The organism is Caballeronia sp. INML2, from assembly GCF_023631365.1.
Lineage (GTDB): Bacteria > Pseudomonadota > Gammaproteobacteria > Burkholderiales > Burkholderiaceae > Caballeronia > Caballeronia turbans.
In genome coordinates, this window is the sequence record NZ_JALQDH010000004.1 from 55,675 (window position 1) to 106,294 (window position 50,620).

Genomic DNA, 50,620 nt, shown 5'->3' on the forward strand with positions numbered 1-50,620 from the left:
GCGGTGTTCTGGTCGTTCTTCGGGGTGCGCCGCCGGGCCGACCTGGAACGCGATGCCGCGCAGTTGAACCCGCTGCATCTGATTGCGGCGGGCGTCATCGGAGCGGTGCTGTTCATCGTCGTGTTGCTGCTCGTCGTGCGCGCGGTAGTGGGATAGACGGAAAACGCAGGGCATGGCCGACGCACGTGCAGTCGGGCAACCGGCGGCAAAAGAAAATTCAAGCAACTGGATCGAAGTGGAGAATCAACAATGAGCGGTCAAAACGAGAGCCCGTACTATTTCGTGCCGCATCCGTCGCGGCATCCGGTGATGGCTGCAACTGGCTTGCTGATCATGCTGGCCTCGCTGGCGTCGTGGGTGAACGGCCATAGCTTCGGGCCGGCCGGCACGTTCATCGGCCTGCTGTTCGTGTTGTTCGTGCTGTGGCACTGGTTCGGCGACGCGATCTCCGAATCCGAAGGCGGCATGTACGGCAAGCGCGTCGATGTGTCGTACCGCTGGAGCATGAGCTGGTTCATCTTCTCCGAAGTCATGTTCTTCGCGGCGTTCTTCGGCGCGCTCTTCTATGCCCGCGCAATCGCGATGCATGAGCTCGGCAGCCTCGACTACAAGCTCATTTGGCCTGACTTCACCGCCGTGTGGCCGAACAACGGCCCTGCCGCGCTCGTGCCGCATTTCCGCGCGATGGTGCCGTGGCCCCTGCCGACCATCAACACGGCGCTGCTGCTGTCCTCCGGCGCAACGCTGACGGTGGCGCACCACGCGCTGCGTGAAGATCATCGCAAGAAGGCGATCATCTGGCTGGGTGCGACCGTGCTGCTCGGTCTGATCTTCCTGTTCTGCCAGGGCTACGAGTATTTTCACGCGTATAACGAACTCAACCTGACGCTCAATTCGGGCGTGTACGGCTCGACGTTCTTCCTGCTGACCGGCTTCCACGGCTTCCACGTGTTCCTGGGCGGTACGATGTTGGCCGTGGTGATGTTCCGTTTGATCCGCGGCCACTTCTCGGCGGAGCACCACTTCGCGTTCGAAGGCGCGGCGTGGTACTGGCACTTCGTCGACGTCGTGTGGCTGGGTCTGTACGTCGTCGTCTACTGGCTGTAATGAATATCGAAGCGGGCGCGCGCGGTGCGCCGTCCGCGATGCAAGGCTGGCGGCGACGCCGGTCCGAGAGCAAAGAAGCAGTGACCAACACGCCGCCCTCGACGTCTCAAGGGGCGGCGTTGTCGTTTCGAGGACGTCGAAAGGTGCCGCGGCGCGACAATACGTCTCGTAGGGCCGTAGCCGGGCGGTGGGTTATCGTCCGATGGGAATGCCCGACGACTGAATCCAGCCCATCCAGTGCGCGAACAGGATGAAGAGGAAGAGCGAGATGGACAGCCCCACGCGTGCCGCGAGCGACCAGACCATCCGCTTCGTCCTGCCCCGGTCGGTCATCATGAAGTAGAGCGCCGAACCCAGGCTGCCGATGATAAGGATGAATGCAATAGCAACGATGATGTGCATGAAACCAGCCAGCGTTTTTGCTCAGGAACCACAGCGAGCAGTATGAATTTGGATCATCTCATTATCTCACTCGACAGATCGCGCCGTGCGGCGCCCGACCGGATCCCGGCAGTAAGGCTGGCAGCATGAAGATCCGGTTCTGGCCCGCGCTGCTGATTCTGATCGTCGTTGCGGTGACCGTGCGGCTCGGCTTCTGGCAACGCGATCGCGCGCATCAGAAAGAAGCGCTCAACGCACAGATCGTCGCGTTCGAGAACGCACCGGTGCGAGAAGTCGGCGTCGAGCCGATACCGCTCAAGTCGATCGAATTCCACCGCGTGGAGGCGCGCGGCGAGTTCCTGCCGGAACGCGTCGTGTATCTGGACAATCGTCCGTATAACGACCAGCCGGGCTTTTATGTCGTGATGCCGCTTAAACTCGAGGGCGGCGGCTATGTGCTCGTGAATCGCGGATGGCTGCCGCGCAACATGGCGGACCGCACGGGCATCGAGTCGTATGAAACGCCGAAGGGCGTCGTCGAGGTGCAAGGCATCGCGCGCGCGAATGCGTCGCAGGCGTTCGAGCTGGGCAGCGGCGGATCGGCCGCGCACAAGGAAATTCGGCAGAACCTCGATATCAGGTCGTATGCGGCCGAAACCGGGCTCGCCTTCCAGCCGTTCGTGATTCAGCAGACGAACGACACCGGCGACAAGCTCGTGCGCAACTGGCCCGCGCCGACGCTCGGCGTCGAGCGCAATTACGGATACATGCTCCAGTGGTGGGGCATGGCGGCCGCGGCTATCGGGTTTGGCCTGTATGCCGCGCGCCGCGCCGCGAAGAAGGGCGACGAGCCCGACGAGCGCGACGACGAAGCCGAGCACCACGCCTGACAATCGACCGAACAGAGACAAGTCTCCACCGATGCAATCACAACGCCCCACCGCCGCCGACGACAAGGCGCGCACGCCACAACGAACCGCCAGAAAAGGCTCCTGGATCAGCGGCCGCTGGATGCTCCTGCTGCTCGCGCTGGTGTGCGCCGCGCCGGTGATCGCGTCGTACCTGATGTACTACGTGTTCAAGCCGGCAGGCGGCACGTCGAGCTACGGTGCGCTGATCGACCCGCAGCGCCCGATCCCGGCGCAACTCGTCGTCATCGACGAGAAAGGGCAGAGCCTGCCGTTCAAGTCGCTCGAAGGCAAATGGCTGATGATCACGGTCAACGGCAGCGACTGCGACGAACAATGCGCGACGCGCCTCTATTTCATGCGCCAGGTGCGCGCGCTGCAATCGGGCGAGCGCGATCGCGTCGTGAACGTCTGGCTACGAACCGATGACAAACCAGTGTCCGACGTCATCAAGACCGCATACCCGCAGCCGGATACGCGCATGCTCGTCGCGGACGACAAGTCGATCGCGGCGTGGCTGCCCGTCGACGACGGCACGAAACTCACGGATCACATTTTTCTCGTCGATCCGAATGGCAATCTGATGATGCGCTTTCCGAAGAACCCCGATCCGAAGAAGATCAACGCGGATCTGGCGAAGCTTCTGAAGTGGTCGCGCATCGGTTAAAACGCGGGCTGAAGGTAAGAGAGCATGTTTTTACTGCAACTGGGTCTGATCGGCATCTGCATCGCGCTGCTGCCGCTTTCGTATGTCTGGGTCAAGGCCGATGACAACAAGTTCAGGAAGCTCGTCTGGCTGACGACGTTCCTGACGCTCGATCTCATCATGTTCGGCGGCTTCACCCGCCTCACCGATTCCGGCCTCGGCTGCCCCGACTGGCCGGGCTGCTACGGCACGTCGTCGCCCTTCATCGCGCACGCGCAAATTTCCGCCGCGTATCAGGCAATGCCGACCGGCCCCGTCAGCATGGTGAAGGCGTGGATCGAGATGCTGCATCGTTACTTCGCGATGGCGATCGGCGTGCTGATCATCGCGCAGGTGATCATCGCGTGGACCGCGCGCATCAAGAAGCGTCCGCTGCATGTGTCGCCGTGGTGGCCGACCGGCATCCTGGCGCTCATCCTGCTGCAAGGTGCGTTCGGCGCGTGGACCGTCACGCTCAAGCTGCAACCGGTGATCGTCACGACGCACCTGCTGCTCGGCCTCGCGCTGCTCGGCGTGCTCGGCTGGCTCGCGGCGCGCATGACGCCGATTCCATCGCTCGATTCGGGCGCCGCGCGCTGGATGCCCGCCGCGGCATTCGGGCTGCTGCTGCTCGTCGCGCAGATCGCGCTCGGCGGCTGGGTCAGCACGAACTACGCGGTGCTGGCGTGCACGGACTTCCCGCTGTGCAATGGCCAATGGGTTCCCCCGATGAACTTCGAGCATGGCTTCCATCTGTGGCGCGCCCTCGGCATGACCGGCGACGGCGACGTGATCTCGCAGGACGCGCTCGTCGCAATTCACTGGACGCATCGCACGTTCGCGGTGGTCGTCGTGCTGTATCTGCTCTGGCTTGCACTGAGACTGCGACGTTTCGAATCTCTGCGAAAGCCCGCAAACGGCGTATTGTTGATGATCGTCGTCCAGTTCCTGACGGGCATGTCGAACGTCGTGCTGCAATGGCCGTTGGCGGTCGCGGTCGCGCACAACGGCGGGGCCGCGATCCTGTTGCTGCTACTCGTTATGCTAAACTTTCGAATCTCTTCCAGCCGTCCCGGCCGCGCCGCAGTTCCCGCGCGCGACGTCGTTTCAGCGTGACTCCACATCATGGATAGCACGACACTCAATTCCCCACTCGGCAATCGCGCGTCGCAATACCTCGCGCTGACAAAGCCGCGCGTCACGCAGCTCGCCGTGTTTTGTGCCGTCATCGGCATGTTCCTGTCCACGCCCGGCATGGTGCCGTGGGACAAGCTGATCGGCGGCGTCGTCGGCATCTGGTTGCTGGCCGGTGCGGCATTTGCAATCAATTGTCTCGTCGAGCAAAAAGTCGATGCGAAGATGCGCCGCACCGCGTGGCGTCCGTCGGCACGCGGGCAAATCACGCCGACGCAGATTCTGACGTTCTCGGCGGTGCTCGGCGGCATCGGCATGTGGACGCTCTACACGTTCACCAATCCGCTCACGATGTGGCTCACCATCGCCACGTTCGTCGGCTATGCGGTCATCTATACGCTGCTGCTCAAGCCTTATACGCCGCAGAACATCGTGATCGGCGGCGCGTCCGGCGCGATGCCGCCCGCGCTCGGATGGGCCGCGGTAACCGGCACGGTGCCCGGCGACGCGTGGATTCTCGTGCTGATCATCTTCGTGTGGACGCCGCCGCATTTCTGGGCGCTCGCGCTGTATCGCCGCAAGGACTACGAAAACGCCGGCCTGCCGATGCTCCCGATCACGCACGGCGAGAAATACACGCTGCTCAACATCTTCCTGTACACGCTCGTGCTGTTCGCGGTCACGCTGATGCCCTATATTTCCGGCATGAGCGGCGTCGTGTACCTGGCGAGCGCGATTGCGCTCGGCGCGGGCTTCATCGGCTACGCGTGGAAGATGTATCGCGACTATTCGGATGCACTCGCGCGCAAGACCTTCCGATATTCAATCGTGTATCTGTCGTTGCTGTTCGGCGCGTTGCTCGTCGATCATTACGTGCGTACGGTGATCGGCGCATGATGGCTCTTCGTCGCGTATTTGCGCTGCTGGCGCTCGTGTTCTCCTGCGCGGCGCTGCTTTCGGCTTGTGAGAAAGCGCCCGATTTCAAGAATCTCGATATCACCGGCAACAAGCAGTTCGGCAGCGATTTCTCCCTGCCCGACACACACGGCAAGACGCGCACGCTTGCTGACTTCAAAGGCAAGGCTGTCGTGCTGTTCTTCGGCTACACGCATTGTCCGGACGTGTGCCCGACGACGCTCGCCGAACTCTCGCAAGCCATGCAGCAACTCGGCGACAAATCGAAGGACGTGCAGGTACTGATGGTCACCGTCGATCCGGCGCGCGACACGCCCGATCTGCTTGGCCAATACGTGGCAGCGTTCAACTCGTCGTATATCGGTCTGCGTCCGGCGAACGATGCGCAGCTCGCACAGGTCGCGAAGGACTTCCGGGTGTATTACGCCAAGTCGCAGGGAAAGACGCCCGACGATTACACGATGGATCACACCGCCGCGAGCTACGTGTTCGACAAGGACGGGAAGCTGCGTCTCTTCGCGCGCGACGGGCAGGGCGTCGAGCCGTGGGTTCACGACTTGAAGCTGCTGGTCGACTGATGGTGAAAGTGGCCCGCGCGGGCCACTTTGTTTTTCAGCTATCCAACGATGGCTCGGGCAGATTCAAGCCGCGCGCAAGCCGCGTCGCCTTGAACTCGGTGATGTCGTAATGCGCGAGTCCCTGTTGCGCGAACGGATCTTCCGCGATGATCGCATCGAGGCGATCGCGCTCGATGCCCGACGCCAGAATGATGCCGCCTTCGCGCGGCACCTTCGGCCCTGCGATCACGAAGACGCCCGCCGCAAAATAACGTTCGAGATAGACGCGATGCGCGTCGAGGGCATCGTCGATCTCGGCAAGCGCGCCGGTATATCGCAGATTGATTACGTACATGATGCTTGCCTCCGGCATGAGAGTTCGTGACGTTCCATGGCAATTCTAGCCGCACCTTGCGCAGGTGATATTCACATGAGCAATCTGTATTTCGTCCCGCACCGTTGCTGTGCGAACATCCGTCACCCGGTTTGAATCGTTCGCCGGGCACGACTCAGGCAATTCCAGCAAGAACGCATCATCGAAACAGGAACACCATGCAGCGCAGAAATTTGCTCAAAGCCATAACCGCCGTCGCGGCGTCCGCCGCGTTGTTCACGAGCCTCGCCGCTCACGCCGATGACAAGGTGATCAAGGTGGGCACCATCAGCGGCCCGGACGCGCAGATCTGGCAAGTCGTGCAGAAGGTCGCGAAGCGCGAGGGGCTCAACGTGAAGGTGATCGAGTTCAACGATTACGTTCAGCCAAACGCAGCGCTCGACGCCGGCGATCTCGATGCCAACAGCTTTCAGCATCAGCCGTATCTCGACAGCCAGATCAAGCAGCGTGGCTACAAGATCGTGAACGCGGGGCTCACGTATATTTCGCCGCTCGGCGTCTATTCGAAGAAGCTGAAGTCGCTAAAGGATCTGCCGCAGGGCGCGAAGGTCGCGGTGCCGAATGATCCGTCGAACGAGAATCGCGCACTTCTGCTGCTGCAATCGCAAGGCGTGATCAAGCTGAAGGCGGGCGCAGGCACGAACGGCAATAATGCGACGGCGCTCGACGTGGCGGAAAATCCGAAGAAGGTCAAGCTCGTGGAGCTCGATGCGGCGCAACTGCCGCGCACGCTCGCCGATGTCGATGCGGCCGCGATCAACACGAACTTCGCGCTCGCGGCGGGTCTGCAACCGACGAAGGACGCGATCGCGCTCGAGGACGTGCATAGCCCGTACGCGAACCTGATCGCGGTGCGCGCAAAAGACAAGGACCAGCCGTGGGTGAAGAAGCTGGTCTCGGCCTATCAGTCCGAAGACGTGCGCCAGTTCCTCAAGAGCGAGTTCAAAGGTTCGGTCGTGCCGTCGTTCTGAGAGCGATTGCGCACGAATATGCAGCGGCGTCCCACGGGACGCCGTTTTTTACTTGCGCGGCCGTTCAGTCTACGAAGATCGGCTGCAGTTCTCGTTGCCACACCATTCCCTTGGATCCTTCCATAACGGGCGTGAAGCCGGATCGCACGAACAGGGCGCAAAGCTCTTCATGCGGTTCATCCAGGCGGCAGATGACCCGATCATAGCGAGCGCCGTGCGCGAAGTTCGTGCATGCCGCGACGAGCCGCTCGCCGAGCCCGCGCCGCCGCGCGCCCGGTTCGACGAACAATAGTTCGATTCGCGCCTGACTTTCGGACTCCGCAGTAAGCAGCGCCGCGCCGACGCGCATGGCCTCGCCCTGTTCGGCCACCCAGCAGGCGATGCGCGGTGTGCTCGCCTGCATCTCGGCGAGAAAGTGCGCCACCGCCCTCGCCGTGCGCGCCTCGCTGGAAAACTTCGGCCGCTCGCCCGAATACAGATGAGCCTGACGCTCGATCATCCAGCCGAAGTCTCCGGCGCGGGGGACGCGAAGCCGGGCTTCTCCTTCGGCGCACCCCGGTGAAAGAAGCCGTTCGACGTCTGCCATTGCAGTGCATAGCTGATCGATTTCGGCGGTAGTCAGCCGTTTGAGCAGCATGGCGGTTTCCGCGGAAACATGCAGGTCGATCTCGTCGACCTTTGCTTTTGCCTCGGGCGTGATGCGCAGCAGGTGCGCGCGGCCATCCAGCTCGTTCTTTCGCCGCACGACGAGGCCGAGCTTGTGAAAGTTGTTGATCAACCTGCTCAAATGGCCCGTGTCCAGCCCGAGGTTGCGCGACAAGTCTGCGGCCGTTGTGGCCCGCGCTTGTCCCAGCTCGTGAAGGATGCGTACTTCCGTCAGGGAAAAGCTGCTTTTATGTAGCCGCTCGTGGAGTGCGCCTGTGTGGCGCGCATAAAAGCGGTTAAAGCGGCGCACCGCTTCGACAGCCCGGCTCGGATCGGAACAGCCCATCGCGTCAGTCTCTCATCGATATTGTTGGAATTAATCGGAATCCGAATTAATGCGCGCATTGTGCCAAAGAAGAACGATCGTGCGAATACGAAAATGCCCGAAAAAAGGGCTATCGGCCGTTTAATTGACCAGTTCATCCACTGGGCTGCGTGTAGGGGTAAGTCCTGATGGCATGTTTGTTCCGATTCGTCCTCGCAAAAGCACTTAACTATTTGATTTGTTTGAAAATTTGACGATCGTCCTCCGATGCCGGTTTAACGTTGACTGGTATTATGTTGGTTATATAATGGGCTCCAATTCGGCACTGAGAGCGTTCGATGAAGCATCGCTGGCAGGATTTGACGCCGGAGGCGCAGAGCGATACGCCACTTTATTTACAGTTGGCGTCGCGTCTCGCCAAAGCGATTCATGCGGGAAACTGGGCGGCCGGCGAGGCGCTGCCTTCGGAGCGCACGCTCTCCGAAGGCGTCGGCGTATCGCGTATCACGGCGAGGAAGGCTCTCGCACTGCTCGTTGAGCAAGGCTTGATCAGGCGCGTGCGCGGCGCGGGCAGTTTCATCACGCCGCGTGTCGAAGACCCGCTCTCCCGGCTCACCGGCTTCACCCGAAAGATGGAACAGCGCGGCTTTACGCCGGATTCGATCTGGCTGGATCGCGGACTGCGCACAGCGAGTCGCGACGAAACGGTGCGGCTAGGTCTGTCGCCGGGCGCGTCCGTTGCGAGCCTAAGACGTCTGCGGCGCGCGGACGGCATCGTGATGGCGGTCGAGCACTCGGCCTTGCCCGTCGCCGTGGTGCCGGACCCGCTCGCGATCGGCGCGTCGCTGTATCGGCATCTCGAGGAGCGCGGGTTGTCGGTGGTGCGTGCATTGCAGCACTTCCGTGCAGTGAACGCGGGCGCGGAAATCGCGCGGCTGATGGGCGTGGCGCCGCGCGCCGCATTGCTCGTGATCACGCGGATCGGCTATTCGGCGGATCAACGTGCGATCGAATCGACGGACACCTACTGTCGCGACGACTACTACGACTTCGTCGCCGAACTGCATCGATAAGCGTCGGTACAGACGCGCATGACCCGATACGCATCGAGAGAGCAAACAAGAGAACGAGAGGACCCAAGGAAGCCGTTCGCTTTTTTCGTGACGAAAGCCTGCTCGCAGCACGGCGCGGACGGCACTGAACCTCATCCATGCAGCGCGTACTTCCAGAGAACTTCATGCTGAAAGGAAACATACTCACGACCGACGGCTGGATCCACGGTTCGATCCGCGTCGAGAACGGCCGCGTGACGGCGCTCGAAGGCCATATCGCCGATCCGCTCGCCAACGACGCGCCGTACATCCTGCCAGGCTTCATCGATCTGCACGTGCATGGGGGCGGCGGGCGCGACATCATGGAAGGCGGCGATGCGGCGGACACCGTGGCGCTGCAGCACGCGCAACACGGCACGACGAGCCTGCTCGCAACCACGATGACCGCGCCGCGCGACGAGTTGATGGAAGTCGTCGCGGGTCTCGGCGAACAGGCGAAACACCGCGCCGCCGGCGGCGCGCGCATGCTGGGCGTGCATCTGGAAGGCCCGTACATCAACCCGGGCAAGCTCGGCGCGCAGCCGGACGCCGCTGCGGTCGCGGTGCGCGACGAAGTGCTGAAGTACCTCGAGCTCGCGCCGATCCGCGTCGTCACGATCGCCCCGGAAATCTCGGGCCATCTGGACATCATTTCGGAACTGGCCGCGCGCGGCGTGCGCGTGCAACTCGGCCATTCGCTCGGCACGTATGACGACGCCGTCAACGCGCTCAAGCATGGCGCGCGCGGCTTCACGCACTTGTTCAATGCAATGTCGCCGCTGCATCACCGCGATCCCGGCATGGTCGGCGCGGCGCTCGCGCATGCCGAATACGCCGAGCTCATTCCCGATCTGCTGCACGTGCATCCGGGCGCCATCCGCGCCGCGATGCGCGCGATCCCGCGTCTCTATGTCGTGACCGACAGCACCTCGGCGGCCGGCATGCCCGACGGCGAATATCGCCTCGGCAGTCAGCACGTCACCAAATGCATGGGCGGTGTGCGTCTCGCGGACGGCACGCTCGCCGGCAGCACCCTGACCATGGATCAGGCGCTGCGCAATCTCGTCTCGCTGGGCATTCCGCTCGCGGACGTCTCGAATCGCCTGTCGCGTTTCCCCGCCGACTATCTCGGGCTCGAAGACCGCGGCCGCATCGCGCGCGGCGCATGGGCCGATCTCGTCGTGCTCGACCGGGAACACGCGCTGACCGCCACGTATGTCGAAGGAGAATCAATTGTCGAATATGCTTAATGAGGCGCTGGAGTCCGCCGACGTCGTCGCGGCCCAGCTCGCCGATACCTCGCGCATCGAAGAGCTCGCGGTCAAGCTCGCCGAGCAGCCGCGCCACGTCGCGCTGACGGTGGCGCGCGGCAGTTCCGATCACGCCGCCAGTTATTTCGCAAGCCTGACAATGAGCCGTGTCGGCGTGCCGGTCGCATCGCTGCCGATGTCGGTCGCCACGCTCCAGCAGGCGCCGCTGCGTGTCTCCGGGCAACTCGCCGTCGCGTTCTCGCAATCCGGCAAGAGCCCCGATCTCGTCGGTACGATGCAGGCGCTGCGCGACGCGGGCGCGTTCACCGTCGCGGCAGTCAATGTCACCGGTTCGCCGCTCGAAAGCGCGTGCGAATATTTCCTGCCGCTGCTCGCCGGTCCCGAGCTGTCGGTCGCAGCGACCAAGAGCTACATCGCGATGCTGTCGCTGTCGGCCATCGTCATCGCGCACGTTCAGCGCGACGTCGAATTGCTCAATTCGCTGAAATCGCTGCCCGACGCGCTGCGTGCCGCGGGCAAGCTCGACTGGACGCGCGCCGTGACCGAGCTTACGGACGCCGATCGCATGATCGTGATCGGCCGTGGCCTCGGCCTCGCGATCGCGCAGGAAGCCGCGCTCAAGCTGAAGGAAACCTCGGGCATCCAGGCCGAAGCGTTTTCGAGCGCGGAAGTGCGCCACGGTCCGATGGAAATCATCGACCGCGACTATCCGCTGCTCGTGTTCGCGCCGCGCGGGCCGGAGCAGGCGGGCCTCATCCAGCTTGCCGCGGATATGCGCGCTCGCGGCGCGCGCGTGCTGCTCGCCGCACCCGAGGACGTTGCGGACGCGGAGTTGCCGCTCGTCGCCACCGATCACCCGGCGCTCGATCCGATCGCCGCGATCCTTTCTTTTTATGTGATGGCCGCGGGTCTGGCCGCCGCACGCGGCCGCAATCCCGACGCGCCGCGCCACCTGAACAAGGTCACCGAAACCCATTGAGCGAGATAGCCGATGCGCCGTGCCGAGGAGTCACTGTTGAACCATTCCGTCAATAATCCGAACGATGTCGTGCTGCTCGCGCCGTTCACCGGTCCCGTCGTGCCGCTCGCCGACGTGCCGGACCCCGTATTCGCCGAGGGCATGTTCGGCGACGGCATCGGCATCGATCCGCTCGATAACGTGCTTGTTTCGCCCTGCGACGGCACGATCACGCATCTCGCGCGCACGCATCACGCGGTGACGGTGCGCACGCAAGAAGGCGCGGAGATTCTCGTGCATATCGGCATCGACACGGTCGAGCTGAGCGGCAAGGGCTTCGCGCCGAAGGTCGAGCAAGGCGCGACGGTGCGCGCGGGCGATCCGCTCATCGAATTCGATGCGGACTTCGTCGCGCAGCACGCGCCGAGCCTGGTCTCCGTGATTGCAGTCGCAAACGGCGATGCCTTCGACGTCATCGATCGCGCTGGCCGCGGCGTGCTGAAGGCGGGCTCACGCATGCTGGTGTTGCGCGCGAAGCAAGGCGAGAAAGCCGAAACGGCACGCGCGGGCGCGGTCGTGCTGGAGGAAGCGCGCCGCAGCGTGACGCTGGCGCACGCGGGCGGTCTGCATGCGCGTCCGGCTGCCCGGGCGCGCGAAGCGGCGCGCGGTTTCGACGCGAAGGTCGAAGTGCGCTACCAAGGCAGGAAGGCGCCGGTTGAAAGCGTCGTCGGTCTGCTCGGTCTCGGAGCGGGCGAGGGCGCGACCATCGAACTGGTTGCTATCGGCGGGCAGGCGCAGCAGGCGATCGAAGCGGTTGCCGCCGAATTGCTGCGCGCGGCGCAAGGCGAAGTCGAAGAGACGCCCGCGCGCGCGAAGTCGCCCGCGCCGGTCGCCAGGGCAGCCGGTGCAGGAGAGCCGCTGCCGCCGAACACGCTTGCCGGCGTGTGCGCGGCGCCGGGCATCGCGGTCGGCAAGCTCGTGCGCTGGGACGATCAGGAAATCGTGCCGCCCGAACAGGCGGGCGGCTCGTCGGCGGCGGAAAGCCGTGCGCTGGACAAAGCCATCGCCCAGGTCGATGCCGAACTCGGCGAAACGGTGCGCACCGCGTCGCAGCGCGGCGCAGTCGGCGAAGCGGGCATTTTCGCGGTGCATCGCGTGCTGCTCGAAGATCCGACGCTCGTCGATGCCGCGCGCGATCTGATCAGCCTCGGCAAGAGCGCGGGCTTCGCGTGGCGCGAGGCGATCCGCGCGCAAATCGCGCTGCTTTCGAACGTGCAGGACGACCTGCTCGCGGAGCGTGCCGCCGATCTTCGTGATATCGAAAAGCGCGTGTTGCGCGCGCTCGGTCTGAACAACACCGCGGCGCGCGAACTGCCCGAAGAGACCGTGCTCGCGGCCGCGGAATTCACGCCGTCCGATCTGTCTTCGATCGACCGCACGCGCGTCACCGCGCTCGTCATGGCGCGCGGCGGCGCGACCTCCCACGCGGCGATCATCGCGCGGCAGATCGGCATTCCGGCGCTCGTCGCCATCGGCGATGCGCTGCACGCGATTCCCGAAGGCACGCAAGTGGTCGTGGATGCATCGGCGGGACGGATCGAGCATGCGCCGACCGCGCTCGACGTCGAACGCGCGCGCAACGAACGCGAACGGCTCGCGGGCGTGCGCGAGGCGAATCGCAAGCTTTCGCGGCAAACCGCATCGACGAAGGATGGCAGGCATATCGAAATCGCCGCGAATATCGCGACGCTCGACGACGCGAAGGCCGCCGTCGAAAACGGCGCGGATGCGGTCGGCCTGTTGCGCACCGAACTGCTGTTCATCCATCGCCAGTCGGCGCCGACGGTCGCGGAGCACGCGCAGAGCTATCAGGGCATCGTCGATGCGCTGCAGGGCCGCACCGCGATCATCCGCACGCTCGATGTCGGCGCGGACAAGGAAGTCGACTATCTGACGCTGCCGCCCGAAGAAAATCCGGCGCTCGGTCTGCGCGGCATCCGCCTCGCGCAGGTGCGCCCCGATCTGCTCGACGACCAGTTGCGCGGCCTGCTTGCCGTGAAACCGCTCGGCACCGTGCGCATCCTTTTGCCGATGGTGACGGATGCGGGCGAGTTGCAGCGCTTGCGTGCGCGCATCGACGAACTGGCGCGCGAAGCGGGCCGAACCGAGCCGATCGAAGTGGGCGTGATGATCGAAGTGCCGTCGGCGGCGCTGCTCGCGGATCAACTCGCGAAACACGCGGATTTCCTCTCGATCGGCACCAACGATCTCACGCAGTACACGCTCGCGATGGACCGCTGCCAGCCCGATCTCGCCGCGCAGTCCGATGGCCTGCATCCCGCTGTGCTGCGCCTCATCAAGGCGACGGTGCAAGGCGCGGAAAAGCACGGCAAATGGGTCGGCGTGTGCGGCGCGCTCGGCGGCGATCCGGTCGCGGCGCCCCTGCTCGTCGGCCTCGGCGTGACCGAGTTGTCGGTCGATCCGGGGTCCGTGCCCGGCATCAAGGCGCGCGTGCGCAATCTCGATTACCAACTGTGCCGCCAGCGCGCCGAGGACTGCCTCGCGCTCGAATCGGCGCAGGCAGTAAGAGCGGCAAGCCGCGAAATCTGGCCGCAGGACTGAGCGTCCGATTCGTCGACCAGAGCTGGCGCCTCGGCGCCCGCCCTGGTCCCGTTCGAAGCCACAGACGGATTCGCGGATCCTTCAATCCCAGCAATCCCCGAAGCAGTAACGACAAGACTTATATTTTTGGAGAACCCGATGGACGCCAACCCGTTTGCAAAGATGCAGCGACTAGGTCGCGCGCTGATGCTGCCGATCGCCGTGTTACCGGTGGCCGGCCTGCTTCTGCGTCTCGGCCAGCCCGACGTCTTCAACATCAAGATGATCGCCGACGCCGGCGATGCGATTTTCACCAACCTGCCGCTCCTGTTCGCGATCGGCGTGGCGGTGGGTTTCGCGAAGGACAACAACGGCACGGCGGGTCTCGCCGGCGCGATCGGCTACCTCATCGAAGTGGCCGTGATGAAGGACATCAACGACAAGCTCAACATGGGCGTGCTGTCGGGGATCATCGCCGGTGTGGTGGCGGGCTATCTGTACAACCGGTACAAGGACATCAAGCTGCCCGAGTATCTGGCGTTCTTCGGCGGCAAGCGCTTCGTGCCGATCGTCACGGGCGTCGCGTGTCTGATACTCGGCATCGTGTTCGGCTACGTCTGGCAGCCGGTGCAGGCGGCCATCGACGCCGCGGGCAACTGGCTGACGACGGCCGGCGCGCTCGGCACCTTCGTGTTCGGCGTGCTGAACCGGATCCTGCTCGTGACGGGTCTTCACCACATCATCAACTCGCTCGCGTGGTTCGTGTTCGGCTCGTTCACGCCGCCCGGCGGCGGCGCGGTGGTGCATGGCGACCTGCATCGCTTCTTCGCGGGCGATCCGACCGCGGGCGGCTTCATGACCGGCTTCTTCCCGATCATGATGTTCGGCCTCCCGGCAGCCTGCCTCGCGATGTTCCATGAGGCGCCGAAGGAGCGCCGCGCGATCGTCGGCGGCCTGCTGTTCTCGATGGCACTGACCGCGTTCCTGACGGGCGTGACCGAGCCGATCGAGTACAGCTTCATGTTCCTCGCGCCGGTTCTCTACGCGATCCACGCGGTGCTGACGGGCCTGTCGCTCGCTATCTGCTCGGCGCTCGGCATCCATCTGGGCTTCACGTTCTCGGCGGGCGCGATCGATTACGTGCTGAACTACGGCCTGTCGCAGCGCGGCTGGATGGCGCTCGTCGTCGGCGTCGTTTACTTCATCATCTACTACGGTCTGTTCCGCTTCTTCATCCGCAAGTTCAACATGGCGACGCCGGGCCGCGAGCCGGCCACGACCGATGCGCAAACCGACGCCGACACGACCGTCGCAGGCGGCCTGATTCCGCCGGTTCCGGGCGCGGCGGTGGCGGCATCGAACACGCGCGCTGCAAAGTACGTCGCGGCGCTCGGCGGCGCGTCCAACCTGACGCTCGTCGATGCCTGCACGACGCGTCTTCGTTTGTCGGTGGTGGATTCGGAGAAAGTGTCGGAGCCGCAGTTGAAGACCATCGGCGCGCGTGGCGTGCTCAAGCGCGGCGCGACCAACGTGCAGGTGATCATCGGACCGGAAGCGGACCTGATCGCCGATGAAATCCGCAGCGAGCTCGAGCACTCGTCGACGCGCGGCGCAACGCCCGCATCGTCGACGCCGGCGCAACCGGCCGTGGCAGCGGTGAGCGTCGATCAGACGCCCGGCCCGCTCGATCCGGACCCGTTCCGCTGGCTCGCCGTGTTCGGCGGCGCGACCAATGTCGCATCGCTCGATGCGGTCGCCCAGACGCGCCTGCGCGTGGTCGTGCGTGATCCGTCGTCGGTGGATCGTCAGCGTTTGTCGTCGCTGGATGTGGCGTGGGTGTCGGCCGATACGTTCCACATCGTCGTGGGCGCGGCGGCGCAGCGTTATGCCACGCAGCTTTCCTCGCGCTTGTCGGGTAGCGGCGGCGGTGCAGCGCCGATGCCGGCGTGATGCAATAGACCATGCTTGAAAGCGGGCGGCACCCTCTGGGTGCCGTTTGCTTTTCGCGCAAGGTCAAAGAAAAAGCCCGCCGTCTCATCGACGGCGGGCTTTGCAATTTTTGTTACGACACAGTCAGGTGTTACGCGAAGTCGTGCAGCGCCGAGCGCATCTTCTTCATTGCGCTCGCCTCGATCTGGCGAATACGCTCCGCCGATACGCCGAACTCGTCCGCCAGTTCATGCAGCGTTTTGCCGCCCGAACCGTCGTCCTGCACGTCGAGCCAGCGCGCCGTGATGATGCGGCGGCTGCGCTCATCCAGCGATTCGAGCGCTTCGGCAAGGCCGTCGCTTTGCAGCTTGTCGAACTGGCGCGCTGCAATGACGTTAGTCGGCTCGTTGTGCGAGTCCGCCAGATAGGCGATGGGCGCGAACGCTTCCTCGCCGTCCTCGACCTGCCCTTCGAGGGCGATATCGCCGCCCGACAAGCGGGTTTCCATCTCCGCCACTTCCTCGCGCTTCACCTTCAACTCGTTGGCGAGACCGTCGATCTCGTCCGGCGTGAACGCCGAATGGCTCGTCTTGTGACTGCGCAGGTTAAAGAACAGCTTGCGCTGCGCCTTCGTCGTTGCGACCTTCACCATGCGCCAGTTGCGCAGGATGTACTCGTGAATCTCGGCCTTGATCCAGTGCATTGCATACGACACCAGGCGCACGTTTTGCTCGGGGTCGAAGCGCTTCACGGCTTTCATCAGACCGATATTGCCTTCCTGGATCAGATCCGCGTGCGGCAGTCCGTAACCTAGATAGTTACGGGCGATCGACACGACGAGGCGCAGGTGCGAAAGCACAAGCTGACGCGCGGCGTTCAGGTTGCCCTGCTCGCGGAACTCGGTGGCGTACTGACGTTCCTCTGCCGGCGAAAGCATCGGAATACGGTTCACTGCTTGTATGTATGAATCGATGTTGCCGATCTGGCCGGTCAGCATCGACGACTGTGCGTACGTCAGCGCGCCTGCCGAAGATGCCTTGGCAGGTGCCGAGTTCACAACATTCGGTAGGGTCATCGCATTGGTCACGCTCATAAGCTCCTTATCAACAATTCATTCGCCGCTTAACAGCAGCGGAAGTCAGACATGATATTAGCACTCCGGTTCAACGAGTGCTAAGTGTTAGAGGAGAGGGGAATGTGAGAGTTCCCACAAATACTATCGAATTTGCGGGATCAATAGGACAGTCCGTTGCATCATAAACGGAAGAATCTACCGGTACAGGGCATGCGTCGAATTCTTTACCGCTCTTACGCGCTCGGGCGAAAGAAAATTCAACAAACCGGGTGGCCGGCTGCGTTTCCTGCAAGTACTGAAAAAGGTCACTAGAATTCGGCGAGACAATGCTCTTCGTGAAACACGCCCGTCATCCGAGAACATGGGGTGCTCATGCATAAACACAAGAGTTCGTGGCATCGCACGCTTTCCCGCGTGGCGATCTGCACGGCGTTCGGCCTGGCGTCGGCGGCAGCGCATGCTGATCGATTCGGCCTTCAGATTGCAGGCGGCGTCGCCGATCGCGACATCAAGAAAGCCGACCTCGGCGTGGCCTGGGATCCTGGCCTCACGTGGTGGGAGATCGGCGGGTTCCACTTCACGCTCATCGGCGAAGGTCACGTGTCCTACTGGCACACGACCGAGGACAATGCCGTCCACCCGAACATCTGGGAATTCGGCATTACGCCGGTCGTGCGCTTCGTAAAAAGCTCCGGCTATTTCCGGCCGTTCATCGAGGCGGGCGTCGGCGTGCGGCTGCTTTCGCATACGCGCATCACGGAGGATTTCTCCGTCGCGACGGCGTTCCAGTTCGCCGACATGGTGGGCGTCGGCATGATCTTCGGCGCGAAGCAGAACTATCAGGCGGGCTTTCGCTTCCAGCATCTGTCGAACGGCGGTATCAAAGAGCCGAATCCTGGTATAAATTTCAGCCAGCTATATCTGCAATACAACTTCTGACGAGGCGCCGGTGCATCGGTTCCTCGACACAAGGGGACTCGACAGATGCCGGCAAAAACCATTGAGGCCATTCGCGGCCTCGAGCGCGACCGCTTCCGTGCGATGGTCGACGGCGACGGCCCGGCGCTGGACGCGCTGCTGGCCGAAAACGTCAGCTACGTCCATACGAACGGCAAGCGGGAGACGAAGCGCCAGTTCATCGACGCGATCACCGCAGGTCGCCGCCGTTACCGGCAGATCGAGATTCAGTCGCAGGACGTGCTGCCCGCCGGCCGCGATACGTGCCTCGTCTCGGGCCGCGCGCTGGTCGAGATGGAATCGAAGAACGGCGCGCTGCTATTTCCGATCGCCTATACCGCCGTCCACGTGCAGACCGAGGGCCAATGGCAACTGCTCGCGCTGCAGGCGACGCGCGTGGCACTCGAATAGCCACGCGCGCCGTTCGTCAGGCTTCTACGGCTTCGTCCTGCCGCACATTCTCTGCGACGCGCCCGGAGCGGTTCACTGCGCTCACGACCGCATCGGCGACTGCGAGCGCCGGATTCGCATGTACGGCGACGCCGAAGCGCGTCTGGCCCTCGCCGACGCGGTAGCCGACGAACGCCGCCGTGTCGCCGCTCGCCGTCACGGCCGTCTCGAACCAGTTCACGTTCGCGTCCACGCCGAGCGCTGCGGCGACCGTCTGCGCGTAGGCATCGCCGCTCGTCGTGCTCGCCGGCGGTGCAACCGTGACGCGCTTTCCGAACACCGACAACGTCGATACATCGACCCGCGAAACCGGCCCGCCGGCATCGAAATATTCGCGCTTGAAGAGCTCGCAGATCGCGTCGCCGCCGATTTCGGCGCCGGATGCATCGGTGATCTGCTGCACGGCGTGGCTGAACTCGATCTGCACGCGGCGCGGCGGCGTGAAGCCGAGCCCGCGTTCGAGCAGAAAAGTCGAGCCGCCCTTGCCGGACTGGCTGTTCACGCGAATCACGGCATCGTAGCTGCGGCCGAGATCGGCGGGATCGATCGGCAAATAGGGCACTTCCCACATCGTGCCCGGTACGCGCTGCGCGAGACCCTTGCGGATCGCGTCCTGATGCGAACCCGAAAATGCGGTGAACACGAGGTCGCCCGCATACGGATGACGCGGATGCACCGGAATCTGGTTGCAGCGCTCGACGACGCGGCGCACGGCGTCGATATCGGAGAAATCGAGCCCCGGGTCGATGCCCTGCGTGTAGAGATTCATCGCGAGCGTGACGAGATCGACATTGCCGGTGCGCTCGCCATTGCCGAAAAGGCATCCTTCGATGCGGTCCGCGCCCGCGAGCACCGCCATTTCCGCCGCGGCGACCGCCGTGCCGCGATCGTTATGGGGATGCACTGACAGCACGATGCTGTCGCGAAAGCCCATGTTGCGGTCCATCCACTCGACCTGATCGGCGAACACGTTGGGCATCGCCGCTTCGACCGTCGCGGGCAGGTTCACGATCATCTTGTGATCGGGCGTCGGACGCCACATTTGCGCGACCGCGTCGCACACTTCCCGCGCGAACGGCAACTCCGTCATGCTGAAGGTCTCGGGCGAGTATTGATAGATCCAGTGCGTTTGAGGCCGCGCGGCCGCGCATTCCTTGATGAGGCGCGTGCCTTCGACGGCGAGCGCCTTCACTTCGTCCTTCGACTGATTGAACACGATCTTGCGGAACGACGGCGCGATCGCGTTATAGAGATGCACGATCACCTTGCTCGCGCCCTCGACCGCTTCGAACGTGCGCTCGATCAGCTCGCGGCGCGACTGCACGAGCACTTCGATGGTCACGTCGTCCGGAATGCGCTTTTCGTCGATCAACATGCGCACGAAATCGAAATCGGTCTGCGACGCCGACGGGAATCCCACCTCGATTTCCTTGAACCCGATTTTCACCAGCATCTCGAAGAACTCGAGCTTCGCGGCAATGCTCATCGGTTCGATGAGCGACTGGTTGCCATCGCGCAGATCGGTGCTCATCCAGATGGGCGCCTTCTCGATCGTGCGGGTCGGCCAGCGACGGCCATTCAGACGGACTTGCGGAAACGGGCGGTATTTCTCGGCGGGGTTCGGCATCATGATCGTCGATCTCTCTTCGGACAGTTTGCGTAGCGCCTGCGAGAGAGGCCGTGTCCGGCGGCTGGCCGGGCGTGGCGGGATGCACGTGAGACGGAGCGGCGCGCGCGTGTCCCGGGATCACCAGCGACGGTGACGCCTGTGACCAACGTGAACGTGCGCGGAGCAACGTGCATTTGACCCTCGCGTTTCCGTTTCGCGGGATGCGCGAACGAAAAGCTGACGACTACAGGTGGTAAGAAAAGGAACTACTGGGACTTCTGGCAGGACCGGGCGCCTTGCGACGCGCGGCGCTACATCTGGCGACTTACGCTAGACGTAGCGATAGGGGCCGCGCTAGGCGGCCCGGAATAATTCGGAGGGAGGCGGGCTGGGTGAAACTCATGTAATCGACTTTAAACCACCGTTGAATAGCGTGTCAAATGGGATTTGCCTGACCGACAGCTGGTTTACGCACCACATTGGCAATCACTTCGACCTGGCGCGTGACCGCGGGCGGCACCGGCACGTCGCCGCGCAGCACGCATTCGATCCACCGCGCGGTGGTCGCTGCGTCGAGGGTGTCGGGCAGGTCGACCGGAGGCGTGTGCGGCTGAGAGTGCTCGGGCGTGATCAGCGTCTCGACGTGGCCGTCGTGGAACCAGTCGACCTGCACCTGGCGGCGCGTGTCCGCGACGGCTTCGCCTTCGGTGCCGCGCGCGAGCAGTGCGCCGCCCGCCGCCGCGTCCGGGTGCTCGGTGAAAAGTCCGGTAAGGCTCTCGCGATACTCGGGATGGGTGTAGTTGACGAGCCTCAGGCCCGGCTCGGCGAAGGGCTGAAGGATCTTCACGAGCGTGTGCGTCGAATTGCGCACGCCCATGCGGCGTCTCAGCGCCAGCAACCGTGCGAGCTTGGGCGCGAGCACGGCGATCGGCGCGAATGCGAGACGGCGCGACGCGAGGCTGTCTTCGATTTCATCGTGTGAAGCCGCGTGCGCGATACCCAGTTCGGCGAAAATCGCGGCGCTCGTGACGCGGCCCGGATCGTCGGTGACACCGTGCACCAGCACCGGCACGCCTTCGCGCGCAAGCAAGAGCGACAACAGCGGCACGAGATTCGGCGTCTTGCGTGCGCCGTTGTAGCTCGGAATCGACACGGGCCGCGCGTGCTCTCGTCCATCCTGGACATGCAGCGGCTCGAACGAGCGATGCGCGGCGGATAGCATGGCGGCGAGCTCGGCGGCGGTTTCGCCCTTGACGCGATAGGCGAGCAGTACCGCGCCGAGTTCGAGTTCAGAGACGCGATCCTCGAGTATCGCTTCGTAGAGCGCGTAGGTGTCGTCGTGCGAGAGGGCGCGCGCGCCGTTCGGCCCGCGGCCGATTTCCTTGATATAACGCGCGCAGTTGAAAGCGGGGGGAGCGGAGTCGGTCATCGGAAAGTTGGGGCGGATCGGGTGCTCGATTTCGTACTGCGAGCGATGCCGTCGCGCGTTTTAAGGTGCAAGAAGGTTATTGAGTACCGTATTTGACGAGCGCTGGCAAGCTGCACCGAGCGAGCGTCTCCCGCCAGGTGTGTCCGATGCTTACGAATGACGGCGCTTTCGTCGACCCGCCGATGGCTCGTCGAAAGCTCGCAAAGCCGCGCCCGACAAGCTCCGCCACGCTTTGCGCGCGCACGTTAAACTTCCTTTTCTCGCCGGCCGTCCGCGCTGGCGCGTTCGCCCATGAATCTGCACATCAAAACAGCAACAGGAGAGCGGGATGAGTTACGTGTTTCCTCCGGCGCCGGCCGCAGCGGTCCCCGTCGATGGTTCGAATGAGCAGTTTCCGGTGCGCCGGATCTACTGCGTCGGCCGCAACTACGAAGCCCACGCGCGCGAAATGGGCCACGATCCGGATCGCGAGCCGCCGTTTTTCTTCAGCAAGCCCGCGGATGCCGTGCTGTACGTCGCGCCGGGTTCCACGGGCGAATTCCCATATCCGTCGCAGACGAAGAACCTGCACTTCGAGATGGAGCTCGTCGCGGCGATCGGCAAGCAGGGCAAGAACATTCCCGCCGATAAGGCGCTCGATTACGTCTACGGGTACGCGCTCGGCCTCGACATGACGCGCCGCGACCTGCAAGCCGAAGCGAAGAAGCTCGGCCGCCCGTGGGACACGGCGAAAGGATTCGACCGTTCCGCGCCGATCGGCCCGATCCATCCGGTGTCGAAGGTCGGGCATCTGCAAAAGAGCGCGATCTGGCTGAGCGTCAACGGCGAGGAAAAGCAGCGTTCCGACATCTCGCAACTGATCTGGTCGGTGGGTGAAACCGTCGCGTATCTGTCGACGCTCTTCGAGCTCTTTCCCGGTGATCTCATTTTCACCGGCACGCCCGAAGGCGTCGGCGCGGTCGTGAAGGGCGATCTGCTGAAGGGCGGCGTCGACGGCATCGGTGAATTCGCCGTGCGCGTGGTCTGAGCTCATGAACATGAAGCTCTATAGCTATTTCCGCAGCTCGGCGGCGTACCGCGTGCGCATCGCGCTGAATCTGAAGGGGCTCGATTACGACTACGTCGGCGTGCATCTGCTGCGCGACGGCGGGCAGCAACTCAAGCCCGAGTATCGGGCGGTGAATCCGGACGGCATCGTGCCGGCTCTCGTCGATGGCGACGACGTGCTGACGCAGTCCCTCGCGATCATCGAGTATCTCGACGAAACGCATCCCGAGCCGCCGCTTCTGCCGAAAAGCCCGTCCGATCGCGCGTTCGTGCGCTCCGTCGCGCTGCAGGTCGCATGCGAAATCCATCCGCTCGACAACCTGCGCGTGCTCAAGTACCTGAAGCATCAGGTCAAGGTGCCGGACGAAGCAAAAGACGCGTGGTATCGGCATTGGGTCGAGGCCGGGTTCGAATCGCTCGAAAAACGGCTTGCCACGGACAGGCGCGTCGGTGCGCTGACCTTCGGCGACACACCGACGGTCGCCGATCTGTGCATCGTGCCGCAGGTGTTCAACGCGCGGCGCTTCGGCATCGACGTGACGCCGTATCCGACGATCGCGCGTATCGCGGATCACGCCTGCACGCTCGACGCCTTTGCACGGGCCGCTCCGGCGCAGCAGCCGGACGCCGAATGACGGCGGCTGTTCCCACAGGAGCGCTGTCGAGCTATTTGTCGGGTGCCGGGTTGGGGGCGAGCCTGATCGTCGCGATCGGGGCGCAGAATGCGTTCGTGTTGCGGCAAGGGTTGAAGCGCCGCCACGTGAGTATCGTCGTGTCGATCTGCGCGTTCATCGACGTGCTGTTGATTGCCCTCGGCGTTGGCGGAATGGGCGCGCTCATCGCGCGTGCGCCCTTTCTGCTCGACGTGATTCGCTGGGCAGGCGCGATCTTCGTGTTTCTGTATGGCTTGCGCGCGTTTCTCGCGGCGTGGCGGGGACCGGGGCATCTGAACGCGTCAGACGGCGACTCGCAGACGGCGATCGGCGCGGCGTCCACGGTGCTCGCGCTGTCGCTGCTCAATCCGCACGTCTATCTCGATACCGTCGTGCTGCTCGGCGGCATCGGGGCGCAGCGTGGCTGGCCGGGCAACGCGTGGTTCGCGGCGGGCGCAATGTGCGCGTCGGTGATCTGGTTCACGGCGCTCGGCTACGGCGCGCGTCTGCTGGAGCCGTGGTTCGAGAAGGACGTATCGTGGCGCGTGCTCGATGTGATCGTCGGCTGCGTGATGTGGTGGATCGCGGCTTCCCTGATACTTGCGCGATGAAAAAAGGGCGCCCACGTGGACGCCCTTTCCAGGTTCAACCGAGCAAGGCGTCGGCGAATTCTTCCGCGCTGAACGGCTGCAAATCCTCGACTTTCTCGCCCACGCCGATGAAGTACACCGGAACAGGCCGCTGACGCGCGATCGCGGCGAGAATGCCGCCTTTCGCGGTGCCGTCGAGCTTCGTCACGACGAGGCCGGTCAGACCCAGCGCATCGTCGAACGCCTTCACCTGCGCGAGTGCGTTCTGGCCCGTGTTCGCGTCGATCACGAGCAGCACTTCGTGCGGCGCGTCCGGCATCGCCTTCGCGATCACACGTCGCACCTTGCGCAGTTCTTCCATCAGATGCAGTTGCGTCGGCAGACGGCCGGCGGTGTCGGCCATCATCACGTCGATCTTGCGCGCACGCGCCGCGCCGACTGCGTCATAAATGACGGCGGCCGCGTCGCCGCTTTCCTGCGCGATCACCGTCACGTTGTTGCGTTCGCCCCAGACCGTCAGTTGCTCGCGCGCGGCGGCGCGGAACGTATCGCCCGCGGCGAGCAGCACCGACTGATTGAAGCGCTGCAGATGCTTCGCCAGCTTGCCGATGCTGGTTGTCTTGCCGACGCCGTTCACGCCCGCGATCATCATCACGAGCGGTTGCGCGCGTCCGAGCATCAACGATTTTTCGAGCGGGCGCAGCAGGTCGATCAGCAATTCGCGCAGCGCAGCCTTCACTTGCGACGCGTCGGTCAGACGCTCCGCGCGCACTTTCTCACGCAGCGATTCGAGCAGGAACTCGGTCGCGTCGACGCCGGCGTCGGACATCAGCAGAGCGGTTTCGAGTTCTTCGTACAGGTCTTCGTCGATCTTCGCGCTGACGAAAATGCCGGTGAGGTTCGAGCTCGTCTTGGAAAGACCGTGACGCAGACGCGAGATCCACGATTTTTTAGCGACCGGATCGGGCTCGGGCGGCGGCACGATTTCCTCGCTCGCCTGATCCGTTTCCGGAACGCGCGCCCATTGCGACTCGGTGCGGCCTTGCCAGTATTCCTTTGAGTGGTCCGTCTCAGGCTCGACGGGCGATGCGGGAACGACGGGAGCCGACGGTTCCGCGGGCGCTTCAGGCTGCGCTACTTCCGACGACGGCGCTTCGGCCGGAAGCGCCTGCCGCTCGAGCTCGGCGTCGGATATTTCTTCGTCCTCGGCCGCCTCGACGGATTCTTCCTGAGGACCGTCGAGCGGCGCGTCAGCCGACTTTTTGAATTTCTTGAAGAAGCTGAACATGGATTTTGGCGATGATGCGCGCGTGAACCGATGGCCTCGTGCGCGCTTTCGAGTCGCTGCGCGCGAGGCCCGCGCGATGGGATAGTAGCCGCGTATTTTATCAGGCGCCGCGGTGCGCGCCCGTGCGGCTCCCGGCATGGCGTGCGCGTGTGGTAACGTTGGCTTTCATTGCCCGCGCCGGCTGATCTTCAGGCAAAAAATGCCCGGCGAGCACGACTCCGACAACTCTTTTATGCCCCGCTTGTCCGCTACCCGATCCGCCTTGCCCAGCCATACGCCGTCGCGCGGAGGCAAACCGCACACGATCCGCATCATCGGCGGTGACTGGAAGCGCACGCCGCTGCCCGTCCTCGATCTCGACGGCCTCAGGCCCACGCCGGATCGCGTGCGCGAGACGCTTTTCAACTGGCTCGGCCAGGATCTGAACGGGCAGAATTGTCTCGATATGTTCGCGGGCAGCGGCGCGCTCGGTTTCGAGGCGGCGTCGCGCGGCGCGGCGCGCGTGCTGATGGTCGAAAGAAGCGGGAAAGCGGCCGCGCAGATCCGGGCGAATCAGGCGAAGCTCGGCGCGCGCAATATCGAGATTGCGGAAGCGGATGCTTTGCGGCTCGCCGCCAGCCTCGCGCACGGCTCGTTCGACGTGATCTTTCTAGACCCGCCGTTCGGCGATCAGGCGATGCTCTTGCGCGCGCTGGAACTGGCGGCGCCGCTCGTCGCGCCGGATGGGGCGATCTACGTCGAATGCGGCGATCCGCTGGACCTGACCGGCATCGATGCGCTCGCCGGCTGGAACATCGTACGTGAAGGCAAGGCGGGCGCGGTCCGCTATCATTTGCTGCGCCGCGAAAATGAGGAATAATGCGCGTTCCCGATTTTGGGCCATCCAAAGTCTCGGGAAATCAGGGAGAGTTGGTCGTCGCAGCCACGCGGCCCAATGTAAATAGAAGAGGAGAAGCTCATGGTTGTGGCCGTGTATCCGGGTACGTTCGACCCGCTCACTCGCGGGCATGAAGACATCGTCCGGCGCGCATCGAGCATTTTTGATCAGCTCGTCGTAGGCGTCGCGCACAGCCAGGCGAAGAAGCCGTTTTTCTCGCTGCAGGAAAGGCTGGATATCGCGCACGAGGTCCTCGGGCATTACCCGAACGTGCAGGTGAGCAGTTTCACCGGGCTGCTGAAAGATTTCGTGCGCAAGAACAACGCGCGCGTGATCGTGCGCGGACTGCGCGCCGTGTCCGATTTCGAGTACGAGTTCCAGATGGCCGGTATGAATCGCTATCTGCTGCCCGATGTCGAGACAATGTTCATGACGCCATCGGATCAGTATCAGTTCATCTCCGGCACCATCGTGCGCGAGATTGCGCAACTCGGCGGCGACGTGAGCAAGTTCGTGTTCCCGTCGGTGGAAAAGCGGCTGATCGACAAAGTCGGTATTCTGTCGCAGAAGGATCCCGCGGCGCCGTGAGCGCCGGGCCCGCGCGTTTCGTCACTATTGGCGGACACTGCGCGCGGGCGTCATGCCGGATTCGAAACCGGCGCAAGAGAGTGAAGCATGTCTTTGATCATTACCGACGAGTGCATCAACTGCGACGTTTGCGAGCCCGAGTGCCCGAACGACGCCATTTCGATGGGTCCCGACATCTACGTGATCGACCCGAACAAATGCACGGAATGCGTCGGCCATTTCGACGAGCCGCAATGCCAGCAGGTGTGCCCCGTGGAATGCATTCCGCGCGACCCGGCGCACGTCGAGACGCCTGAGCAGTTGATGGCCAAGTACCACGCGCTCATGGCGGCGAAGGGCCGATAAGCCCTTCGCGTCTTACCCGATCAGCCCGCTCAGCGCGGCGATGAGCGCATCGCATTCGGCGGGCGTGCCGATCGAGATGCGAAGATGCTGATCGATACGCGGCAGCTTGAAGTGGCGCACGAAAATCTCTTTCGCCTTGAGCGCGGCGGCGAGCGCCGCGGCATCGTGCGCGGGATGTTTCGCGAACAGGAAGTTGGCGGCGGACGGCACCACGTCGAAGCCGAGCGTCCGCAGTTGCGCGGTCAACGTCTCACGGCTCGCAATGATCTTCGCGCAGCTTTCTTCGAACCACGCCTGATCCTCGTACGATGCGAGCGCTGCGACCTGCGCGAGGCGATCGAGCGGATATGAGTTGAAGCTGTCCTTCACGCGCGTGAGCGCTTCTATGAGCGCCGGATCGCCGAACGCGAAACCGACGCGCATGCCCGCCAGCGAACGCGCCTTCGACGTCGTCTGCACGACGAGCAGGTTCGGATAGGCGTCGATCAGATTTACCGCCGATTCCGCGCCGAAATCGACATACGCTTCGTCGATGATGACGGGCGCGTCCGGGTTCGCCTTCAGCAAGACTTCGATTTCCGAAAGCGGCAGCGCGCGACCCGTCGGCGCATTCGGATTCGGTAGCAGCACGCCGCCGCGCGGCGCGCGGTAATCATCGACATCGATTGCGAAATCCGCGTTCAAGGGCACGGTCTCGTACGCGACGCCGTAAAGCTGCGCGTAGACGGGATAGAAGCTGTACGTGATGTCCGGGAAGGCGATCGGCTTGTCGTGCTTCAGCAGCGCCTGGAACGCGTGCGCGAGCACTTCATCGGAACCGTTGCCGGCGAACACCTGCTCGATGCGCAGCCCATGATGCTTCGCGACGGCTTCACGCAGCGCACGCGCGGTCGGATCGGGATACTTGCGCAGCGACGCGCCATCCTCGCCGAGCTCGCGACGAATCGCTTCGATGACACGCGGCGAAGGCGGGTACGGGTTTTCGTTCGTGTTGAGCTTGACGGGATGGGCCAGCGCAGGTTGCTCGCCCGGCACATACGGCGTCAGACGATGGACGATATCGCTCCAGAAACGGCTCAAGGTCGGCTCCAATCAAGAGTTGCGGTGGAGGTTCATCATCGCACGCTCGGTTTCGCCGGCGACGATGAAGGGCATCACGGCGAGTGCGCGCTCGATCGACTGATCGATCACGTCCTGTTCTTCACGGCGCGGCGGCTTGAGCACGAAGTTCGCGACATCGGGTTTCGCGCCCGCGCGCGCGCCTTCGGGAATCAGATCGCGCGGATGTCCGATACCGATGCGCAGCCGCCAGTATTGCTGCGACGACAGATGCGCGGAAATATCCTTGAGTCCGTTATGTCCGCCGCTGCCGCCGCCGAGTTTCATCTTGACGGTGCCGGGCGGAAGATCGAGTTCGTCGTGCGCGACGAGAATCTCATCGGGAAGAATTTTGAAGAACTGCGCCACCGCGACGACCGATTGCCCCGAGCGGTTCATGAAGGTCTGCGGTTCGAGCAAATGCACTTCATGGCCGTGCAGACGTCCCTTGCCGTAGAAACCGTGAAAGCGGCGTTCGTCGCGCAGCGTCGCGCCGGCATCGCGTGCGAACTGGTCGACGAACCAGAAGCCCGCGTTATGCCGCGTCGCGGTGTATTCGGCGCCCGGATTACCCAGGCCGACGATCAGCTTGATCATGTCGAATCATGTAGAACGAAAAAAAACCCGCCGGGGCTTGCGCGCCGGCGGGTCACGTCGACCGTTCTTGCGAACGGATCGAGAGGATAGCGGTGTTCCGCGTGCTTACTCGGCCGCCGGCTTTTCGCCTTCAGCAGCTTCGCTAGTCCCTTCCGACACGACAGCGGCCGGAACGGTAGCCGAGGCCACCACCGGGTTTTCCGCTTCGACGGAAACCGTCAGGCTCACGCCCTTCGGCAGCGGAATGTCCTTCGCGTGCATCGTCTGACCGGCTTCGATCTTTGCCAGATCGATTTCCAGGAACTCAGGCAGGTCTGCCGGCAGGCATTCCACTTCCAGTTCCGTCACGACGTGCGAAATCACCGCGCCCGCCAGCTTCACGGCCGGGTTGGTTTCCTGGTTCATGAAGTGCAGCGGCACCTTGGTGTGCAGCTTCTTCTTCGCGTCGACGCGCTGGAAGTCCACGTGCAGCACGAGCTGCTTGAACGGGTGGTATTGCACGTCGCGCAGCAGAACCTGTTGCGACTTGCCGGCCACTTCCAGGTCGAGAATCGACGAATGGAAAACTTCTTTCTTCAGGGCGTGCCACAGGGCGTTGTGATCGAGTTCGACCAGTTGAACGTCCGTTTCACCACCGTACACGATACCCGGGGTCTTGCCCGAGTTGCGCAGGCGGCGGCTCGCACCCGTACCTTGCTTGCTACGCTCGAAAGCGACGACTTTCATGTTTCACTCCTATATCTGCCCGCGACCAGGCAGGGAAACCGGGATCATCGAAAAGGTGTGATCCCAAAACAAGCGACGCGAACCTTCGTTCGTTCGCGCCGATCATGCAAAAACGCGAAGCGTGTGCCTCGCGTTTCTTGCTCAATTCTGATTAACCTTCGGCGAAAAGCGACATCACCGAGTCGCCGCGCCGGATTCGGGAGAACGTCTCCGCGAGCAGACCCGCGCTCGACAGCAGACGGATCTTCTGGCACGCGAGCGACTCGGACGACAACGGAATGGTGTCCGTGACGACCAGTTCGTCCAGCTGCGACGCCGCGATGCGTTCGCCCGCGCCACCCGACAGCACCGGGTGCGTGGCATACGCGAAGACCTGCTTCGCGCCGCGGTCCTTCAGCACTTGCGCGGCCTTGCACAGCGTGCCGGCGGTATCGACCATGTCGTCCATGATCACGCAGGTGCGTCCTTCCACTTCACCGATGATGTTCATCACCTCGGCGACATTCGCCTTGGGACGGCGCTTGTCGATGATGGCGAGGTCGGTGTTCAACTGCTTGGCGAGCGCACGCGCGCGCACCACACCGCCGACGTCCGGCGACACGACCAGCAGATGATCATGGTTCTGCTTGCGCAGATCGCCAAGAAGGACGGGAGTCGCGTAAATGTTGTCGACGGGGATGTCGAAGAAGCCTTGAATCTGGTCGGCGTGAAGGTCCATGGTGATCACGCGATCGACGCCGGCAATTTCCAGCATGTTCGCGACGACCTTCGCCGAGATGGCCACTCGCGCGGAACGCGGACGGCGGTCCTGGCGCGCATAGCCGAAGTAGGGGATGGCTGCGGTGATCCGGCCAGCGGACGCGCGTTTGAGCGCATCGACCATGATCATCAGTTCCATCAGATTGTCGTTCGTGGGAGCGCAGGTGGACTGCAGAACGAATACGTCTTTGCCCCGAACGTTTTCCTGAATCTCGACCATGATCTCGCCGTCCGAGAAGCGGCTGACCATCGCTTTGCCGAGAGGAATTCCAAGAATTTTGACGACTTCCTGAGCAAGCGCGGGATTTGCGTTGCCAGTAAAAACCATCAGGCCGTCACTGCTCATCGTGCACCTGTCTGCGGCTGGAGGCGAGAGGAAAAACGCGAGAAAAAGAATGGCAGGGGAGGAAGGACTCGAACCCTCGCATGCCGGAATCAAAATCCGGTGCCTTGACCAACTTGGCGACTCCCCTACACTAACTTTGAGTCTTGCCGGAAAGTGTAGGACATACCCGACAAAACAAAACCTATGACGCGAAAGCGAAGAGAGGATGAGAATCCAGACTCGCTGTTACCACGCTCCTCCAGCTCGCCGGCAGTTTGGCTTGCGCCATTTCTGCTTCGGCTCGGCTTCGGAAAGCGGCAAACACGCTTGCTCCGGATCCAGTCATTCGCGCCGGTGCGAGATTGGCAAACCACTCGAGCACCTGCGCAACTTCCGCGTACTTTCCCGCAACTACAGCTTGCATGTCATTTCGACCGAAGCTGTCGGGCCAGTTTGTGTCTGACCTTTGCTCTGCAAGAAAGTCCATCATTTTGGCGACTTTCGTATCCCTTGTCAAGGCCTTTTCCGAAAAAATCGCCGCGGTCGGGACGTGAACATCGGGTGTGACTACCAGGAAGAAGCGTTTCGGCAGATCGACTGCCTGGAGCGCCTCACCTACACCTTCCGCAAACGCATTCTGCCCGAAGACAAAAAACGGCACGTCCGCGCCGAGTTGCAGGCCGAGATTCTGCAGAATCTCACGCGAAAGATCAACACCCCAGAGACGATTCAACGCAAAAAGAGTGGTCGCCGCGTCGGAACTGCCTCCACCGAGGCCCGCGCCCATCGGCAGACGCTTGTCGATCTCGATCTCCACGCCGAACTTCGTGCCCGTGTGCTGCTGAAGCAGGCGCGCCGCCCGCACGACGAGATCGTCGGCCTCGGGCACGCCGGGCACATCGGTCTTGCGCGTGATCGCGCCGTCGTCGCGTCGCTTGAAATGCAGGCGGTCGCCCCAGTCGAGTAACTGGAAGACGGTTTGCAGCAAGTGATAGCCATCCGGTCGGCGGCCCGTGATGTGCAGGAAAAGGTTCAGCTTCGCGGGCGCGAGGCAGTCACGGAGCGAATCGTTCGATGAGGACATGCGTGTTGCAACGACGAAGTTATTGATCGAGCACGAGCTTGATGTCGAGCGGCGGTTCATTGCGTGAGAGATTCACGCGCTTCACGCCTGCCGCGGGCGCATCGGCGTAGGCCAGATAGTCGATCGTCCATCCGTCCTGCTTGATTTCCTTCGGACGACCGTTGTTCGCTTCCGGATCGAGCGTCGTCTGCGCGCGCGAGGTTGGCGCGGCCGACGGCTGCAGCCAGTAGCGCAGACCTTCGACCGGCAGCGCGAAACCAAGCGTGTTCTGCATCAGCAGCGACACGTTGTCGGCGCTCACCGGCTGCCGATTGGGCAATTCGAGCGTGGCGAGCGAAGGCGAGGACGTCACGATCGCCATCGTCTGGCCGAGCGGATTGCGCAACTGCAGCGTGACCGTATCGCCCGTTTCCTGCCAGTCGAAATTGCCGTATGCGTTGCGCTGGGTGCCGTTCTGATCGTTGTACTGCACGGCGAAGCGTCCGTGATATTCACGGCTCGTCTGCGTCGCGAGCGAAGTGGATGCGTTCGTTGTCGTAGGAACGCGCGGCTGGAGAGCGCAACCGGACAGCACCAGTGCGGCGGCTGCCGCGATGCCGAGGCCTCCGCGTCGAAGCGAAGCGCCGGCGAGAAAATCGAATGCCATCAAAGGTCGTTTACCTGGAGTCGTTTTAGCGTTTTGACGAGCGTATCGTTGTCAGGTTCGAGCTTTTGCGCCTGCCGCCATGTCGCACGCGCCTGATCCTGCTGCCCGGATTTCCACTGTACTTCGCCGAGATGCGCGCCGATTTCGGCGTTCGGCTGCAGGTTGTAGGCGTTCTTGAGAATCTTCTCCGCTTCGGCCGCGTTGCCCTGGCGGAAACGCGCCCAGCCGAGGCTGTCCATGATGAACGCATCGTTCGGTGCCAGCGAAACCGCCTTCTCGATCAGCTTCACCGCTTCGTCGAGCCGCTGATTGCGATCGACGAGCGAATAGCCGAGCGCGTTGTACGCCTGCGGATTATTCGGCTGCGTGCGCATCAGCGTGCGCAACTGCGTTTCCATGACGTCGTAATGGCCGTTCTTTTCGGCGGCCATCGCGTAGTCGTAAACGAGGTCGGGATCGTCGGGGAACGCGGCCACTGCCTTCGCGAGACTTTCCTCTGCTTCCTTGTAGCGATGCGCCTCGAAAAGAATGGCCGAGTCGGTGCGCGCGAGCAGCGCGAGATCGCGCGGATCGGAGCTTTGCAGGCTGCCGAGCAGCGCACGCGCGTCGTCTACCTTGCCTTGCTTCGCGAGCAGTTGCGCGCGCGTGATCTGCGCGGGCAAATATTGCTGGCTGGTGCGCGGGATCTTGTCGAGCCACTGGCTCGCGGCGGCGTCGTCCTTCTGCTCGAGGGCCAGTTGCGCGAGATAGATGTACGCCTGGCCGGGGTCCGCGCCCGGCGTGCTTTCCGCCGTCTTCGCGTAGAGGTTCAGGAAGTCCTGCGCCTTGTCGAACTGTTTCTTCTGAATGTTGATGAGCGCAAGCGCCATCAGCGGCGTCAGGTCCTTCGAGTCGTTCTTGCGCATGATCTCGAACTGCTTCTGCGCGTCGTCGAGCCTGTCGGACGACAGGTATAACTGCGCAAGCGCGAGCCGTGCATCATGCGATTTCGGATTCTTGTCGAGATACTTCTCGAACGAAGCGATGCCTTCCTTGCGTTCTTCCGGACCCATGCGCGCGAGCGTCAGCGCGGCGGGCAGATAGTCCGGCTTGAGTTGCAAGGCTTTTTCGAGCGATGCCTTCGCGCCGGGTTGATCGTTGGCGACCAATTGCTGGCGCGCGAGCGCAAGTTGCGCTTCAGGCCGGCCCTGATCGTTTTGCGTCAGATCTTTGAGCACGTTCAGCCCGCCGATGCGATTCGGCCCGCGCGCGAGCAAGCTCTGCAATGAAAGGATGGCTTCGCCGCGCTGCTCCGGCGAAACCTTCGCGAGTTCGCGTTCGAGCGTCGGCTTCGCGTCTTCCGGCTTGCCGCTCACGATCAGAAGCGATGCGCTCAACTGCGCCGCGCGATCCGAATGCGGCGCGAACTGCTGCCAGAGTTGCGCCGACGTCAGCGCGTCGTTCGGGCTTTGCGCCGCGATCGCGATTTCGGTCGCACGCTGCGCGAAACGCGGATCGTGCGTGTCGCGGGCGAGCGAGAGATAAGTCTGGAATGCGGGCGCGGGCTGGCCGCGCTGCAACGCCACTTCAGCCGCCAGCACCTGAAACACGATCTGGCTGGACATTGCCACGTTCGGCAAATCCTGTGTCTCCGCGCCGCTGACCGGCGCGGTCAGAAGGTCCGCGGCGTTTTGCGCATCGGATTGATCATCGGCGCTCGGAACGGGCGTGGCGTTCGGCTCCTGAGCATGCGCGGGAACGCATGCGAGCGCGGCCATCGCAAGCGCAATGGCGCCGGCGATTCGCGACATTGGCATGGCGAACGAATGCGCCGAGCTGGCCTGACGCTTCGCAAACAGCTTCATGACGAACGAGTTCATGGAAATCCAGACGATGTTTCAGTCGATTGTAACGCGGTGGCTAAAATACCGGCACACTCGCCCCAGCAAGTCTCTCTCCAGAAAAATGCCCGAACTGCCGGAAGTCGAAGTCACCCGCCGGGGAATCGAACCCTACGTCGCCGGTCGTCGCGTCGAGCACGTCGATGTCCGCACGCCCGCGCTGCGCTGGCCCATCCCGCAGCATCTTCCGAAGACGCTCGATCATCTGAAGATCGAGAAGGTCGAGCGGCGCGGCAAGTATCTGTTGTTCGAAACGGCCGAAGGATGGCTGATCGTCCATCTCGGCATGACGGGCACGTTGCGCGTATTGCGTCACGTGCCGAAGCCGCCTGAAGCGGCGAAGCACGATCACGTCGATATCGTGTTCGACGATTTCATTCTCCGTTTCCGCGATCCGCGCCGCTTCGGCGCGATCCTCTGGCATCCGCGCGCGGACGGCGACGTGCTCGATCATCCGCTGCTCGCGACGCTCGGCGTGGAGCCGTTCTCGCCGGAATTCTCCGGCACGCTGCTGTTTCGCGAGACGCGCGGGCGCAAGGTGTCGGTGAAGCAGGCGCTGCTTGCGGGCGGGATCGTCGTCGGCGTGGGGAACATTTATGCCTCCGAGAGCCTCTTTCGCGCCGGCATTCGGCCGACGACCGCGGCCGGCCGCATCTCGCTCGTCCGTTACGATCTGCTGGCGGATGCGGTGCGCGTGACGCTCGCCGCCGCGATCGAAAAGGGCGGCAGCACGTTGCGCGATTTCGTCGGCAGCAACGGCGAATCCGGCTACTTTCAGCTCGACTATTTCGTCTATGATCGCGCGGGTTTGCCGTGCCACGTTTGCGGCACGGCGATCAGACAAATCGTCCAGGGACAGCGCTCCACTTACTTCTGCCCGCGCTGCCAACGCTAATTTCCGATGCTCGCTCTCACCGATTTTTCTTCGCGCCTCATCGCGTGGCAACGCATTCATGGCCGCCACGACCTGCCGTGGCAAAACACGCGCGATGCGTATCGCGTCTGGCTCTCGGAGATCATGCTGCAGCAGACGCAGGTTTCGACCGTCATCCCGTACTACGCGCGGTTCCTCGAACGCTTTCCGACGGTGACGGTGCTCGCCGACGCGCCCATCGACGATGTCATGGCGCTCTGGGCCGGGCTCGGCTACTACTCGCGCGCGCGCAATCTGCATCGCTGCGCGCAGGTCGTCGCGCACGAGCACGGCGGCGCGTTTCCGCAGACGGTCGACGCACTCGCGATGCTGCCGGGCATCGGACGCTCGACGGCGGCGGCGATCGCGTCGTTCGCGTTCGGCGCGCGCGCGACGATTCTCGACGGCAACGTGAAGCGCGTGCTCGCGCGCGTGTTCGGCGTCGAGGGGTTTCCAGGCGAAAAACGTGTCGAGAATGCGATGTGGGCGCTTGCCGAATCGCTGCTCCCGGACGCCGTGAACAAGGACGAAGTGACCGCCTACACGCAAGGCCTGATGGACCTCGGTGCGACGTTGTGCGTGCGCGGCAAGCCGGACTGCGCGCGCTGTCCGTTCGCATCGGACTGCGTGGCGAAGGTCGAAGGACGCCAGCGGGAACTGCCTGCGGCACGCCCGAAGAAAGCCGTGCCGACGCGCAAGACGTGGATGCTGATCCTGCAGGACGGCGGATCCGTTCTGTTGCAAAAGCGTCCGTCGATCGGCATCTGGGGCGGACTGTGGAGCTTGCCGGAGGCCGCGGACGAAGCCGCGTTGGCGCAAGTCGCGCGCGATCTCGGCGCCGACGAGCCACTTCAGCGACTCGCGCCGCTCTCTCATGCCTTCACACACTTCAAGCTGGATATCGAGCCGCGGCTCGGCGAAGCGCGTAACGCGCCGCGCGAATTGATGAACACGGAAACGGTCTGGGCGCCGCTCGCGAAGATCGACGCCTACGGCGTTCCAGCACCGGTGCGCAAACTTATCGACGCGCTGAGCGGTCCGCTCATCTAAAGCAGTTGATGGTGCTGCATGTAGTGATGCACCACGTCGATACGCGCGCCGGCGTCCATCAGTTCCATGAGCTTCTGCCGGGCGCGCATCGGGATCGGCAGGATTTCGGCGAGGCGGTTCGATACCCAGGTGGGATCGTCGAATAGAAACGGCTCGACAAACGGCAGGTTCTGCGGCTCGCGCTCCCGGATCGTATCGATGATGCGCTCCAGCACTTCCGCGCACGCGCCGAACTTTGCGAGCGCTTCCACGCCTTGCAGCGGCTGATCGTCGCCAAGTAACTCGGCCGTGCCGACGAGCAGATTGCTCGGCTCCACGCGATGATCCGTCAGCCTGAAGCGCTCGGTGCCCCGGGCCTGAACGAGCAGCAGGCCGAAGGTATCGACATCGCATTCCGAGATCTCGGCAAGGCAACCGATGGTTTCCGGCACCGACGGATCGCCCGGTGACGCGACCTCGTGCCCGCTCTTCAGCAGGCAGACGCCGAACGGCGTTTTCTCGCGCAGACACTCGCGCGCCATGTCCAGATAGCGCGCTTCGAAAATCTTGAGCGGCAGCAGGCCGCCGGGAAACAGCACGGTATGAAGCGGAAACAGCGGCAAGTCAGCCAGAACGGGATTCGAAGACATCGCGCCCCTCCAGGGTGGACCGCCAGCGCGGCGATCGGATTCGCGTGTGAGGCGCGCTGTCACCCAGCCGGGATGGGCGCGTCACGATGCCGCACGATCACGTTTGCCGTCTCGCAAAAGCGCGCGGCAAGCGCCTCCGCGATGAACACCGAGCGATGCTGCCCGCCCGTGCAGCCGATCGCGACGGTGAGGTAGCTGCGGTTGTCGTCGCGAAAACGCGGCAGCCATTTGCCGACGAACCCGCCGATGTCGTCGATCATCTCGCCCACCAGCGGCTGAGCGGAGAGGAAATCGATGATGGGTTTATCGAGGCCCGTGAACGGGCGCAACTCGCGGTCGTAATACGGGTTGGGCAACGTACGCACGTCGAACACGAGATCGGCGTCGAGCGGCACGCCGCGCTTGAAACCGAACGATTCGAACATCAGCGTGAGATCGGCGGCGTCCGTTTCGACGAAGCGCTTCACCCACGCGCGCAGCACGTTCGCGCGCAGATTGCTGGTGTCGATCTGATGCCCGTACTCCGCGAGGCCCGCGACCAGTTCGCGCTCACGCTCGATCGCTTCGGCGAGCGAGTTCAGCACGCCGACATCGGCCTCGCGCATCGGCGGGCCGGACAGCGGGTGACGCCGGCGCGTTTCGGAGAAGCGCTGAATGAGCGATTGTGTGCTCGCGTTGAGGAACAGCACGCGCAGGTCGTAATCGTCCGAGAGCTTACGGATGAAGGCCGGCACGTCGTCGAGCGAGTGGCTCGAGCGGGCGTCGATCGCGACGGCGAGACGTGTCTGGCCTTCCTTCGCCAGATAGTCGGCGAGTTCGGGCAGAAAGCGCGGCGGCAGATTGTCGACGCAATAGTAGCCGCCATCTTCCAGGGCGTTCAGCGCGACGGACTTGCCGGAACCGGAGATGCCGGTGATCAGGATGATACGCATGGGTCTCGAGGGGTTCGCTTTCTCTTAGCTTAGCACCTGTGCCCGATTCGTTTCGGCACGCGCGACGTTCCCTGACGCGCTCAGATCAGCTTGCCGGGAAACTGGCTGTCGGGATCCTGCATCGCAAGGCGCTGGCGGTCCATGAAGTCGCGCAAGGTATCGATGCCGCGCAGTTGCAGGATCGTATTGCGCACCGCCGCTTCGACCAGCACGGCGAGGTTGCGGCCCGCCGCGACCTGAATCGTCACCTTGCTGATTGGCAGGCCGAGCACATCGACGGTCTGGCTTTCGAGCGGCAGGCGCTGGAATTCGCCATCCGGCCGGCGCACGAGCTGCACGATCAACTTGAGTTTCATCTTCCGGCGCACGGCGGTTTCACCGAAAATCGTCTTGATGTCGAGAAGGCCCAACCCGCGCACTTCGAGCAAATTTTGCAGCAAAGGCGGGCACCGGCCTTCGACAAAATCCGGGCCGAGACGCACGAAATCGACGGCGTCATCCGCCACGAGGCCATGGCCGCGGCTGATGAGTTCCAGCCCGAGCTCGCTCTTGCCGAGACCGGAGTCGCCGGTGAGCAGCACGCCCATGCCCAGGATGTCGATGAACACGCCGTGGAGCGTCGCGCGCGGCGCGAGGATGCGCGACATGTACGCGCGCAGGCTGTCGATCACGGCCGCCGCGGACATGCGCGTCGTGAAAAGCGGCGTCGACGAGCGCGTACAGCGCAGAACGAGTTCCGGCGGCGCGCCCACTTCGCCTGCAACGACCAGAAACGGCGGCTCGAGCGCGATGAGTTCCGCCATGTGACGGGAACGGTCCTCGTCCGACTGACGCTGGTAGTAGTTGATCTCGGCGTCGCCGAGCACCTGGATACGGTTCGGGTGAATCAGGTTCAGGTGGCCGACGAGGTCGGCGCTCGACGTCGCGTTTGCGACCGTCTCGCTCGAAAAGCCGCGTTCCCAGCCTTCGTGCCCGGTGAGCCAACTGAGCTTCAGAGCGGCGGCGTTGTCGTCGAAAATGCTTTGGGCGTTGATGCTGGACGTATCCATGAGACCGGAACTCCGTTGGAAGCCGGAAGCAGCCTTCGCGTCACGACGAAGCGGGTCGCTTCGGTACGTCGCATGGCGCTGCGTTTGACCGATTGTGCCGCAGAAGCTTCACGTAAGCGAGGCGCGCCCGGCGCGAAAGCAGCACGGACGCGCCTCGGCGCGTATCGCTAGGTTCGTGTGGCTGTTACGGTTGCCATTGCGTGAGCACTTGATAAAGCGCCTCACGATTTTCTTCCTTGTGCAGGCGCTCGCGCGCCTCGCTGTCAGAGAGCAGTTGGGCGATCTCCGAGAGAATTTCAAGATGCTGCTGCGTTGCCTGCTCGGGCACGAGCAGGAAGATGAGCAGCGAGACCGGCTGGCCGTCAGGCGATTCGAACGCGACAGGTTCGGCGAGGCGCACGAAGGCGGCAAGCGGCTGCTTCAGCCCCTTGATGCGGCCGTGCGGAATGGCGACACCTTCGCCCAGGCCAGTCGAGCCGAGACGCTCACGCGCGAAGAGATTGTCGGTGACGGTGCTGCGGGCGATGCCGTTCTGGTTCTCGAAAATCAGGCCCGCTTGCTCGAATACGCGTTTCTTGCTGGTAACGGACAGTCCGAGAACCACGTTCTCGATGGGAAGAAATTTGGCTAAACGATTCATGTTGGCAGGCTGATGCGTGGCCTGATAGCTCCTCATCGTGGCCGCTGTCTGAAAGCGCTCACGGCGATGGTGATACGGAAAGTGCGCTGGCGGCGTTCCCTGCAGCGTGCCTGTCGTGCGACCCCGAAAATTACCGGATCATTATAGAACAGGGCACAGCCCGATGGTGCGCCGCGCAATGGCACCGTTTTGCGATCCAATGTGCAGCACAAAGCCCTGAAAATCAATGGCTTGTCGCACTACAGGGCGAAAATCCAACAAAAAAGCCGCCAGTCGGAGGCGGCTTCGGTTCGGATGCATGCGCGCATCGATCTGGTTCGGATACTTGAGGTTTTCCTCGAATCTCGCCCGCCATCCTGTGGTGGCGGGGCTCGCTGTCATCCGTCGATCGATCGGCGAGCGTGCGTACGGTGCGTTCAGGGCGACGGCGCTTCCACTTCGTGCGGCTCGCCACGGTACTTCACCGATTCATGGGCGTGGCCCTGAATCTTGTCCTTGTGCCTGATGACCTGCCGGTCCAGCTTGTCCACCATCAGATCGATGGCGGCGTACATATCAGCGTCACAACTCTCGATAAAAATGTCCTTGCCCTTCAGATGCAGGTTGATTTCCGCCTTCTGCCTCTTTTCCTTTTCCCTATGATTGTCGACCGAGAGGACAACGTTGCCGTCGATCACTTGATCGAAATGACGGAGCACCCTGTCCAGTTTCGTGATCACATACTCGCGCAACGCAGGCGTCAATTCGAGGTGGTGTCCACTGATCTTCAGATTCATAGTTGCTCTCCAAGCTAAAGGCCGTGAGATCACGTCGGCTCGTCCGATACCGGTCGGCAATGCGTCCCGTCAGCGCGTCATTCTGGCGCGACTGAAATACGGGCCGCATTGGCCGGCACGTCCGCGCTCTCGCGATGCGGCCGGTAAACGCCCATCACAACACGCGATGGACTACAGAGACGGGTCATAGAGACTTGCGCAGATTCACTGCCGGGATCCTGAGGGCTTCGCGGTACTTGGCTACGGTACGCCGCGCGACCACGAATCCTTGTTCCGCCAGCAGTTCGGCGATGCGGCTGTCTGAAAGAGGAGTTTTAGGGTCTTCCGCTCCTATCAGTTGCTTGATGAGGGCCCGGATCGCCGTTGACGATGCCGCGCCTCCTGTGTCGGTCGAGACGTGCGATCCAAAGAAGTACTTAAATTCAAGCGTCCCGAATGGGGTGAGCATGTACTTGCCTGTGGTCACACGAGAAACCGTCGATTCGTGTAATCCCAGCGTATCAGCAATCTCCCGCAAAACCAAGGGCCGCATGGCGATTTCGCCATGTGCAAAAAAGTTCTTCTGACGCTCCACTATCGCCTGCGCGACGCGCAGAATCGTCTCAAACCTCTGCTGAATATTCTTGATGAGCCAGCGCGCTTCCTGCAACTGCTGGCGCAGCGAGCCGCTTCCCGGATCGCCGCGATTGTTGCGCAGGATGTTCGCGTACAAATGGTTGATCCGCAGCTTCGGCACGATCTCCGGATTCAGCTCTGCCGTCCATCCGCTCGCGGTTTTTCGCACGAGGATGTCCGGCACGACATAGTCCGCTTCGCTTTTGCCGTACGCCGCGCCTGGGAAAGGCTCGAGCGATTTGATCAGCAGATGCGCGTCGCGAAGGGCGTCATCGCTGGCTTTCAGTTGCTTGCGCAGACGCGTGAAGTCGCGCGCGGCAAGCAGTTCGAGATGATTCGTGACGATATCGAGCGCCAGCGTGCGCGTGGGCGACCCGTCGAGCCGCAGCAACTGCAGTTTCAGACATTCCGATGCCGAGCGTCCGCCTACGCCCGGCGGATCGAAGCTTTGCAGCAAGGCGAGCGCCGCGCTCAACTCGTCGAGGTCGACTTCGAGTTCTTCGGGAAGATCGGTCTGCACTTCATCGAGCGATGAGGTCAGGTAACCGTCTTCGTCCAGTGACTCAATCAGAAACGTGACGAGCGCACGATCGCGCTGATTCGCCGCGGTCATGCGCAACTGCGCGCTCAGGTGGTCGCGTAGTGTCGTGGTCGATTCGTGGATTTGCAGCGGCGGGAGATCGTCGTCGTCGGAGGCGTTGTTCGAGCGGCCGTAGTCCTCGAGGTTCCACGAACTGGAATCCTGACTGCTGTCCGAGCCCAGGCCGTTGTACTCGTCGACCCCTTGCGGCTCATTGTTCTCCGAACGTTCGGAATTTGAGGTGCCGGATGATGAGCCGTTGCTCATCATCGAGTCGGACGGCGTGCTCGGCGCCGACGCAGCCGCGATCAGCGAGCCGTCCGCGGCGACGCGAAGCGGGCTCGTGATCCAGTCGTCGTCATTCTCGAGCAGCGGATTCTGAGCGACGGCCATCGCGACTTCCTGCTGCAGTTCGAGCGTCGACAACTGCAGCAGCCGGATCGACTGCTGAAGTTGCGGGGTCAGCGCAAGATGCTGCGAGAGGCGGAGTTGGAGGCTGGCTTTCATGGCAAAGTTTTATTCATTGTAGAGAGTTTGCCACGCGCGCGAAACCTCGCGGGGATTCCAAAAAAGCGCATGCCGCCCAAGAGGGCGGCACGTAAGTTTTGCTGCTTTCGCATGGTGCGGCGCATGATGCGCGCCGCTTTTCCAACGTTGCGTCACATGCGGAAATGCTCGCCGAGATAGACGCGGCGCACGTTTTCATTTTCGATGATCTCGCTGGGCGCGCCTGCCGCGAGTACGCTGCCGTCGCTGATGATGTACGCATGATCGCAGATGCCGAGCGTCTCGCGCACATTGTGGTCCGTGATCAGGACGCCGATGTTGCGCTGCTTCAAAAACTTCACGATCTTCTGAATTTCGAGCACGGCGATCGGATCGACGCCCGCGAACGGTTCGTCGAGCAGAATGAAGCTGGGATTGGTTGCGAGCGCGCGCGCAATCTCGACACGACGGCGCTCGCCGCCCGACAGCGACAGCGCAGGATTCTCGCGCAGGTGCGCGATCTGCAACTCGTCGAGCAAGGCTTCCGCGCGCTGGGTTATGGCGTCATTTGACAGGCGTTTGCCGCGCTCATCGGTTTGCAACTCCAGCACCGCGCGAATGTTCTGCTCGACGGTGAGCTTGCGAAACACCGAGGCTTCCTGCGGCAGATATGACAAGCCCAGGTGCGCGCGTTGGTGGATAGGCAAGAGGCTGATCGAATTGCCGTCGAGGTCGATCTCGCCGGCATCGAGCGGCACGAGGCCGACGATCATATAGAACGACGTCGTCTTTCCCGCGCCGTTCGGACCGAGCAGGCCGACCACTTCGCCGCTCTTGACGTCGAGTGACACGTCCTTCACCACAGTGCGCGACCCGTAACGCTTCTTCAGATTGCGCACGACGAGCGAACTCGACTGGCCTTCCGGCTTGCGGTGGGGCATGGAGGTCGAATTCACTGCTGCGGCTCTCCCTGAATGCTGTTCGACGGCGAAAGCGTGGCGGGCGATCCGTTCAGCGGCGCGGCGCCGCCCGAGCGGGGCGCGAGCATCGCACGCACCCGGCCGCTCGGATTGCCGGGACCTGCCTGGTCCTTGCCCGCACTCGCCGTGTAGAAGTCCTTCTGGCCGTCATAGGTGATCACGCTGCCGCGCACTTCGTCCTGCACTTTCGTCAGGCCTTGCAGGCGGCGCACGACAGCGCGTGTCGTGAGCTTCGTGAAGTCGTTCTTGCCGTCGTAGTCGATGCGCACCGCGTTGCCGTCGATGTACTCGTCGAGGCCGTCACGCTTCTGGCGGAAATAGGCGAGATTGTTGCCGGTCGACGTGCCGGTCGCGTACTGATAACCCTGCGGGTCCTGCGTGACGTCCACGCGGTCGGCCTTGATGATGATCGAGCCTTTGGTCGCGACCACGTGGCCAGTGAAGACGTTCTTCTGGTTGAGGTCGTCGTAGGACATGTTGTCCGCTTCGATGTTGAGCGGCTTGTCGCGGTCGGCCTTTTCGGCGTGCGCGGGCAGCGCGGCCAGCGCAACGGCGATGGCCAGCGCGGCGGCGAGCCCGGCCCGCGCGGCGTGCGCGGTGCGGCACGCGAGCGTTGCGCGCGCATGGCCGCCATCGGGACGAGGGAACCTTTCGTTCATGCAGTCACAATTCGGATGGGAGTGCCGGGGTTACTTGGACGAGCCGCCGTTGATATCCGTGGCGGCGATTGCGCCGCGCACGTTACCGAAGAGCTTCATTACCCGGGTCACGTTGTTGTAGTTCATGCCAGAGGCCGTCATCACGGACGGGCCGCGCTGAAGTCTAACCGGTTTTTCCGTTTCGATGACATCGTCGTTCACCAGCACGCGAAAATGCTGGGAATCAGCCTGCATCTGCGGATCGCCGTAGCCGGCCGCGCGCAGGATGCGCGCGTCGTCATAGAGATCGACGATCGAGACATCGCCATTCACCGTGCCGCGCATGGCCGTCGCCGTGACGGTCGGCTTCATCGGCTGGAACATGCGCATCGCGGGCAGCGTCAGGTCGCTGATTTCGTTGTCTTCGTAATGCACCATCGACTTCGCCGTCAGACGATATTGCGTCGTGCCGGTGGCATCGAGTTCGGAAACGGAAAAGTCGTTGGCGAAGTAGTCGGGCGTGTGGCGCTTCTCCGGCGCAGGCGCCTGCTGTGCAGGAGGCAGCGTGGCTTGCAGCAGCCAGTAAGTGATGCCGGCGAGCGCCGCCATCGCGAGGAGCGGCAGGAGCGAGGCGAGCTTTCCCGGGCGCTGCATGCTTCAGCCTCCGAGCGCCGCGGCGAGCAGTTCGTCGTAGCGATGTTGCGCGCGCAGGATCGCGTCGCAGACTTCGCGCACCGCGCCGTGGCCGCCGCGCGCTTCCGCGACCCAGTGCACGCGCTGGATCACTTCCGGATGCGCGTTCGCGGGCGCGGCCGCGAAGCCACAGCGGCGCATCACCGCGAGGTCGGGCCAGTCGTCGCCCATATAGCCGCATTCGTCGGCCGCGATGCCGGTCGCGGCGAGCAACTCGGCGAGCGCGACGGTTTTATCGGCGACGCCCTGATAGAGATGCGTGATGCCCAGTTCGCGCGCACGCGCCGCGACGATGCCGGATTGCCGGCCCGTGATGATCGCCGTCTGCACGCCGACGGACTGCAGCATCTTCACGCCGTGGCCGTCGAGCGAATTGAACGATTTCATCGCGTCGCCGTCGCCGGTGAAGTAGAGGCTGCCGTCGGTGAAAACGCCGTCGACGTCGAACACCATCAGCTTGAGGCGGTTCGCGCGTTCGGCGGCGGTGGGGGGCTTCTGCGCCATCAGATTACCTTCTTGGAGAAGAGGTCGTGCATGTTCAGTGCGCCGATCAGCGTCGCATCGGCATCCACGACCAGCATCTGATTGATGCGATGGCGCTCCATCAGTTCCACGGCTTCGACCGCGAGATGATCCGGCGCGATCGTGCGCGGATTACGCGTCATGACATCGACGATCTTCAGTGCGCGGAAATCGCCGTCGCGCTGCAGGATGCGGCGCAGATCGCCGTCCGTGAAAATGCCGTGGACATGACGGTTTGCGTCGATGACGGCCGTCATGCCCATGCGCTTGTCGGTGATCTGAAAGAGCGCGTCCGAAACGGTCGCGTCGAGCGAGACCACCGGCACCTGGTCGCCGATGCGCATGACGTCGCGGACGTAGGTGAGCAGGCGCCGCCCGAGCGCGCCGCCCGGATGCGAGCGCGCGAAGTCGTCGGGACCGAAGCCGCGCGCATCGAGCACGGCGACGGCGAGCGCGTCGCCGAGCGCCATCGCGGCGGTCGTGCTGGCCGTGGGCGCGAGATTCATCGGGCACGCTTCCTTTTCGACGCGCGCGTTGAGATGCATGTCCGCCAATTGGGCGAGACTGGATTCGGGCCGACCGGTAATCGCGATCAGCTTCGCCCCGAGGCGCTTGATGAGCGGCAGAATGGCAACAAGTTCCTCGGTTTCGCCCGAGTTGGACAGCGCGATGAAGATGTCGTCGGCGGTGACCATGCCGAGGTCGCCGTGGCTCGCTTCGGCCGGATGCACGAAGAACGCCGGCGTGCCGGTGCTCGCGAGCGTCGCGGCGAATTTGCGCGCGACATGGCCCGACTTGCCGATGCCCGATACGACCACGCGACCGCGACAGCCGAGCAGCGTTTCGACCGCGTTCGTGAAGTTTTCGTCGAGAAGTTCGGAAAGCCCGCGAACGGCCTCTGCTTCGATCTGGATTACGTTGCGAGCCAGCGCCAGTGCCCGGTCGCCATTGATTTTCGCTATCATGCGCGGAGTATAGCAAAGGCGTTTTTCAGCCGCCCCGCCGGGAGCGCGCCGCGCCGCCGCCTATCCGCCCCCGCAAGCCCTGTCGTCAGGGGCCTTTTTAAGATGCCGGAGCGCCGAAGACACGCGCCTCGGAACGCTGACGAACGAGGACGCTAGACGGATGACCTCTCCGCTCGAAATGACGCTGTTGCTGCTGCTCTGCTCCGTGGCAGGCGTCGTCGTATTTCGCTATTTCAACTTGCCGCCGATGCTCGGCTATCTGACGGTCGGCATCATCGTGGGACCGCACGCGGCGGGCATCGCGCCGGATTCGGACCGCGCGCAGCATCTCGCCGAATTCGGCGTTGTCTTCCTGATGTTTTCCATCGGGCTCGAATTCTCCCTTTCCAAGCTGCGCTCGATGCGGCGCATCGTGTTCGGACTCGGCGCGAGTCAGGTCGCGGCGACGATCGCGCTCGCGCTGATCTTCGGCTGGATCGCGAATTTCTGGACCGAGATGTCATGGCAGGCGAGCTTCGCGCTCGGCGGCGCGATGTCCATGTCCTCTACAGCTATCGTCAGCAAGCTGCTCGCGGAGCGGCTCGAACTCGAATCGGAGCACGGCCGCAACATCTTCGGCGTGCTGCTGTTCCAGGATCTCGCGGTCGTGCCGCTGCTCATCATCATCGCGGCGTTCGGCAACGGCAAATCGTCGCAGCTCGCGATGTGGCTCGGCATCGCGGCAGTGAAGATCGTTGTCGCATTGACGGTCCTGCTCTTCATCGGCCAGAAGTTCATGACGCGCTGGTTCGATCTCGTCGCGCGGCGCCGCTCGCAAGAGCTGTTCATGCTGAACCTGCTGCTGGTGACGCTGGGCGCGGCGTTCATCACCGACAAGTTCGGGCTGTCGCTCGCGCTCGGCGCGTTCATCGCGGGGATGTTGATCGCCGAGACGCCGTATCGGCATCAGGTGGAAGAGGACATCAAGCCGTTTCGCGACGTGCTGCTCGGTCTCTTCTTCGTGACTACCGGCATGCTGCTGAATCCACGTGTGATCTGGGAGCATCCGTTTCTCGTGCTCGGCTTTTTCGTCGTGCCGATCCTGCTCAAGGCCGTGATGATCACCGGGCTCGCGCGCGCGTTCGGCGCAACGCCGGGCGTCGCGATGCGCACGGGTCTCGGCCTCGCGCAGGCGGGCGAATTCGGTTTCGTGCTGCTCAACCTGATCCTGGATTCGCATCTGGTCAACCCGATCATCCTGCAAGCGATTCTCTCCGCGATGCTGCTCTCGATGCTCGCCGCGCCGTTCATCATCCAGAACGCGGACCGGATCGTGCTGCGGCTGTCGTCGACGGAATGGATGCTGCAATCGCTGCAGATGACGAAGATCGCAACACAGAGCCTCAAGCAGAGCGGTCACGTGATCATCTGCGGCTACGGCCGCGCGGGGCAAAACCTCGCGCGCATGCTGGAGCAGGAAGGGATTTCCTACGTTGCGCTCGATCTGGACCCGGACCGCGTCGCGGCGGCCGCGGCGGCCGGCGAATCGGTGGTGTTCGGCGACGCCGGGCGGCGCGAGTCGCTACTCGCGGCGGGTCTGCATCGCGCGGCGACCGTCGCGATCACGTATGCGAACACGCCTTCCGCGCTGCGCGTGCTGCACAACATCCACGAGCTCGCGCCGACCTTGCCCGTGATCGTGCGCACAGTCGACGACGCCGATCTCGATAAGCTCACCGCCGCGGGCGCGACGGAAGTGATTCCGGAGATCGTCGAAGGCAGTCTGATGCTCGCGTCGCACACGCTCGTGCTGATGGGTGTGCCGATGCGTCGCGTCGTGCGGCGCGTGGAGGAAATGCGCGATGCGCGCTACAGCCTCCTGCGCGGCTACTTCCACGGCGCCGACGATGTCGATGACGACGATGGCCACGAGCAGGTCCGGCTACAATCCGTACCGATCGACGCGAATTCCGAGGCCGTCGGGCACTCGCTCGACGATCTCGGCCTCGTCGGCAATGGTGTCGAGGTGACCGCGATCCGGCGCCACGGCATCCGGGGCGTCGAACCGGACCCCGAAACCCGGCTGCGCGCGAACGATATCGTCGTGCTGCGCGGCCTGCCCGAAGTGCTCGCGCAAGCCGAGGAACGGCTCTCGCGCAACCGCCGGGCGGCGTAATCTCTTTTGTCACCAAGGCGAACGCGCGGCCTCACGGCGCGGACTCCGGAGAAGTCATGTCCATTACCCCTTCGAGCGCTCAGCTCGACGCCGCGCGTTTCATCAAGGAGCGCGTGCGCACCGTCGAAAACTGGCCGCAGCCCGGCGTGCAGTTCCGCGACATCACAACGATCCTGCAAGACCGCAAGGCGCTGCGCATGCTGATCGACCTGTTCGTGCAGCGCTATATCGACGAGAACGTCAACGTGATCGCCGGCATGGATGCGCGCGGTTTCATCATCGGCCCGATTCTCGCGTACGAGCTGAGCCTGGGCTTCGTGCCGATCCGCAAGAAGGGCAAGCTGCCGTACAAGACGCTGTCGCAGTCGTACGACCTGGAATACGGCAGCGCGACGGTCGAGATTCACGAGGATGCGTGCAAGCCGGGCGATCGAGTGGTGATCGTCGACGATCTCGTCGCGACAGGCGGCACGATGATGGCCGGCAAGATTCTGCTCGAGCGGCTCGGCGCGCAAGTGGTGGAAGCGGCGGCGATCATCGACCTGCCGGATCTCGGCGGCTCGAAGCTGCTGCGCGAGAACGGCGTGCCGCTCTATACCGTATGCGAATTCGGTGGACATTGAGATGCCCAACTTTCTGCTCTTTCTTGCCGCATCGGTCGCGATTACGGTTGCGCCCGGCCCGGACAATCTTCAGGTACTCGCGCGAGGCATTTCCCAAGGGCGCCTCGCGGGCGTCGTCGCCGCGCTCGGCTTCGCATTCGGCGTGATCTTTCATACGACGCTCGCCGCGCTCGGCATCGCGGCGCTGCTGCGTTCGTCGCCCGTCGCGTTTCAGGCGGTGAAGCTCGCCGGCGCGGCGTATCTCGTCTGGATCGGCATCAAGGCATTGCGCAGTCACGGTCTCGCGACCGCGCACACGCGCCCGAGCCAGCCGCTTTCGACCGTGTTCCGCCAAAGCGTGATCGGCAACATGCTGAACCCGAAAGTCACGCTGTTCTTCATCGTGTTCCTGCCGCAATTCGTCGATCCGCACGGCGCGCAAAGCGTGATGCTCCAGATGTTCGAGCTCGGCGGGCTGTTCATGCTGCAGACGGTCGTCGTGTTTTCGCTCTTCGGCATCGGCGCGGGGATGATCGGCGCGTGGCTGAAGCGCCGTCCGCGCGTCGGCGTGTGGCTCGACCGGCTCGCGGGCGCGACGTTCATCCTGCTGGGCATTCGCGTCGCCTTGCGTTGACCGGAGTGCCCGCATGACGCTGCCTGCCATCATTTCCGCGCGCCGTTTCGATGCTGCCGCGCACGCGCCCTTTTTCATCGGCGACGAGCGTGTCGGCTGGATTCGCCGCACCGACGTCGACGCGCTGCGCAGCTGGCCGGACGTTTTCGAGATCGACGAAGCAGCGGTTCGGCTGAACCCATCGCTCGCCGATGTGAACGCGCGCAGCGCCGCGCTAGGCGCGGTCATCGGCGCGTTATACGCGGAAGGCAGAATCCCCGGCTGGCGCGACGAAACCTACGCGGTCCGCAACGACTTCGACGCGCCGCCGCTCGCGTTCATCGAGCGTGCGGCGTCGCGCTTCTTCGGCACGATGACCTACGCGGTGCATCTGAACGGCATCGTAAAATATCGAGATAAGGCGCCGCAGTTGTGGATCGCGCGCCGCAGCGAGACGAAGGCGACCGATCCCGGCATGCTCGACAACATCGTGGCGGGCGGCATCGGCTGGGGGTTCGAACTGATGCCGACGCTCGTAAAGGAATGCTGGGAAGAAGCAGGCATGAGCGCCGGGCTCGCGCAAACCGCCGAGCGCGGCCGCACGTTCCATGTGCTGCAATCCTTGCCCGAAGGCACGCAGGCCGAGCAGATCTTCGTCTACGACGTTTTCCTTTCGCCCGATTTCGCGCCGCGCAACCAGGACGGCGAGGTCGGCGAGCATCGACTTGCGCGCATCGAAGACGTCGCGCGCTGGATCGAGGAGGGCGAGCTCACTGTCGACGCCAGTCTCGCGACGCTCGATTGCATGCTGCGCCGCCAGTGGATCGGGGAGGACGCCTGCGAAGGCATCGACGCGCTGTTCCATCCGCCGCCGCTCTGAATATCAAGAATCAAACGAACGAGGAAAGGTCATGTCGACCGAACATAGTTTCTACCTGAAGTTGTCGTGCCCCGACCGGCCGGGAATCGTGCATGCCGTGTCGGGATTTCTGTTCAATCTCGGCGCCAATATCCTCGACTCCGCGCAGTTCGGCGACAGCCGCACCGGCGAGTTTTTCATGCGCGTGCATTTTCAGGAGGTCGGCGGCGATCCTGGTCTCGACGCGCTGCGCAAGTCGTTCGCCGATCTCGCCGACGAATTCGGCATGCGCTGGGAACTGCATGACGCTTCGGTGAAGCCGCGCGTCGTCATCATGGTGTCGAAGATCGGCCACTGCCTGAACGATCTCCTGTTCCGCTATCGCACCGGCCAGTTGCAGATCGAGATTCCGGCGATCATCTCGAATCACAAGGATTTTTATCAGCTCGCCGCGAGCTACGACATTCCGTTCCATCATCTGCCGCTGCTGAAGGCGACACCCGATGCGAAGGCCGCGCAGGAAGCGCGCGTGCTGGAAATCGTCGATCAGCACGACACGGATCTCGTCGTGCTCGCGCGTTACATGCAGATTCTGTCGGCGAACATGTGCGAGAAGCTCGCGGGCCGCGCGATCAACATCCATCACTCGTTCCTGCCGAGCTTCAAGGGCGCGAAGCCCTACTATCAGGCGTTCGATCGCGGCGTGAAGCTGATCGGCGCGACCGCGCACTATGTCACGTCCGATCTCGACGAAGGCCCGATCATCGAGCAGGAAGTGGAGCGCGTCGATCACAACATGACGCCGGATCAACTGACGGCGATCGGCCGCGACGTCGAATGCGTGACGCTCGCGCGCGCGGTGAAGTGGCACGCGGAGCATCGCATTCTGCTGAACGGGCACAAGACGGTCGTGTTCCGCTAATCGTTCTTCAGACGCAAAAACGCCCGCGATGTGAACTGCACCCCAAAAGTTGGACAACCGTCCAACGACTTGGGGTGTTTTTTATGAGCAAGCACAGCGCGCAATT

At 63.4% G+C, this 50,620-nt stretch carries 54 protein-coding genes and 1 tRNA gene (1 of these 55 cut by a window edge); 28 read left to right on the forward strand and 27 right to left on the reverse strand.

The features are described from left to right. Both NCT32_RS01120 and NCT32_RS01125 read left to right on the forward strand, forming a co-directional pair. Positions 1 to 156 carry the 3' portion of a DUF2970 domain-containing protein gene (locus tag NCT32_RS01120; protein WP_061116865.1) on the forward strand. Its footprint begins 48 nt before the window's first position, so only the last 156 of its 204 coding nucleotides appear in the window; its start codon lies beyond the left edge, outside the window; the stop codon is at positions 154 to 156. A gap of 93 nt (positions 157 to 249) precedes the next feature. Then, positions 250 to 1,107 carry a cytochrome c oxidase subunit 3 gene (locus NCT32_RS01125; protein WP_250476230.1) on the forward strand — a complete coding sequence of 286 codons (858 nt, stop codon included), beginning with the start codon at positions 250 to 252 and terminating at the stop codon, positions 1,105 to 1,107. A gap of 192 nt (positions 1,108 to 1,299) precedes the next feature. Here NCT32_RS01125 and NCT32_RS01130 read toward each other — a convergent pair whose 3' ends face one another. Continuing rightward, positions 1,300 to 1,509: a twin transmembrane helix small protein gene (locus NCT32_RS01130; RefSeq protein ID WP_061116867.1), complete on the reverse strand. Its 210-nt coding sequence runs from the start codon at positions 1,507 to 1,509 to the stop codon at positions 1,300 to 1,302. A gap of 125 nt (positions 1,510 to 1,634) precedes the next feature. On the opposite strand from NCT32_RS01130, the gene NCT32_RS01135 reads away from it, so the two are divergent. The 5 genes from NCT32_RS01135 to NCT32_RS01155 are packed head-to-tail and all read left to right on the forward strand — an operon-like array spanning position 1,635 to position 5,708. Continuing rightward, positions 1,635 to 2,378: an SURF1 family protein gene (locus NCT32_RS01135; protein ID WP_250476231.1), complete on the forward strand. Its 744-nt coding sequence runs from the start codon at positions 1,635 to 1,637 to the stop codon at positions 2,376 to 2,378. A 31-nt stretch (positions 2,379 to 2,409) separates the two neighbouring features. Continuing rightward, entirely contained in the window at positions 2,410 to 3,063 is a 654-nt protein-coding gene (locus NCT32_RS01140; protein WP_250476232.1) for a cytochrome C oxidase subunit I, read from the forward strand. A gap of 24 nt (positions 3,064 to 3,087) precedes the next feature. Further along, a complete protein-coding gene (locus NCT32_RS01145; RefSeq protein ID WP_061116870.1) occupies positions 3,088 to 4,197 on the forward strand; it encodes a heme A synthase in 1,110 nt (369 codons plus the stop codon). A 9-nt stretch (positions 4,198 to 4,206) separates the two neighbouring features. Continuing rightward, complete coding sequence (gene cyoE, locus NCT32_RS01150) at positions 4,207 to 5,112, forward strand: heme o synthase (RefSeq protein WP_061116871.1); 906 nt, start codon at positions 4,207 to 4,209, stop codon at positions 5,110 to 5,112. Then, positions 5,109 to 5,708, forward strand: a complete 600-nt coding sequence (locus NCT32_RS01155) for an SCO family protein (protein WP_061116872.1) — start codon at positions 5,109 to 5,111, stop codon at positions 5,706 to 5,708. The genes cyoE and NCT32_RS01155 overlap by 4 nt, the downstream gene beginning before the upstream one ends. Positions 5,709 to 5,742: 34 nt before the next feature. Here the strand turns inward: NCT32_RS01155 and NCT32_RS01160 are convergent, their stop codons facing one another. After that, positions 5,743 to 6,042: a YciI family protein gene (locus tag NCT32_RS01160; protein ID WP_061116951.1), complete on the reverse strand. Its 300-nt coding sequence runs from the start codon at positions 6,040 to 6,042 to the stop codon at positions 5,743 to 5,745. Positions 6,043 to 6,239: 197 nt separating this feature from the next. Here NCT32_RS01160 and NCT32_RS01165 point away from each other — a divergent pair, with 197 nt between their 5' ends. Further along, positions 6,240 to 7,052 carry a MetQ/NlpA family ABC transporter substrate-binding protein gene (locus NCT32_RS01165; RefSeq protein ID WP_250476233.1) on the forward strand — a complete coding sequence of 271 codons (813 nt, stop codon included), beginning with the start codon at positions 6,240 to 6,242 and terminating at the stop codon, positions 7,050 to 7,052. A 64-nt stretch (positions 7,053 to 7,116) separates the two neighbouring features. Here the strand turns inward: NCT32_RS01165 and NCT32_RS01170 are convergent, their stop codons facing one another. Next, a complete protein-coding gene (locus NCT32_RS01170) occupies positions 7,117 to 8,043 on the reverse strand; it encodes a bifunctional helix-turn-helix transcriptional regulator/GNAT family N-acetyltransferase (protein ID WP_250476234.1) in 927 nt (308 codons plus the stop codon). 317 nt (positions 8,044 to 8,360) lie between these two features. Here NCT32_RS01170 and NCT32_RS01175 point away from each other — a divergent pair, with 317 nt between their 5' ends. The 5 genes from NCT32_RS01175 to nagE all read left to right on the forward strand — a co-directional run bounded on the left by NCT32_RS01175 (position 8,361) and on the right by nagE (position 15,893). Then, entirely contained in the window at positions 8,361 to 9,095 is a 735-nt protein-coding gene (locus tag NCT32_RS01175) for a GntR family transcriptional regulator (protein WP_250476235.1), read from the forward strand. Positions 9,096 to 9,259: 164 nt separating this feature from the next. Then, positions 9,260 to 10,363, forward strand: a complete 1,104-nt coding sequence (gene nagA, locus NCT32_RS01180) for an N-acetylglucosamine-6-phosphate deacetylase (protein WP_250476236.1) — start codon at positions 9,260 to 9,262, stop codon at positions 10,361 to 10,363. Continuing rightward, positions 10,356 to 11,363: an SIS domain-containing protein gene (locus tag NCT32_RS01185; RefSeq protein WP_250476346.1), complete on the forward strand. Its 1,008-nt coding sequence runs from the start codon at positions 10,356 to 10,358 to the stop codon at positions 11,361 to 11,363. Before nagA ends, NCT32_RS01185 begins: the two co-directional genes overlap by 8 nt. A gap of 12 nt (positions 11,364 to 11,375) precedes the next feature. Then, the gene (ptsP, locus tag NCT32_RS01190; RefSeq protein ID WP_250476237.1) at positions 11,376 to 13,964 is read left to right on the forward strand and encodes a phosphoenolpyruvate--protein phosphotransferase; all 2,589 of its coding nucleotides are present in this window, start codon (positions 11,376 to 11,378) and stop codon (positions 13,962 to 13,964) included. A 138-nt stretch (positions 13,965 to 14,102) separates the two neighbouring features. Next, positions 14,103 to 15,893, forward strand: a complete 1,791-nt coding sequence (nagE, locus tag NCT32_RS01195; RefSeq protein WP_061116877.1) for an N-acetylglucosamine-specific PTS transporter subunit IIBC — start codon at positions 14,103 to 14,105, stop codon at positions 15,891 to 15,893. Positions 15,894 to 16,023: 130 nt separating this feature from the next. Here nagE and rpoH read toward each other — a convergent pair whose 3' ends face one another. Next, positions 16,024 to 16,959 (reverse strand): RNA polymerase sigma factor RpoH, encoded by a 936-nt coding sequence (gene rpoH, locus NCT32_RS01200; RefSeq protein ID WP_061116953.1) that lies wholly within the window; start codon positions 16,957 to 16,959, stop codon positions 16,024 to 16,026. 360 nt (positions 16,960 to 17,319) lie between these two features. On the opposite strand from rpoH, the gene NCT32_RS01205 reads away from it, so the two are divergent. Both NCT32_RS01205 and NCT32_RS01210 read left to right on the forward strand, forming a co-directional pair. Beyond that, complete coding sequence (locus NCT32_RS01205) at positions 17,320 to 17,886, forward strand: acyloxyacyl hydrolase (protein ID WP_250476238.1); 567 nt, start codon at positions 17,320 to 17,322, stop codon at positions 17,884 to 17,886. A 45-nt stretch (positions 17,887 to 17,931) separates the two neighbouring features. Then, positions 17,932 to 18,315, forward strand: coding sequence for a nuclear transport factor 2 family protein (locus NCT32_RS01210; RefSeq protein ID WP_061116878.1), 384 nt, complete (start codon positions 17,932 to 17,934; stop codon positions 18,313 to 18,315). A 16-nt stretch (positions 18,316 to 18,331) separates the two neighbouring features. Here the strand turns inward: NCT32_RS01210 and leuA are convergent, their stop codons facing one another. Next, positions 18,332 to 19,984: a 2-isopropylmalate synthase gene (leuA, locus tag NCT32_RS01215; RefSeq protein WP_250489850.1), complete on the reverse strand. Its 1,653-nt coding sequence runs from the start codon at positions 19,982 to 19,984 to the stop codon at positions 18,332 to 18,334. A 415-nt stretch (positions 19,985 to 20,399) separates the two neighbouring features. After that, complete coding sequence (gene ybiB / locus NCT32_RS01220) at positions 20,400 to 21,392, reverse strand: DNA-binding protein YbiB (protein ID WP_061116880.1); 993 nt, start codon at positions 21,390 to 21,392, stop codon at positions 20,400 to 20,402. Between the two features lie 328 nt (positions 21,393 to 21,720). On the opposite strand from ybiB, the gene NCT32_RS01225 reads away from it, so the two are divergent. The 3 genes from NCT32_RS01225 to NCT32_RS01235 are packed head-to-tail and all read left to right on the forward strand — an operon-like array spanning position 21,721 to position 23,703. Then, entirely contained in the window at positions 21,721 to 22,419 is a 699-nt protein-coding gene (locus tag NCT32_RS01225) for a fumarylacetoacetate hydrolase family protein (RefSeq protein ID WP_061116881.1), read from the forward strand. Positions 22,420 to 22,429: 10 nt separating this feature from the next. Then, complete coding sequence (gene maiA, locus NCT32_RS01230; protein WP_061116955.1) at positions 22,430 to 23,074, forward strand: maleylacetoacetate isomerase; 645 nt, start codon at positions 22,430 to 22,432, stop codon at positions 23,072 to 23,074. Continuing rightward, positions 23,071 to 23,703 (forward strand): LysE/ArgO family amino acid transporter, encoded by a 633-nt coding sequence (locus NCT32_RS01235; protein ID WP_061116882.1) that lies wholly within the window; start codon positions 23,071 to 23,073, stop codon positions 23,701 to 23,703. Before maiA ends, NCT32_RS01235 begins: the two co-directional genes overlap by 4 nt. A gap of 34 nt (positions 23,704 to 23,737) precedes the next feature. On the opposite strand, the gene ftsY is transcribed toward NCT32_RS01235, so the two are convergent. After that, positions 23,738 to 24,970, reverse strand: a complete 1,233-nt coding sequence (ftsY, locus tag NCT32_RS01240) for a signal recognition particle-docking protein FtsY (RefSeq protein ID WP_250476240.1) — start codon at positions 24,968 to 24,970, stop codon at positions 23,738 to 23,740. 232 nt (positions 24,971 to 25,202) lie between these two features. Here ftsY and rsmD point away from each other — a divergent pair, with 232 nt between their 5' ends. From rsmD to NCT32_RS01255, 3 genes are all read left to right on the forward strand, one after another. Then, entirely contained in the window at positions 25,203 to 25,829 is a 627-nt protein-coding gene (gene rsmD, locus NCT32_RS01245; protein ID WP_250476241.1) for a 16S rRNA (guanine(966)-N(2))-methyltransferase RsmD, read from the forward strand. Positions 25,830 to 25,928: 99 nt separating this feature from the next. Continuing rightward, positions 25,929 to 26,435 (forward strand): pantetheine-phosphate adenylyltransferase, encoded by a 507-nt coding sequence (gene coaD, locus NCT32_RS01250; protein ID WP_061116884.1) that lies wholly within the window; start codon positions 25,929 to 25,931, stop codon positions 26,433 to 26,435. Between the two features lie 87 nt (positions 26,436 to 26,522). Further along, positions 26,523 to 26,780, forward strand: coding sequence for a YfhL family 4Fe-4S dicluster ferredoxin (locus NCT32_RS01255; RefSeq protein WP_061116885.1), 258 nt, complete (start codon positions 26,523 to 26,525; stop codon positions 26,778 to 26,780). A 12-nt stretch (positions 26,781 to 26,792) separates the two neighbouring features. On the opposite strand, the gene hisC is transcribed toward NCT32_RS01255, so the two are convergent. The 8 genes from hisC to NCT32_RS01295 form a co-directional block, all read right to left on the reverse strand. Further along, positions 26,793 to 27,860, reverse strand: coding sequence for a histidinol-phosphate transaminase (hisC, locus tag NCT32_RS01260; RefSeq protein WP_250489851.1), 1,068 nt, complete (start codon positions 27,858 to 27,860; stop codon positions 26,793 to 26,795). 12 nt (positions 27,861 to 27,872) lie between these two features. Then, a complete protein-coding gene (gene pth / locus NCT32_RS01265) occupies positions 27,873 to 28,475 on the reverse strand; it encodes an aminoacyl-tRNA hydrolase (RefSeq protein ID WP_250476243.1) in 603 nt (200 codons plus the stop codon). A gap of 105 nt (positions 28,476 to 28,580) precedes the next feature. Further along, the gene (locus NCT32_RS01270) at positions 28,581 to 29,201 is read right to left on the reverse strand and encodes a 50S ribosomal protein L25/general stress protein Ctc (protein ID WP_061116887.1); all 621 of its coding nucleotides are present in this window, start codon (positions 29,199 to 29,201) and stop codon (positions 28,581 to 28,583) included. A gap of 151 nt (positions 29,202 to 29,352) precedes the next feature. Further along, positions 29,353 to 30,306, reverse strand: a complete 954-nt coding sequence (locus NCT32_RS01275; RefSeq protein WP_250476244.1) for a ribose-phosphate pyrophosphokinase — start codon at positions 30,304 to 30,306, stop codon at positions 29,353 to 29,355. Between the two features lie 50 nt (positions 30,307 to 30,356). Continuing rightward, positions 30,357 to 30,433 (reverse strand) — tRNA-Gln (locus tag NCT32_RS01280). 54 nt (positions 30,434 to 30,487) lie between these two features. After that, positions 30,488 to 31,369 (reverse strand): 4-(cytidine 5'-diphospho)-2-C-methyl-D-erythritol kinase, encoded by an 882-nt coding sequence (gene ispE, locus NCT32_RS01285; protein WP_250476245.1) that lies wholly within the window; start codon positions 31,367 to 31,369, stop codon positions 30,488 to 30,490. A gap of 19 nt (positions 31,370 to 31,388) precedes the next feature. Continuing rightward, positions 31,389 to 32,015, reverse strand: a complete 627-nt coding sequence (gene lolB, locus NCT32_RS01290; RefSeq protein ID WP_250476246.1) for a lipoprotein insertase outer membrane protein LolB — start codon at positions 32,013 to 32,015, stop codon at positions 31,389 to 31,391. Beyond that, positions 32,015 to 33,874 carry a tetratricopeptide repeat protein gene (locus NCT32_RS01295; RefSeq protein WP_061116890.1) on the reverse strand — a complete coding sequence of 620 codons (1,860 nt, stop codon included), beginning with the start codon at positions 33,872 to 33,874 and terminating at the stop codon, positions 32,015 to 32,017. Before NCT32_RS01295 ends, lolB begins: the two co-directional genes overlap by 1 nt. Positions 33,875 to 33,959: 85 nt before the next feature. Here NCT32_RS01295 and mutM point away from each other — a divergent pair, with 85 nt between their 5' ends. Continuing rightward, positions 33,960 to 34,790: a bifunctional DNA-formamidopyrimidine glycosylase/DNA-(apurinic or apyrimidinic site) lyase gene (gene mutM / locus NCT32_RS01300; protein ID WP_061116891.1), complete on the forward strand. Its 831-nt coding sequence runs from the start codon at positions 33,960 to 33,962 to the stop codon at positions 34,788 to 34,790. Between the two features lie 6 nt (positions 34,791 to 34,796). Then, positions 34,797 to 35,858 (forward strand): A/G-specific adenine glycosylase, encoded by a 1,062-nt coding sequence (gene mutY / locus NCT32_RS01305; RefSeq protein ID WP_250476247.1) that lies wholly within the window; start codon positions 34,797 to 34,799, stop codon positions 35,856 to 35,858. Here mutY and NCT32_RS01310 read toward each other — a convergent pair. The 12 genes from NCT32_RS01310 to kdsD form a co-directional block, all read right to left on the reverse strand. After that, the gene (locus NCT32_RS01310) at positions 35,855 to 36,487 is read right to left on the reverse strand and encodes an LON peptidase substrate-binding domain-containing protein (RefSeq protein WP_061116893.1); all 633 of its coding nucleotides are present in this window, start codon (positions 36,485 to 36,487) and stop codon (positions 35,855 to 35,857) included. The two genes, mutY and NCT32_RS01310, sit on opposite strands and share 4 nt — an antisense overlap. A 59-nt stretch (positions 36,488 to 36,546) precedes the next feature. Further along, the gene (gene rapZ / locus NCT32_RS01315; protein ID WP_061116894.1) at positions 36,547 to 37,419 is read right to left on the reverse strand and encodes an RNase adapter RapZ; all 873 of its coding nucleotides are present in this window, start codon (positions 37,417 to 37,419) and stop codon (positions 36,547 to 36,549) included. An 80-nt stretch (positions 37,420 to 37,499) separates the two neighbouring features. Next, a complete protein-coding gene (gene hprK / locus NCT32_RS01320) occupies positions 37,500 to 38,468 on the reverse strand; it encodes an HPr(Ser) kinase/phosphatase (RefSeq protein ID WP_008351692.1) in 969 nt (322 codons plus the stop codon). A 184-nt stretch (positions 38,469 to 38,652) separates the two neighbouring features. Further along, positions 38,653 to 39,108: a PTS IIA-like nitrogen regulatory protein PtsN gene (gene ptsN, locus NCT32_RS01325; protein WP_035497938.1), complete on the reverse strand. Its 456-nt coding sequence runs from the start codon at positions 39,106 to 39,108 to the stop codon at positions 38,653 to 38,655. A 141-nt stretch (positions 39,109 to 39,249) separates the two neighbouring features. Next, positions 39,250 to 39,489, reverse strand: coding sequence for a hypothetical protein (locus NCT32_RS01330; RefSeq protein WP_250476248.1), 240 nt, complete (start codon positions 39,487 to 39,489; stop codon positions 39,250 to 39,252). A 35-nt stretch (positions 39,490 to 39,524) separates the two neighbouring features. After that, positions 39,525 to 39,884 (reverse strand): ribosome hibernation-promoting factor, HPF/YfiA family, encoded by a 360-nt coding sequence (hpf, locus tag NCT32_RS01335; RefSeq protein WP_061116895.1) that lies wholly within the window; start codon positions 39,882 to 39,884, stop codon positions 39,525 to 39,527. A 184-nt stretch (positions 39,885 to 40,068) separates the two neighbouring features. Next, a complete protein-coding gene (locus NCT32_RS01340; protein ID WP_061116896.1) occupies positions 40,069 to 41,586 on the reverse strand; it encodes an RNA polymerase factor sigma-54 in 1,518 nt (505 codons plus the stop codon). A gap of 152 nt (positions 41,587 to 41,738) precedes the next feature. Then, entirely contained in the window at positions 41,739 to 42,506 is a 768-nt protein-coding gene (gene lptB, locus NCT32_RS01345) for an LPS export ABC transporter ATP-binding protein (protein ID WP_086960797.1), read from the reverse strand. Positions 42,507 to 42,517: 11 nt separating this feature from the next. After that, positions 42,518 to 43,204: a lipopolysaccharide transport periplasmic protein LptA gene (lptA, locus tag NCT32_RS01350; protein ID WP_061116898.1), complete on the reverse strand. Its 687-nt coding sequence runs from the start codon at positions 43,202 to 43,204 to the stop codon at positions 42,518 to 42,520. 30 nt (positions 43,205 to 43,234) lie between these two features. Continuing rightward, the gene (lptC, locus tag NCT32_RS01355) at positions 43,235 to 43,837 is read right to left on the reverse strand and encodes an LPS export ABC transporter periplasmic protein LptC (protein ID WP_061116899.1); all 603 of its coding nucleotides are present in this window, start codon (positions 43,835 to 43,837) and stop codon (positions 43,235 to 43,237) included. A gap of 3 nt (positions 43,838 to 43,840) precedes the next feature. Continuing rightward, positions 43,841 to 44,380, reverse strand: coding sequence for an HAD family hydrolase (locus NCT32_RS01360; protein ID WP_061116900.1), 540 nt, complete (start codon positions 44,378 to 44,380; stop codon positions 43,841 to 43,843). Further along, the gene (gene kdsD, locus NCT32_RS01365; protein ID WP_250476249.1) at positions 44,380 to 45,363 is read right to left on the reverse strand and encodes an arabinose 5-phosphate isomerase KdsD; all 984 of its coding nucleotides are present in this window, start codon (positions 45,361 to 45,363) and stop codon (positions 44,380 to 44,382) included. Before kdsD ends, NCT32_RS01360 begins: the two co-directional genes overlap by 1 nt. A gap of 160 nt (positions 45,364 to 45,523) precedes the next feature. Between kdsD and NCT32_RS01370 the strand changes: the two genes are divergently transcribed. Genes NCT32_RS01370 through purU form a run of 5 tightly spaced genes read left to right on the forward strand, consistent with a single transcriptional unit; the run spans position 45,524 to position 50,514 of the window. Beyond that, positions 45,524 to 47,518 (forward strand): monovalent cation:proton antiporter family protein, encoded by a 1,995-nt coding sequence (locus NCT32_RS01370; protein ID WP_061116902.1) that lies wholly within the window; start codon positions 45,524 to 45,526, stop codon positions 47,516 to 47,518. 56 nt (positions 47,519 to 47,574) lie between these two features. After that, on the forward strand, positions 47,575 to 48,141 hold the full coding sequence (locus NCT32_RS01375) for an adenine phosphoribosyltransferase (RefSeq protein ID WP_061116903.1): 567 nt from the start codon (positions 47,575 to 47,577) through the stop codon (positions 48,139 to 48,141). A 1-nt stretch (position 48,142) separates the two neighbouring features. After that, complete coding sequence (locus NCT32_RS01380) at positions 48,143 to 48,754, forward strand: LysE family translocator (protein WP_061116904.1); 612 nt, start codon at positions 48,143 to 48,145, stop codon at positions 48,752 to 48,754. A 13-nt stretch (positions 48,755 to 48,767) separates the two neighbouring features. Continuing rightward, positions 48,768 to 49,613, forward strand: a complete 846-nt coding sequence (locus NCT32_RS01385) for a DUF4743 domain-containing protein (RefSeq protein ID WP_250476250.1) — start codon at positions 48,768 to 48,770, stop codon at positions 49,611 to 49,613. A gap of 31 nt (positions 49,614 to 49,644) precedes the next feature. Continuing rightward, positions 49,645 to 50,514 (forward strand): formyltetrahydrofolate deformylase, encoded by an 870-nt coding sequence (gene purU / locus NCT32_RS01390; RefSeq protein WP_061116906.1) that lies wholly within the window; start codon positions 49,645 to 49,647, stop codon positions 50,512 to 50,514. Positions 50,515 to 50,620 lie beyond the last annotated feature (106 nt).

Excerpts from the sequence above, each read along its gene's own strand:
- lptC (WP_061116899.1), bottom strand. The coding sequence starts at position 43,837 with ATGCAGCGCCCGGGAAAGCTCGCCTCGCTCCTGCCGCTCCTCGCGATG.
- NCT32_RS01210 (WP_061116878.1), top strand. The coding sequence starts at position 17,932 with ATGCCGGCAAAAACCATTGAGGCCATTCGCGGCCTCGAGCGCGACCGC.
- NCT32_RS01135 (WP_250476231.1), top strand. The coding sequence starts at position 1,635 with ATGAAGATCCGGTTCTGGCCCGCGCTGCTGATTCTGATCGTCGTTGCG.
- NCT32_RS01125 (WP_250476230.1), top strand. The coding sequence starts at position 250 with ATGAGCGGTCAAAACGAGAGCCCGTACTATTTCGTGCCGCATCCGTCG.
- NCT32_RS01330 (WP_250476248.1), bottom strand. The coding sequence starts at position 39,489 with ATGACAGCGAGCCCCGCCACCACAGGATGGCGGGCGAGATTCGAGGAA.
- hprK (WP_008351692.1), bottom strand. The coding sequence starts at position 38,468 with ATGGATACGTCCAGCATCAACGCCCAAAGCATTTTCGACGACAACGCC.
- pth (WP_250476243.1), bottom strand. The coding sequence starts at position 28,475 with ATGATCAAGCTGATCGTCGGCCTGGGTAATCCGGGCGCCGAATACACC.
- mutM (WP_061116891.1), top strand. The coding sequence starts at position 33,960 with ATGCCCGAACTGCCGGAAGTCGAAGTCACCCGCCGGGGAATCGAACCC.
- NCT32_RS01130 (WP_061116867.1), bottom strand. The coding sequence starts at position 1,509 with ATGCACATCATCGTTGCTATTGCATTCATCCTTATCATCGGCAGCCTG.
- nagE (WP_061116877.1), top strand. The coding sequence starts at position 14,103 with ATGGACGCCAACCCGTTTGCAAAGATGCAGCGACTAGGTCGCGCGCTG.
- NCT32_RS01235 (WP_061116882.1), top strand. The coding sequence starts at position 23,071 with ATGACGGCGGCTGTTCCCACAGGAGCGCTGTCGAGCTATTTGTCGGGT.
- ptsN (WP_035497938.1), bottom strand. The coding sequence starts at position 39,108 with ATGAATCGTTTAGCCAAATTTCTTCCCATCGAGAACGTGGTTCTCGGA.
- NCT32_RS01375 (WP_061116903.1), top strand. The coding sequence starts at position 47,575 with ATGTCCATTACCCCTTCGAGCGCTCAGCTCGACGCCGCGCGTTTCATC.
- lptB (WP_086960797.1), bottom strand. The coding sequence starts at position 42,506 with ATGCCCCACCGCAAGCCGGAAGGCCAGTCGAGTTCGCTCGTCGTGCGC.
- NCT32_RS01165 (WP_250476233.1), top strand. The coding sequence starts at position 6,240 with ATGCAGCGCAGAAATTTGCTCAAAGCCATAACCGCCGTCGCGGCGTCC.
- ftsY (WP_250476240.1), bottom strand. The coding sequence starts at position 24,970 with ATGTTCAGCTTCTTCAAGAAATTCAAAAAGTCGGCTGACGCGCCGCTC.
- NCT32_RS01185 (WP_250476346.1), top strand. The coding sequence starts at position 10,356 with ATGCTTAATGAGGCGCTGGAGTCCGCCGACGTCGTCGCGGCCCAGCTC.
- NCT32_RS01145 (WP_061116870.1), top strand. The coding sequence starts at position 3,088 with ATGTTTTTACTGCAACTGGGTCTGATCGGCATCTGCATCGCGCTGCTG.
- nagA (WP_250476236.1), top strand. The coding sequence starts at position 9,260 with ATGCTGAAAGGAAACATACTCACGACCGACGGCTGGATCCACGGTTCG.
- NCT32_RS01225 (WP_061116881.1), top strand. The coding sequence starts at position 21,721 with ATGAGTTACGTGTTTCCTCCGGCGCCGGCCGCAGCGGTCCCCGTCGAT.
- coaD (WP_061116884.1), top strand. The coding sequence starts at position 25,929 with ATGGTTGTGGCCGTGTATCCGGGTACGTTCGACCCGCTCACTCGCGGG.
- lolB (WP_250476246.1), bottom strand. The coding sequence starts at position 32,015 with ATGGCATTCGATTTTCTCGCCGGCGCTTCGCTTCGACGCGGAGGCCTC.
- NCT32_RS01295 (WP_061116890.1), bottom strand. The coding sequence starts at position 33,874 with ATGAACTCGTTCGTCATGAAGCTGTTTGCGAAGCGTCAGGCCAGCTCG.
- lptA (WP_061116898.1), bottom strand. The coding sequence starts at position 43,204 with ATGAACGAAAGGTTCCCTCGTCCCGATGGCGGCCATGCGCGCGCAACG.
- ispE (WP_250476245.1), bottom strand. The coding sequence starts at position 31,369 with ATGTCCTCATCGAACGATTCGCTCCGTGACTGCCTCGCGCCCGCGAAG.
- NCT32_RS01380 (WP_061116904.1), top strand. The coding sequence starts at position 48,143 with ATGCCCAACTTTCTGCTCTTTCTTGCCGCATCGGTCGCGATTACGGTT.
- cyoE (WP_061116871.1), top strand. The coding sequence starts at position 4,207 with ATGGATAGCACGACACTCAATTCCCCACTCGGCAATCGCGCGTCGCAA.
- NCT32_RS01170 (WP_250476234.1), bottom strand. The coding sequence starts at position 8,043 with ATGGGCTGTTCCGATCCGAGCCGGGCTGTCGAAGCGGTGCGCCGCTTT.
- rapZ (WP_061116894.1), bottom strand. The coding sequence starts at position 37,419 with ATGCGTATCATCCTGATCACCGGCATCTCCGGTTCCGGCAAGTCCGTC.
- NCT32_RS01160 (WP_061116951.1), bottom strand. The coding sequence starts at position 6,042 with ATGTACGTAATCAATCTGCGATATACCGGCGCGCTTGCCGAGATCGAC.
- NCT32_RS01270 (WP_061116887.1), bottom strand. The coding sequence starts at position 29,201 with ATGAAAGTCGTCGCTTTCGAGCGTAGCAAGCAAGGTACGGGTGCGAGC.
- ptsP (WP_250476237.1), top strand. The coding sequence starts at position 11,376 with ATGCGCCGTGCCGAGGAGTCACTGTTGAACCATTCCGTCAATAATCCG.
- NCT32_RS01340 (WP_061116896.1), bottom strand. The coding sequence starts at position 41,586 with ATGAAAGCCAGCCTCCAACTCCGCCTCTCGCAGCATCTTGCGCTGACC.
- kdsD (WP_250476249.1), bottom strand. The coding sequence starts at position 45,363 with ATGATAGCGAAAATCAATGGCGACCGGGCACTGGCGCTGGCTCGCAAC.
- rsmD (WP_250476241.1), top strand. The coding sequence starts at position 25,203 with ATGCCCCGCTTGTCCGCTACCCGATCCGCCTTGCCCAGCCATACGCCG.
- maiA (WP_061116955.1), top strand. The coding sequence starts at position 22,430 with ATGAAGCTCTATAGCTATTTCCGCAGCTCGGCGGCGTACCGCGTGCGC.
- NCT32_RS01385 (WP_250476250.1), top strand. The coding sequence starts at position 48,768 with ATGACGCTGCCTGCCATCATTTCCGCGCGCCGTTTCGATGCTGCCGCG.
- NCT32_RS01175 (WP_250476235.1), top strand. The coding sequence starts at position 8,361 with ATGAAGCATCGCTGGCAGGATTTGACGCCGGAGGCGCAGAGCGATACG.
- mutY (WP_250476247.1), top strand. The coding sequence starts at position 34,797 with ATGCTCGCTCTCACCGATTTTTCTTCGCGCCTCATCGCGTGGCAACGC.
- leuA (WP_250489850.1), bottom strand. The coding sequence starts at position 19,984 with ATGATGCCGAACCCCGCCGAGAAATACCGCCCGTTTCCGCAAGTCCGT.
- NCT32_RS01255 (WP_061116885.1), top strand. The coding sequence starts at position 26,523 with ATGTCTTTGATCATTACCGACGAGTGCATCAACTGCGACGTTTGCGAG.
- NCT32_RS01275 (WP_250476244.1), bottom strand. The coding sequence starts at position 30,306 with ATGAGCAGTGACGGCCTGATGGTTTTTACTGGCAACGCAAATCCCGCG.
- NCT32_RS01310 (WP_061116893.1), bottom strand. The coding sequence starts at position 36,487 with ATGTCTTCGAATCCCGTTCTGGCTGACTTGCCGCTGTTTCCGCTTCAT.
- ybiB (WP_061116880.1), bottom strand. The coding sequence starts at position 21,392 with ATGACCGACTCCGCTCCCCCCGCTTTCAACTGCGCGCGTTATATCAAG.
- NCT32_RS01140 (WP_250476232.1), top strand. The coding sequence starts at position 2,410 with ATGCAATCACAACGCCCCACCGCCGCCGACGACAAGGCGCGCACGCCA.
- NCT32_RS01155 (WP_061116872.1), top strand. The coding sequence starts at position 5,109 with ATGATGGCTCTTCGTCGCGTATTTGCGCTGCTGGCGCTCGTGTTCTCC.
- NCT32_RS01370 (WP_061116902.1), top strand. The coding sequence starts at position 45,524 with ATGACCTCTCCGCTCGAAATGACGCTGTTGCTGCTGCTCTGCTCCGTG.
- purU (WP_061116906.1), top strand. The coding sequence starts at position 49,645 with ATGTCGACCGAACATAGTTTCTACCTGAAGTTGTCGTGCCCCGACCGG.
- NCT32_RS01205 (WP_250476238.1), top strand. The coding sequence starts at position 17,320 with ATGCATAAACACAAGAGTTCGTGGCATCGCACGCTTTCCCGCGTGGCG.
- NCT32_RS01360 (WP_061116900.1), bottom strand. The coding sequence starts at position 44,380 with ATGGCGCAGAAGCCCCCCACCGCCGCCGAACGCGCGAACCGCCTCAAG.
- hpf (WP_061116895.1), bottom strand. The coding sequence starts at position 39,884 with ATGAATCTGAAGATCAGTGGACACCACCTCGAATTGACGCCTGCGTTG.